The sequence below is a fragment of the Clostridium zhoujianii genome, from assembly GCF_051590805.1.
Classification (GTDB): Bacteria; Bacillota; Clostridia; order Clostridiales; family Clostridiaceae; genus Clostridium.
Genome location: NZ_JBPUTF010000003.1, coordinates 172,283 through 225,777 on the forward strand (window position 1 = coordinate 172,283; position 53,495 = coordinate 225,777).

Sequence of the window (53,495 nt, forward strand, 5' to 3'; positions counted from 1 at the left end):
CTGATGAAGCTATCCTATTAACAGATAGATGCCTTGGAGGAGCTGATACTTTAGCTACTTCAAAAGCATTAGCAGGAGTAATAGCAAAGCTAGATTACGATATAGTATTTGCGGGAAGACAAGCTATAGATGGAGATACTGCACAAGTTGGGCCAGAAATAGCTGAACACTTAGATATCCCTCAAGTAACTTATGTTCAAAAGGTTAAAGTTGAGGCAGATAGATTAATAGTAGATAGAGCTTTAGAAGATGGTCATCAAGTAATAGAAGTTAAAACTCCATGTCTATTAACTGCAATCGAAGAATTAAATGAAGCTAGATATATGCATGTAGCTAATATATTTGCTACTTGCGATGATCAAATAAAGGTTATGACTGCAGATGACATAGATGTAGATAAAGCTGAATTAGGTCTTAAAGGTTCACCTACAAAGGTTAAGAAGTCAATGACTAAGGAAGTTAAGGGAGCTGGAGAACTAATAAAGGAATCACCTAAAAACGCAGCATATTATGTTGTAGGAAAATTACAAGAAAAACACTACATCTAAGATAATAGGAGGGTAATTTATTATGAATATAGCAGATTACAAAGGCGTTTGGGTCTTTGCTGAACAAAGAGAAGGCGAATTACAAAAAGTATCTTTAGAACTACTTGGGGAAGGTAGAAGAGTTGCAGATAAATTAGGAGTAAAGTTAACAGCTTTATTATTAGGTAATAATATAGAGGGACTATCAAAAACATTAGCAGAACATGGTGCTGATGAAGTGTTAGTTGCAGATCATAAAGATTTAGAGTATTATACAACTGATGCTTACACAAAGGTTATTTGTGATTTAGCAAATGAAAGAAAGCCAGGAATACTATTTGTTGGAGCTACTTTCATAGGAAGAGATTTGGGACCAAGAATAGCAGCTAGATTATCTACAGGATTAACTGCTGATTGTACTTCAATTGATGTTGAAGTTGAAAATGGGGATCTATTAGCTACAAGACCAGCTTTTGGTGGTAACTTAATGGCTACAATAGCATGTCCAGATCATAGACCTCAAATGGCTACTGTAAGACCAGGAGTATTTGCTAAGGTTAATACTGATGGAGCTAACTGCAACATAGAAAAGGTTGAGGTTAAATTAGGAGAGAAGGATTTAAGAACTAAGGTTTTAGAAACTGTTAAGGCTAAGAAAGATATAGTTGATATAGCAGAAGCAGATTTCATAGTATCAGGTGGTAGAGGAGTAGGAACTAAAGAAAACTTCAAGCTACTTGAAGAATTAGCTGACGTTTTAGAAGGATCAGTTGCTGGATCAAGAGCAGCAGTTGAAAATGGATGGATTGATGGAGCTTATCAAGTTGGACAAACTGGTAAGACTGTAAGACCACAAATATATATTGCTTGTGGTATTTCAGGGGCTATCCAACACGTTGCTGGTATGCAAGATGCAGATATGATTATTGCAGTTAATAAAGATGAATCAGCACCTATAATGAAAATTGCTGATTATGCAATAGTTGGTGACCTTTGTAAAGTTGTACCAGAATTAATTCAACAGTTTAAAGAGGTAAAAAACGCTGAATAGTTTAGAGGTAAAATAATAGTTTATTTAGGAGGAAATATCATGGAAAAGATTTTCGTACTTGGTGCTGGAACAATGGGTGCTGGAATAGTTCAAGCATTTGCACAAAAGGGATATGAAGTTATCGTTAGAGATATTAAAGAAGAATTCGTTGAAAGAGGAATAGCAGGAATAAATAAAGGACTTTCTAGACAAGTTGCTAAAGGAAAGATGACTGAAGAAGTTAAAGAAGAAATATTATCTAGAATTTCAGGAACAACTGATATGAATTTAGCTGCAGATTGTGATTTAGTAGTAGAGGCTGCTATTGAAAACATGAAGATTAAGAAAGAAATATTTGCTGAATTAGATTCTATTTGTAAGGAATCAACAATATTAGCATCAAATACTTCTTCTTTATCAATAACAGAAGTTGCTTCAGCTACAAAAAGAGCAGATAAGGTTATAGGAATGCATTTCTTTAACCCAGCTCCAGTAATGAAGTTAGTTGAAGTTATTAGAGGAATGGCTACATCTCAAGAAACTTATGATACTGTTAAAGCATTATCAGAAGCTATTGGAAAGAATCCTGTAGAAGTTGCAGAAGCTCCAGGGTTTGTAGTTAATAGAATACTTATCCCAATGATAAACGAAGCTACATTTATCCTTCAAGAAGGAATTGCCTCAGTTGAGGATATAGATGCTTCTATGAAATATGGTGCAAACCACCCAATGGGACCTCTTGCTTTAGGAGATTTAATTGGATTAGACGTTTGTGTTGCTATTATGGATGTTCTTTATAATGAAACAGGAGACAATAAATACAGAGCTTCAAGTCTTCTAAGAAAGTATGTTAGAGCTGGATGGTTAGGTAGAAAAACTGGTAAAGGATTCTACGACTACCAAGCTTAAATTAACCCTTATATATAAGTAAAAACTCCTTGTTTAAAAGCCACCTATTTTAGGTGGCTTTTATTGAAAAGATAGAAAATTAATGGATAGTATAATTTAACATATAAGTTGAAAAAATACATTATTATACTGTATAATAAACTATAAAATATCAAATAAGCATTAACATAGGGGGAATGGAAGTTGTATAAGATATTAAAGAAAAGATTGTTGAGTGAAAACATATACTTAATGGATGTAGAAGCACCGAGAGTTGCAAAATCTTCTAATCCAGGACAATTTGTAATTGTTAAAATGGATGAAAAAGGTGAAAGAATTCCACTAACTATTTGTGATTATGATGTAGATAAGGGTACTGTTACAATAGTATTCCAAACTTTGGGGACATCAACACAGGAAATGGCAAAGTATGAAGAAGGAGATTCATTCCAAGATTTCGTAGGACCATTAGGTATGCCATCAGAATTTGTACATGAAGATTTAGGGGAATTAAAAAATAAGAAGATTTTATTTGTGGCAGGTGGAGTGGGGACTGCACCAGTTTATCCGCAAGTTAAATGGTTAGCTTCAAATGGTATTAAGGTAGATGTTGTTGTTGGGGCAAGAAGTAAAGATATAGCAATATTAAAAGAAGAAATGGCAGAAGTAGCTGATAATCTTTATTTAGCTACAGATGATGGATCTTCAGGATTTAAGGGACTTGTTACAGATAAAATTAAAGACCTTGTTGAAAATGAAGGAAAGAAATATGATTTAGTTGTAGCTATTGGGCCAATGATTATGATGAAATTCGTTTCATTATTAACTAAGGAATTAAATATACCTACTATAGTAAGTATGAATCCTATTATGGTAGATGGGACAGGTATGTGTGGAGCATGTAGAATATCTGTAGGTGGAGAAGTTAAATTTGCATGCGTAGATGGTCCTGAATTTGATGGACACCTAGTAAATTTTGATGAAGCAATGAGAAGACAAGCTATGTATAAAACTGAGGAAGGTAGAGCTACATTAAAGGTTCAAGAGGGAGATACACACCATGGCGGATGTGGACAATGCGGAGGTGATGAATAATGGCTAATATGAATAGGATACCAGTATCAGAACAAGCTCCAGAGGTAAGGGCTAAGAACTTTAAAGAGGTTTGTTTAGGTTATACTGCTGAAGAAGCAATTGAAGAAGCATCAAGATGTTTAGGGTGCAAAAATCCTAGATGTGTTAAGCAATGTCCAGTAAGCATAGAAATACCAAAATTCATTCAAGCTGTGAAGAAAGGTGATTTTGAAGAAGCTGCCAAGGTTATAGCAAGATCATCAGCATTACCAGCAGTATGTGGTAGAGTTTGCCCACAAGAAAGCCAATGTGAAGGTGATTGTATACTTGGAATAAAAGGCGATGCAGTTGCAATAGGTAAGCTTGAGAGATTTGTTGCAGACTGGTCTAGAGAGAATAATGTTGATTTATCAGAAACCCTTCCGAAGAATGGTAAGAAGGTAGCAGTTATAGGTAGTGGCCCTGCAGGATTAACTTGTGCAGGAGATTTAGCAAAGTTAGGATATGAAGTTACTATATTTGAAGCATTACATGAAGCAGGTGGAGTTTTAGTATATGGAATTCCTGAATTCAGATTACCTAAAGATACAGTAGTTAAGAGTGAAATAGATAATGTTAAGAAGTTGGGAGTTAAAATAGAAACTAATGTTATAATCGGTAGAACTATAACAATAGATGAGTTATTTGAAAATGATGGATTTGAAGCCGTATTTATAGGTTCAGGTGCAGGTCTTCCAAGATTTATGGGTATACCAGGAGAAAATTCAAATGGTGTTTGTTCAGCTAATGAATTCTTAACAAGAAATAACTTAATGAAGGCATTTAAAGATGGATACTCTACTCCAATTAGAACAGGAGAAAAGGTTGCAGTTGTAGGTGGGGGAAATGTTGCTATGGATGCAGCAAGAACTGCTTTAAGACTAGGGGCAGAAGTCCACATAGTATATAGAAGAGGTGAGGCAGAGCTTCCAGCAAGAGCAGAAGAGGTTCATCATGCTAAAGAAGAAGGAATTATTTTTGACACCCTTACCAACCCAATAGAAATTATTGCAAATGAAAAGGGATGGGTAACAGGAATGAAGTGTGTCAAGATGGACCTTGGTGAACCAGATGAATCTGGTAGAAGAAGACCTGTAGAAGTTGAAGGGTCTGAATTTATATTAGATGTAGATACTGTAATAATGTCATTGGGAACATCACCTAATCCGTTAATATCATCTACAACAAAGGGATTAGAAATTAATAAGAGAAAATGTATAGTTGCATCAGAGGATACTGGAGTTACTTCGAGAGAAGGAGTATTTGCTGGTGGAGATGCTGTAACTGGAGCTGCTACTGTTATATTAGCAATGGGAGCTGGTAAAAAAGCAGCATTAGGAATACATGAATTCTTATCAGCTGACAAATAGGGTTATGTAAAATAGAAAAGATATGAGTAACATTATAAGTGTTACCCATGTCTTTTTTATATTTTATGTATTATTAGTAGGATAAAAGCACTTTAATAGAAAAAATTAATTAAAAAATTTTTGATAAAAATAGAAAGATTGAATTTATTTTAACAAATATAATTATATAGATATATTTTAAATTATATAATTGAATAAAAATTTAACTTTAAAGAGAATTTTTAATAAAATTGACTTTAAAAAGAATTTTTTGATAAAGATTAGAACTACTGATTTTTTTTGATAGATAGATATATAAAACACTAAAAAATATAGATTAAAATAATTAGCTATTAACAATATAAGTACAGGTAATATTTAGTGGAGTTAATAAGTCTATTTTAAGGTGATTATAAAAACCTTTTAAGGTGTTTCTATGCCGATAAAATGAGTTATATACTTAGATATGGTTGTTAAAAATAAGACAAAACTATTGAAAATTGGGTGTTGTTTTTTGAAAACACCTAGCATATAATTGTCAAAGTGCACGAAACAAAATGAGAAAAGAAGGTTATATTAATGGATTTTGTTCAACCTAAGTCAAAGTTTTATTGTTCAATACAAAAGATATTAAAATCAGAAGTTTTACCAGGAGCATTACTTTTAATCTCAACTATTATTGCATTAGCAATAGCTAATAGTTCCCTAGGAACTGAATATCACCATATATTGGAAGGTAAAATAATAGGTAACATAACAATACATGCCTTTATTAACGACTTTTTAATGGCTATATTTTTCTTAGTAGTTGGTAGTGAAATTAAAAAAGAAGTAATAAGTGGACACCTATCAAATATAAAAAAAGCTTCATTTCCAGTTATAGGAGCAATTGGTGGAGTAACAGTACCAGCTATAATATTTTTCTTAATTAATAGAGGGACAAGTTATTCAAATGGTGTAGGAATACCAATATCAACAGACATAGCTTTTGCATTAGGAGCATTTATGATCTTTAAAAAGAAGCTTAACCCTTCATTAAAGATATTTTTATTAACATTAGCAGTTGTGGATGACCTAATGTCTATTGCTATAATAGGAATTTTCTATTCTTCGAGTATAAGGATAGTTCCATTATTAATTGCTGGAATAATATTAATAGTTTTATTTAATATTCATAAAATTAACAAATCAAATAGCTTAGTACCATATATGATACTTGGTATATTCCTTTGGTATTTTGTATACCAAAGTGGTATACATGCTACTATTAGTGGTGTATTACTAGCTATGACAATTCCAATGGCTAAAAAGGAAGAGGAATGTTGCATACTTTCAAAGGTAGAAGAAGGATTATGTTATTATGCAAATTTAGTTATATTACCTTTGTTTGCATTTGCTAATACAGGTATTCTACTAAGTTTAAATTCATTTTCAGCTGATAGCAGGACATTATCATTAGGAATAATAATTGGGCTTGTTGTAGGTAAGCCAGTTGGGATTTTATTATTTACTATGATAGCATCAAAGCTAAATTTAACAGAGAAAACAAAAGGTGTTAAGTGGACTGAAGTATTATCAGTAGCTACCATTGCAGGGATTGGATTTACTATGTCAATATTTGTATCAGAAATTGCATTTTCTGAGATGTCTCAAGCTTTAGATTTAGCTAAGATATCTATATTAATAGCAGCAGTAATATCATGTTTAATAGCATTTATAACAATAAATATAATACCTAAAAAAGTATCTTAAAGCTGTCTTATGACAGCTTTTTTATTATGTAGAAGCGTATAATATACAATAATATAAGAATGATTTTAATTGATATTGATTATTATAAAATATATAATATAGGTAAAGCATTAGTTATATTCAATAATAATGTATAGTATTAGGGAATAGAGCGGAAGAATATAAAAGAGATTTACATATTATAAGAGGTGGAGAGATGGATTTTAAAAATATTATATATAAAAAGGATGAGGTTATTTTAGAAGGAGTTGAAAACTTTAATATAAAACAAATATTAGAATGCGGACAATGTTTTAGGTGGGAAAAAGTAGGAGAGCTTAACTACATAGGAGTTGCACATAGAAGAGTAATTGAAGTTATTCAGGAAGAAGATAATGTTAGGATTCTTAATACAAATGAAGAAGATTTTAAGAATATATGGCTTGATTACTTTGATTTAGAAAGGGATTATAATGAGATAAAAAAAGGGTTAGCAAATGATGAAATTTTAACTAAGAGCGTTGAATATGGATACGGAATTAGGTTATTAAATCAAGAACCTTTTGAGATATTAATAAGCTTTATAGTTTCAGCTAGAAATAGTATTCCTTCAATTATGAAGACAATTAAAAAGATCTCTGAAAGATGGGGAAATGCAATAGAGTATAAAGGGAATACATATTATACATTCCCAACTCCAGAAGAATTAAAAAATGCTGAATTAGAAGAGATAAAAGAAACAGGGGCATCATTTAGAAGTAAGTATATATTAGATACAATTGCTAGGGTTAATGAAAGTCTAGAAGATGGTAGTGATGAATATGATTTAAAATATATCAGTACTTTAACTGCAGATGAATGTCATATAGCTTTACAAAAGTTTATGGGAGTAGGGGCAAAGGTTGCCGACTGCATAATGTTATTTTCAATGAGAAAATACTCATCTTTCCCAGTTGATGTTTGGGTAAAAAGGGCAATGATGTATTTTTATGACGCAGAAGAAGGGTCTTTAAATAAAATAAGAATATTTGCAAGAAATAAATTTGGAGAGCTTTCTGGATTTGCACAACAATATTTATTCTACTATGCAAGGGAAAATAAAATAAAACTTGAGGACTAATATCTAGATAATATCGTACAGCTTCGAAGCTAGCAGTTTTACTGCTAGCTTATTTTTATATGTAATTAACCTTTTCTTCGGACTGCTTTTGATTTCTTTATAGTGATATTGGCATCGGCAGGTTGTTTCCTTATGAAATTAAGATATCGCTTAATTTTTTCATCATCCTTTAAGCGAGAAATAGAAAATAACCTTGCAGCAAGCTCGCGATTTGTATAGAGTGCATGTATTTGTTTATGACATACTTTGCATAGTTTAGCTGTGTGAAAATCTTTACCGCCACGTTCTTTAGGAACTAGATGGTGTTCAGTTATTTCTGGAACGTCTCTATCACATAACTCACATTTAAAACTTTTAGTCATAATAATCACCTATAAGTATAAATTTAATTGAAGTAAATTATATCATCATAGAAAATGAAAATCAAAATGAAATAGTCGGAAATTTTTAATGAAAATTTTATATTTTAGCAAGTATTTCATGTGATACAGCTAAAACAAATACTAAATAGTGATAAGGAGAGAGAGGTATGTTCCAATTTGAAACACAATTAAGCAAGTTAAAGCACGAAGTCTTAACAGAAGTAGCAAGATTGGCGAAAGAAGATAAATTAACTAAGGAAGCAATTGAAAAGGTTCCTTATGAGATCATTAAAGGGGATACAGCTATGTATAGGTGTTGTGTCTATAAAGAGAGGGCGATTGTATTAGAAAGAGCAAAGCTTGCATCGGGATTTCTAGCCAATGGAGATACCGAGGATGTGGAATTAATAGATATAAAACCAGATGAGCAGATTATATATGTAATAGAAGCTGCTTGTGATAAATGTCCACTTGATAGATATACAGTTACAGATTCTTGTAGGAGCTGCTTAGCTCATAGATGTCAGCAAGCATGCAACTTTAAAGCAATAAACTATATAGCAGGTAGGGCATATATAAATCAGGAGGCATGTAAAGAGTGCGGTATGTGCAAAAAAGCATGTCCATACAATGCAATATCAGAAGTAATGAGACCTTGTAAGAAGGTTTGCCCAACAGGAGCATTAGATGTTAATACTGAAAGTAGAAGATCAATAATAAAAGAAGAAAAGTGTGTTAATTGTGGAGCCTGCATGTTAGCATGCCCATTTGGAGCAATATCTGATAAAAGTCTAATTGTTCCAGTAGTTAAAAGATTAGTAGCAAAAGGAAAAATGTATGCGGTAGTGGGTCCAGCAATAACAGGACAGTTTGGAAGGGACATAGAATATGGTCAAATTAAAAATGCTATAAAAAAATTAGGTTTCATAGATATGGTTGAAGCCGCTTGTGGAGCAGATGCAGTAACAGTACATGAAAGTACTGAATTTATTGAAAGAATAGAAGCAGGGGATAGTTATATGATTAATTCATGTTGTCCTGGATTTCTTGATTATATAGAGAAGATATATCCAGGTCAAAAAGAAAGAGCATCAAGAACAGTGTCACCAATGATTGCTACTGGTAGATATATAAAGAAAAGAGATCCAGGTGCTAAGGTTGTATTTATAGGACCATGTACAGCTAAGAAGAGTGAAGCTGTTAGAGATGGAATAAAAGGATCAGTGGATTATGTATTAACTTTCGAAGAACTATTAGCACTATTTGATGCTTTTGAAATTGATCCAACAAAGTGCGAATCTGAGATAGTTGATGATGCATCAATTTTTGGAAGAGGATTTGGAGCTGCTGGTGGGTTAAGTGATGCTATAAATAACTATATAAATGAAAAAGGGGTAGATGCTGAGTTTAAGCCTATTAAGGTATCTGGAGGCTGTGAAATAAAGAAAACTATGACTATGGCGAAGGTTGGTAAGTTAGGGGGTAACTTTATTGAAGGAATGATGTGTGAAGGTGGATGTATAAATGGGGCAGGGACTATTGTACCCCTATTAAGGGCAAAGGGTATATTTACTAAGATGAATATCTTAGCTACAAGAAGAAGTGTATTATCTAATGAAAAAATTGAGGAATTTAATAAGGTTAATCTAGAGAGGCAATGAATATAAATAAGGAGAATGGATAATTTAAGGGATATGATAATTGATTTATTTGAAAAACTAAGAAAAAGTGAGTAAAGCTAGTTTATTTTAATATAATCGGTTATAATTAGAATATTTAGGGAAATAATATAGAAGGTAATATTTGAATAAAATTGGTAGAGAGGATATTATAATAGTAGTGTTAGCACTCTAAGATGGTGAGTGCTAATAATGACAAGTTCAATATTATTTAATTTTTAAATGCCTACAAAACATAAAATTCTAACTAGTGGAGTTAGAAAGAAAAACATAAATAAATTATATAAATTTTAAGGAGGGGTTCTTATGAACATTAAACCACTTGGTGAAAGAGTTGTAATTAAAAAATTAGAAGCAGAAGAAACTACAAAAAGCGGTATTGTATTAACAGGTACTGCAAAAGAAAGACCACAAGAAGCAGAGGTTGTTGCTGTTGGACCAGGAGCAATGGTTGATGGTAAGAGAATTGAAATGGAAGTTAAAGTAGGAGATAAGGTATTATACTCTAAATATGCTGGAGCAGAAGTTAAAGTTAGCGGAGAAGAATACACTATATTGAAACAAGAAGATATATTAGCAATAGTAGAATAGGAGGAGATTTATAATGGCAAAGATGTTAAAATTTGGTGAAGATGCAAGAAGAGCAATGCAAGTAGGTGTAGATAAATTAGCAGATACAGTAAAAGTTACTTTAGGACCTAAGGGAAGAAATGTTGTATTAGATAAGAAATTTGGTTCACCATTAATAACTAATGATGGTGTTTCAATAGCTAGAGAAATTGAATTAGAAGATCCATACGAAAATATGGGAGCTCAATTAGTTAAAGAAGTAGCAACAAAGACAAATGATGTTGCTGGTGATGGTACTACTACAGCTACCCTTTTAGCTCAAGCTATTATAAGAGAAGGATTAAAGAATGTAACTGCTGGTGCTAACCCAATGTTAATAAGAACTGGTATTAACATGGCAGTTGGTAAGGCTGTTGAAGAAATAAAGAAAATTTCTAAGCCAGTAGCAGGAAAAGAAGATATAGCAAGAGTTGCTGCAATTTCAGCTTCTGATGAGGAAACTGGACAATTAATTGCAGATGCTATGGAGAAGGTAGGTAACGAAGGTGTTATTACTATAGAAGAATCAAAGTCTATGGGAACAGAATTAGATGTTGTTGAAGGTATGCAATTTGATAGAGGATACGTATCAGCATACATGTCAACAGATACTGAAAAGATGGAAGCAAATTTAGATAATCCATATATATTAATCACAGATAAGAAGATTTCAAACATACAAGAAATACTTCCAGTTCTTGAGCAAATAGTTCAAGCAGGTAAGAAGCTACTAATAATAGCAGAAGATGTTGAAGGAGAAGCTATGGCTACATTGGTAGTTAATAAGCTAAGAGGAACATTCACTTGTGTTGGAGTTAAAGCACCAGGCTTTGGAGATAGAAGAAAAGAAATGTTACAAGATATAGCAATTCTTACTGGTGGTAGAGTAATCTCTGAAGAATTAGGTATGGATTTAAAAGAAACAACATTAGATATGTTAGGTCAAGCTGAAAGCGTAAAGGTTACTAAGGAAAACACAATAATAGTTAATGGTAAGGGCGATTCAACTGACATAAAAGATAGAATAAGCCAAATTAAGATTCAAATAGAAGAAACAACTTCCGAATTTGATAAAGAAAAGCTACAAGAAAGATTAGCTAAGCTTTCTGGTGGAGTTGCAGTAATCAAGGTAGGAGCAGCTACAGAAACAGAGCTTAAAGAAAGAAAGCTAAGAATTGAAGATGCTTTAAATGCAACTAAGGCAGCTGTTGAAGAAGGTATAGTTGCTGGTGGTGGTACTGCTTATGTTAATGTAATTAACGAAGTGGCTAAGTTATCTTCAGATGTAGCAGATATACAAGTTGGTATAAATATAATTGTTAGATCATTAGAAGAGCCAATGAGACAAATTGCAGCAAATGCAGGTGTTGAAGGTTCAGTTATAATAGAAAAAGTTAGAAATAGTGAAGCTGGTGTAGGATACGATGCTTTAAATGGCGAATATAAGAATATGCTTAAGGGCGGTATTGTAGATCCAACTAAGGTTACAAGATCAGCACTACAAAATGCAGCTTCAGTTGCATCAACATTCTTAACTACAGAAGCAGCAGTAGCAGATATTCCTCAAAAGGAAGCACCAATGCCAGGTGCTCCAGGAATGGAAGGAATGTACTAGAATAAATTAAGAGGTAAGTTTTCTTACCTCTTTTTATTTTACAGAAAATTAGTAATTATATTAGAATTAATAGAATAAATATTAATGTATACATTTTCAAAGGAATTTAAATGTAAAATAGCTATGCAACAAAAAAATATAATATAGGACTTAATTCAACTTAAAAGACTTTAGAAATTATTAACTTTACGCTGATTTTGTAGGAATTTGTAGGAAAATACTCCTAAAAAATACAAGTTAATTATTTCAATAAAAAGAAAAAAGATGTATAATTAAAAAGAACTAAAAATTGGTTGGTGAATAAATTGATTAGAACAAAAAAAAGATTAGGAGATATTTTAGTACAAGCAGGTAAGATTTCTCAAGCAGATTTAATGACTGCATTAAAGAAGCAAGCATTAACAGGAATGAGATTAGGTGAAATTCTTGTTGCTGATGGAATTGCTAGTGAGGAAGATATATTAGCAGTTTTAGAACTACAGCTTGGCATAAAAAGAGTTAATCTAGAATTTTTAAATATAGAAGATAGTGCAATAAGAAAAGTTCCGGAGGCTGTATCTAAAAGATATACATTAATGCCAATTAAGGTGGATGGAAATACAATTCAGGTTGCAATGTCAGATCCATTTAATTTAATGGCAATAGAAGATATAAGATTAGCAACAGGACTCAATGTTGAAAAGGTTTTAGATTCTAAAACTTCAATAATAGCAGCTATTAAAAAATATTATACAAAACAATATGCAGAACAAGTTGCTAAAGATTTAGGGGAAAAGGACAAAGCGGAAAAAAAAGTACAGGTTAAATCAGCAACGTCTTTAGCAGAAGAGGAAGCAACAAAGGATGCACCAGTTGTAAAGTTAGTTGATACAATTATTCAAAATGCAGTAAGAATGAAAGCAAGTGATATTCATATAGAACCTTTTGAGAATGAAGTAAGAGTAAGGGTTAGAGTGGATGGGGAATTGCAAAAGATATTAAAAATTCCAAAGGAGTCTCAAAATACTCTTAGTACAAGAATAAAAATATTAGCAGATTTAAATATTGCAGAAAAGCGAATTCCTCAAGATGGAAGAATACTTACTAATGTTGATGGGGTATCAACGGATTTAAGAGTATCTGTTCTACCAACTGTAAATGGTGAAAAGATAGTTATAAGAATACTATCAAAGAATTCATCACTTATGAATAAAGAATCATTAGGTATGCACAAAGATGATATGGACAAGCTTACTTCAATTATGCAAAATCCATATGGAATAATTCTAGTAACAGGTCCAACGGGGAGTGGTAAGTCAACAACACTTTATACGGTATTAAGTGAATTGAATACGATTAACAAAAATATAATTACGGTAGAAGATCCAGTAGAATTTATGATTGAAGGAATTAATCAAGTTGCAGTAAACAATAAAGCAGGATTAACCTTTGCATCAGGCCTAAGATCAATCCTTAGACAAGATCCGGATATAGTAATGGTTGGAGAAATCAGAGATGGTGAGACAGCAGAAATAGCAATAAGAGCAGCTATTACAGGACACGTAGTTTTAAGTACACTTCATACTAATGATGCACCTTCAACAATAGCAAGGCTTATTGATATGGGAATAGAACCATACTTGATTTCAACATCAGTAAATGGAATTATAGCACAAAGACTAGTTAGGAAAATATGTAGGAAGTGTGCTAAACCATATATGGCAAGTAATTATGAAAAGAAACTTTTGGGCCTTCCATTAGAGGCCAATATAAAATTACTAAAAGGTGAAGGATGCCCAGTATGTAATGAAACTGGATATAAGGGAAGAATAGGTATATATGAAATATTAGACATAAAAAGTGGATTAAGGACAGCAATTACAGAAGGAAAAACTTCCGATGCATTAAGAGATATAGCAATACAAGATGGTATGAAAACTTTAAAGAGAGCGTGCACTGAACATGTGTTAGAAGGTACGACTACCATAGATGAATTTATGAAAGTAGCATTTTTAAAAGAATAGTTTTGAAAAGAGGTGATACATATGGGAGTTTTTAAATATGAAGCTAGGAATCTAGAGGGTGCAGTTATAAATGGAACTCTGGAGGCAAATACCAGAGCAGAGGTAGTAGATAATTTAAGAGAAAGACATTATTATCCATTAGCAATAATAGAGGAATCTACTGGAGTTCTAACTAAAGACTTATCCTTTATGACTAAGATTACTATAAAGGATTTATCTTTATTCTGTAGGCAGTTTGGATTTATATTACAATCAGGAACACCTATACTAAAAGGTATTGAACTTAGTATGCAGCAATCGGAAAATCAAAGGTTAAAAGAATTACTAACAAGAGTTCATGGGCAGGTAAGAAGAGGACGTACTTTATCAGATGCATTAAAGTATGAGGAAGAAATACCTGAATTAATGATAAATATGATAGCAGCAGGAGAGTCTTCTGGAAAGCTTGATTATGTAATGGAAGAGTTATCAGAATACTATAAAAAGCAATACAAGCAAAAACAAAAGGTAAGTCAAGCAACAATGTATCCTAAGTTAGTTTTATTTTTTGCAATAGCAGTAGTTGGATTCCTTCTTGCATTTGTAGTACCAGGGTTTGTTCAAACTCTTCAGCAAGCAGGAGGAGAGTTACCAGCACCAACAAGGTTTCTTATTTTTATAAGTGCTGTATTTAAGAAGATATGGTTTGTATTAATAATGATAGGGCTTCTAGGTTATGGATTTAAAGTCTACTTTTTAGATAAGGATGAGGAGCATCAGATAAAGGTGGGAAAAAATAGACTTAGAGGTAGGCTATTTGGAAAAATTAATACTCAGTTAGTTGCAGGAAGATTTGCTAATACATTTGCTATATTAAGTTCATCGGGTCTAGGTATTATTCAATGTATGGAGATAGTTAGTAAGGTATTAGAAAATAAATATGTAGAAAAGAGATTACAGCAAGCAAAAGAAGACATTAAAAAGGGAAATGCTATTGGAAAAACTATAGAAGATTTGGGGATTTTTCCACCTATGTTAACTCAGATGATAACAATAGGTGAGGAAACGGGAACTATGGAGGAAGTTTTGAAGAGAACATCAGAATTCTACGATGGAGAGACAGAAGCAGCACTTGAAAAGATGGTTTCTACAATAGAGCCAATATTAATAATAGCCTTAGCAGGAATAGTACTATTTATTGTACTGTCATTAATATTACCATTAATGAGTATGATGGATGCAGTTAATGGAATGAAGTAGTGTATTAAAAGATATAAATTAAAATTTATATATATTTATAAAATAGGAGGTATTTATAATGATCAAAAATTTAAAAAACAAAAAGAAAAAGGGTTTCACATTAATTGAAATCATTGCAGTAGTAGCAATTATTGCTATACTTGCAGCAGTATTAGTACCTAAGGTAACAGGATACATTAAGGAGTCTAGAAAGACTGGGGTAACTGATCAAGCTAGAAAGGTTATTACAGCAGCAGAATCTTATAGGATAAAAGCTAATAAGCCATTAGATGGTGTCGGTGGAGTAAATTCAATGAATATTACTGCTTTAATTGGTGTTGCAGGAGATTTAGTAGATGCTCCTTCAACAAACAAGTTGAAAGGTACAATGTCAGTTGAACAATGTCGACAAGTATTGGATACAGAAAATTATACATTTGAAATTAATGATAATGGAACAATTAAGAGTGTAAATGGTGTTGCAATCAATTAAAATTAAGCCCCTTTAATTAAGGTTAAAGGGGCTTTTCTCAAATAAGTTAAAGGAGCAATAATTATGGAATGGATTGTAGCAATATTCATATTTTATTTTGGTTCCATAATAGGAAGTTTTCTAAATGTCTGTATAGATAGGATACCAAAAGAAGAATCTATAGCACTTCCGCCATCTCATTGTGGAAATTGTAATAATAGATTAAAACCTTTAGATCTAGTACCTATCTTTAGCTATATATTTTTAAAAGGGAAGTGTAGATATTGTAAAAGTAAGGTATCAGTTCAATATTTATTTATGGAATTATTTGTAGGATTTACCTATGTGTTATTGTACTTTAAGCTTGGATTAACATATGACTTGATAAAGTACATAGGATTGACTTCAGTATTAGTAGTAATTGCAATTATAGATTATAAGACTCAAGATGTATACACATCTACAATTATTGTAGGAATAGGATTAGGAGTTATATTCATTGTTATAGATTATTTTTTAGGGATAAATAATATTTTAAATAGTATATTAGCAGCATTTATACCAGGAGGTATATTATTTTTATTTGCTAGGCTAACTGGAGCTATGGGAGAAGGAGATGCAGAAATAATTTTTGTATCAGGTTTATTTTTAGGGTTAAAATTAAATCTATTTAATTTATTCCTATCTATAGTTATTGGTGGAGCAGTAGCAATAGTTTTAATGGGGTTGAAAAAAAAGGGTGGTAAGGAAGCGATAGCATTTGGCCCTTATATAGCTCTTTCATCATATTTAGTTATATTTATAGGACAACCAATTTTAAATTGGTATTTTAGTGTATTCTTTTAATAATAAAAGATAAATAAAAGCACTTTTATGAGGTGAGGTGAGGGGATGTTTGAAAAGGATTTGGTAGGTATTGATATAAATAGTAACAAAATAACAATGCTTATCGGAAACAAGTATAAGGTACAATTTGGGAGAATAATAGATACTCCAAAGGGTACTTTTGAAAATGATAAAATTACGGATGTTAAGGGAATAGCAGAAGTGTTACATCCAATACTAAAGAAAGAAAAATGTAGAGCAAAGGATGCAGCATTTGTAGTGAGGGGACAGGATCTAATTGTAAGACATATGGCACTCCCTATGGCAAAGGATGAGGTAGTAATGAGAGATTCAGTTAACTTTGAACTTAGACAATTTATAGGGGATAGAATTGAAGATTACTATTTTGACTATGAGGTGATTCATTACGATAAAAATGATGCAAGTGGTAATGCACAAATACTAATAGTAGCATGTGAAAAGAAAAAAGTAGAAGATTATATTGAATTAGGAAAGTTACTTGGGCTAAATGTAAAAACTATTGATATCTATGCAAATACAATAGCAAGAGTAATAAGAAATTTAAAACAATCAGTAACTAAGGGTATACGTTATATTGGTGTAATGGAAATTGAAAAAAATTCAACATCTATGTCAATAGTGGATTGGGGAAAATTATCAATGGAAAAGTATCAAGGATACGGAGTTGCCAATGCATCAGAAACAGTTCTAGATAATAGTATACAGTATGGTAGTTTCTTAGAGAGTATAAATTTAGTTGATGTAGGTGCAGCAGATGAAAAGGTAGAAAGACTGTTTAAAGATGTAACTAGTCAATATAATTCCCTTATTCAGTACTTTACAGCAGGGAAGATTAGAAAGAATCTAGATAGGGTTTATCTAGTAGGTAGTGGTACAAAAATTCGAGGAATAGATCAATATTTGTCAGTTAATATGAATAATAGGATAGGTAGTACGTTAGCATTTACAGATTTGAAGAATAGTGTAAAGTGTCCTAAAAAAGTTTGTCTAAAAGATTATATATTCCCTTATGGACTACTTTTGAGAAGGGAGTAATGGTATATGAATAAAGAACTTAATTTAATACCACAGGTATATAATAGGGTAAAAGAGGATAAAAAGAGGAAGAATAATGCTATTTTGGGTATTGTATTAGTATTACTAATAGTAATATTAAGTTTTGGATATACTTTTGGGAACAGTGTATATCTTGTTATGAAAGAAAAGAAACTTCAAGATGAAGTAGCTTTGAATAGAGATTTAATTTCTAAAGAGCAAGAATTACAAGAAAGTATTATTAGAACAAAAGCACATATTGAAAAAGCAAGCGCTTTAGTTAGTGTAAAATCTAAAAAAACTGATGAAGTATTTATAAAACTTCAAAGTAATTTTCCAGCATCTATAAAATTAACTAATTTAAATTATACCAAGGTAGGAGCTGTCTTGACAGGAACAAGTTCATCTAAAGAGGATATTGAAGTTCTTTGGGCAAATTTGAGAGAAAGTAAAGAATTTAAAAACTCTCATATATCATCAATAAGCCAAAATGAATCTTTATATGAGTTTACTCTTGAAATAGCTTTAGTATCAGGAGGTGTTGATAATGAAGCTAAATAAAACAGGAAGAGCCTTTAATAAAAATGAAAAAATATTAATAGGAGTTTTATCTTTTCTTGCAATTGCAGCACTTGTATATATATTGATTATTGCGCCAAGCAATAAGAAGCTAGAACCGAATATGGCTAGAATAAAATCTTTAGAGGAGCAAGTTAATAATATTGATTCACTACAGATAAGCATAAAAGATAAGGAAAAAGAATTAGATGGATTAAAAGGGCAGTATGATGAAGCAACTAAAAGTATTCCAAAAACAGACAGATATCCTCAAGTAGTAAGGGATATAGAAGGAATGGCTAGTTCTGCTGGGATAAAAATTAATAGTGGCAATTTTTCAAAGCCACAGGTTATTGCAGCAAACAATAATGCAGTAGATGATGGAATGCAGAAGAATCAGACAGAAGGATTAACTGCATTTACTGTAGCACTAGATATTACAGGTAATTACAATCAATGTCTAGAGTTTATAAAGTCATTAGAAAAGGATGAGAGGATACTAGAGGTAACAACCTTTACTCTTAATGAGAAACAAGATGGGGCAATTGGCATAGTATATTATGTAGCTGGCGGAGTAGAAGAAGAAAGTTATGATTTCAATTCAGGTGAATATGGAAAGTCAAATTTATTTGAATAAACCTCAAAAATGGAGGTGTTTTAATTTGAAGAAAACAAAGAAAAAAGGTTTTACTATACTTGAATTAATTGCAGCAGTATTTATTTTTACAATTATATCTATATCAGCAATATCAATGATTACATTAGGTATAAAATACAATAGTATAAACAGAGAAACCTATAATTCTGATCTGATTTCAAAGGCATTTATTGAGAATTTGCAACCCAATTTAAGTAGACCTAATTCACAAGTTAAATCAGGAGCTGTAGTAACAGCAGGATTGGCAGATGGAAATTACTATATGTATTTAGATGACTTATCTGAAGTATATAATTATGTAAATGACAACTTTTCTAAAAGTTATAATTTAAAAACTACAGCTTTAGATCCTAAAACTAAGTTGTCAGATATTATGACACAAGTAAAGAATGATCCAGATAAAAAGAAGTATACATTGGTAACACAGGTAAAGGCAAAAGATGGTGGTAAGATTTATGATGTTGATATATGGTGTTGGGAGACAGGACGTGGAGAAATAAGCGTTATTAATAGAAAAAAAGTAATTAATGCAAAAGTGTAAGTTGAGGTGAGTATATGAAGAAGAAAGGTTTTACTATGATAGAGTTAATTGCTGTAATGGCTATATCAGCAATTATAGGATTAGCAATTATGTCACTTATACTTTCACAAAATAAATTATTCTTTCATGTAAATAATGAAACAGTTTCTCAAGATGAGACTAGGCTAGCTTTCTCTGTTATGGAAGATGATATTAGAAGTGGTAGAAATAAAGTCGGAACCACCTTAAAGGTAGAGGAAATAACTATAAATACTTCAACATATAAACTTGCCCAGATAGATGGTGAAAATAAAGGGGTAGTATTATGTGGGTTTACAAGAAGAGAACAAGCACTGGAACCAGATGGGTCTGGTAAAGTAGATGCTACAGGGAACCCAGTTATGGTAGATGTTGCATGTGCATATATCTATTACAAACATGATTCGTCAGAAACTGGAAGCCTTGTTTTTGTAAGACAAAATTCAGCAGGAACTCATTTGAGTAATGTGACTACTATATCTAAGGACGTTAAGAAAGCAGAGGTTATGATAAAAGCAAACGGAGAGTATGTTATAGATTTAGCAATTAAAAAGGGTACTGCAGAAGAAAACTTCAAATGTGTTGTCACTCCAAGGAACTAAAGAATAAAATATTTATATGGTATTTGTTGGGGATGATTTTATGAAAGTTATGAGAAAGAGGAAAAAAGGATCAAGCCTATTGATGGTTTTAGCAGTAGCAATGATGATTATTGTTCTTGGTAGCACACTAGCTGGAGCAGTAATTTATGCGATGAAAGGGAATGCACTTGAAAAGAGAGATAAGGATTTAGTGTATGCTGCAGAATCAGGGGTTGAAAAGGCTTTACTAAATGTAAGAAAAAATGATGGACATCAAGAAGACGACTTTAATATGGATACTGACTTTGCTGATAAAAAAATTACAGTGGATGTAGTAGTTACAAAGGAAAGTGCTAGTGGGGAGGTAAGATATAGGGTAGTAAGCACAGCAAGAGATGTAAATGATGGCAAATCTCGTATCGTAAAATCAATAATTAAGCAGGGGTATGAGGTCACATCTTCTACGGGAAATTTATTACAATATTCAATATGCTCTAATAAGGTGAATATTTATTATTCTGGATCGCTTGATACCCCAGATACATTGATAAATTCTACTGGAGTAATCAATACTCAGAATATAGGACCAACCGGTACAGGAGCTATTACCAATCCAAATGTTTCCAATGATAATTTTTTGATTCCTAAAATAGATGGATATAAGTCATTAACTCCTGTTACAATCAACTCTATTGGGGACTTGGATACTTTGAGTTCAAATGCTACTAGCGGTGTTAAGGTGAAAACTTATGATATTAAATATGGGTTTTCTGCTACTCATACAGTTAAGTTATACTTTATAAATGCACCGGAATTAAATATAGAGAATAATACAGGGTTAGTTATTGATAAAACAGTAATTATATGTAGTGGTAATATTAATATCTATAATCCAGATCCTCAATTGCTTAGTCAGATGAATCCGGATAAAACATTTAATGGGATAAATACATCTACATTATTGCCAACAACTACATTGACTAGTTCTACGTTGGTAGGAGATGCTGTTAATGTATATTCTTCTACATTTAAATTAGAAAGACCAATTTATGATGAAGGAAGTAGCCTGAATCTAATTTATGATACGACAAATCCAAGTAAAAATGATTTGAGTGATATTAATAAAGTAATTGGTAAAGAGTGTGATGAGTATGATCCTAACTTAGGTGGAACAATTGTTTGGAAGCAAATAGAAATAGATTATGAATAGAATTAGAGTCTTGAGATTGGTGGTATCTCAAGGCTTTATTTTTTTGAGTTTAAGCAAATTAATGGAATAAGTTGTAATAAAGTATATTAATTTGGAAAAATATGATATAATTTGCTTAAAGGGATAGAGGAGTGAAGGTATGGGTAAAAAGAGAGGTAATTCAATATTGCTAGTGTTAGTAGTGGCGATGATGATAATAGTTTTAGGGGCAACAATGGTTACGGCAGTCACATATACAACAAAGATGAATAAAATAACTCAGGATGAAACTGACTTGTTGATATCAGCAGAGAATGGGTTAGAGTATGGTGCATCAAAATTATATAATGGAGTATTAATAGATGAAGAAAGTACAGATTTAAATGCATCAGATAAAATACTTAAGGTTAAGATTAAAGCAACAGCTAATCCTGTTGATATAAATAAAGTAACTATAGGAAGCACTTCATATGGGAAGAATGGAAAAGAACTGACGGTAAGCACCATATATAATAAGACTAATAATCCTTTAGGTGTAGGAAACGATATTTTTAAATTTGGGATTGCAGCTGGAGATAAAAATATAGAGATAACAGGAAATGGAGCTATAAACAATGGAAGTACTTCTATCAATTCTGCTCTTCCTGTAGAGGAATCTTTAGGTGGTAGTTATGGAATACCTGCACATGAAGAGAGTAATACATATGAAGCATTACAATTCATAAGTAATTTTAAACATAAAGATAAAGTAAGTGTGGGTAAAATAGGACAATTAATCGACGGACAGTTTACGGATGAAAATAATGTTAAAATTAATAGTAGAAAATTAACAGTACCAATTATTAATGGACAGTCTTTAGGTGATATAAATGGAGTTTGTTCTTTTGTAAGTGACGGATATACTATAATACTTGTTAATGCATCTAAATTAGTTATAAACCTTGATGGAGCCGAACCAATTAATAAGACAATTCTTATGTGTTCTGGAGAAATAGTAATACAACCTGATTTATCCGCACCAGGTAATGGAGGAGGAACTATAGATGGAACGAATTCTACAATATATGGAGGCAAAGTTTTGGTAGATGAAAGAGGAACATTAGATATAAAATTCTCACCTAAAAAGGGATTGCATAGTGCTAATGGACATGAATTGGATGACAGTAAGCTTTTAAAGGTAGAAGGTTACATATCTAAATTAATACCAAACTTTGGGGCTAGTCCATCACTACCACCAGGAGGTGGTGGAGGAGCATCTGGAACATGGGTTAAAGAACCAGATTCCTATATAAAGCATTAGCATATAGTTTATAAAGATTTATGATTTTGCTAATTAAAATAAAATGCAATTAAAATTTCATATTTTATTGACTTTATTAGTATATTCTATTATAATAAGTTTAATTTAAGACAGAGCACATTTAAAAACTCGTATATCCCCTGAATATGGCAGGGAGTATCTACCGGAAGCCGTAAAGTTCCGACTATGAGTGAATTAATATACTAAAGTTATAGGATTACTATAGGCATATTAACTTCACTTAAGTAAGTTAATGTGCTTTTTTTATACTCAAAAATAAGTAGTAAAATGAATTAAAACTTGCAAAATAAATAAATCATGAAGTTTTATCATTCAAATAAGGGGGATTTTAATTATGGCAAAAATATTAAAACCAGCATATACATTTGATGATGTATTATTGGTACCAAACAAATCAGAGATACTACCAAGAGAGGTGTCTTTAAAGACAAACTTAACAAAAACAATAAAGTTAAATATACCATTAATAAGTGCTGGTATGGATACAGTAACTGAATCTAAAATGGCTATAGCAATGGCAAGAGAAGGTGGAATCGGAATAATACATAAGAATATGTCAATAGAAGCTCAAGCTAAAGAAGTGGACAAGGTTAAAAGACAAGAAAATGGAGTTATTACTGATCCAATATTCCTTTCACCAGAGCATACTTTAGCAGATGCTGAAGAATTAATGGGACAATACAGAATTTCAGGAGTACCAATAACAGTTGAGGGAAAACTAGTTGGTATCTTGACAAATAGAGACACAACTTTTGAAACTGACTATACTAAGAAAATTGGAGATGTAATGACTAAGGAAAATTTAGTTACAGCTCCAGAAGATACAACTATAGATGAAGCAAAAGAATTATTAAAGACTCATAAGATTGAAAAGTTACCTTTAGTAGATAAAGATGGAATGTTAAAAGGACTTATTACTATTAAAGATATAGAAAAAGCAAGAATATTCCCTAATGCTGCAAAAGATTCTCAAGGTAGACTACTTTGTGGAGCAGCAGTTGGTGTAACAGGAGATATGGTTGAAAGAGTTGAAGCTTTAGTAAAGGCTAAGGTTGATGTTATAACATTAGATACAGCTCATGGACATTCAAAGGGAGTTTTAGATGCAGTTAGTAAGATAAAGTCACTTTATCCAGAACTTCAAATTATAGCTGGAAATGTTGCTACAGCAGAAGCTACAGAAGATTTAATAAAGGCAGGAGCAGATTGTATAAAGGTAGGTATAGGACCTGGATCAATTTGTACAACAAGAGTTGTTGCAGGAGTAGGTGTACCTCAGTTAACAGCAGTTATGGATTGTGTAGAGGCAGCAAATAAGTACGGAGTGCCAGTTATAGCTGATGGTGGTATTAAGTATTCAGGAGATATAGTTAAGGCATTAGCAGCAGGTGCTAAGGTTGCAATGATGGGATCATTACTTGCAGGTTGTGATGAAGCTCCAGGAGAAGTAGAAATTTTCCAAGGTAGAAGCTATAAAGTATACAGAGGAATGGGTTCATTAGCTGCAATGGCTTGTGGTTCAAAGGATAGATACTTCCAAGATGGTAACAAGAAGCTTGTTCCAGAAGGTGTTGAAGGAAGAATAGCATATAAGGGATATGTAGCTGATACTATATTCCAACTTATTGGTGGAATAAGATCGGGTATGGGATATTTAGGATCAAAAGATTTTGATACATTATATGATACAGCAACATTCGTAGTACAAACATCAGCAGGATTAAGAGAAAGTCATCCTCATGATATCAATATAACTAAGGAAGCACCAAATTACAGTGTAAGCCAGTAGATATTGTAAAATATTGCGAAATATACGATAATAAAGAAGAAAAAAACAATTTTATTGGAGGCAAGCATGAAAAAAGAGTTAGTTCTAGTTGTTGACTTTGGTGGACAATACAACCAATTAATTGCGAGAAGAGTAAGAGAGTGTAACGTATATTGTGAGGTTCATCCACATAATATAAGCATTGATAAAATTAAAGAAATGAATCCTAAGGGAATAATTTTTACTGGTGGACCAAATAGTGTATATGGAGAAAATACACCACAAGTTGATAAAGCTATATTTGAATTAGGAGTGCCTATACTTGGTATATGCTATGGTTCTCAACTTATGGCTCACATTCTTGGAGGTAGTGTTGCAACAGCACCAGTAAGTGAATATGGAAAAACAGAAGTTGTTGTAGATACAAAATCAAAGTTATTTAATGAAGTTTCCGATAAAACAATTTGTTGGATGAGTCATACAGATTATATAGAAAAAGCTCCAGAAGACTTTAAAATAGTAGCACATACACCGGTCTGTCCAGTAGCTGCTATGGAATCTGAAGCTAAGAATTTATATGCAGTACAATTCCATCCAGAAGTTATGCATACCCAAGAAGGAATGAAGATGCTTTCAAACTTTGTTTATAATATTTGTAAATGTGTTGGAGATTGGAAGATGGATTCATTTGTCGAAAAGACAATTGAAGAAGTTAGAGAAAAAGTTGGAGATGGTAAGGTATTATGTGCTTTATCTGGTGGAGTTGATTCATCCGTAGCAGCAGTATTACTTTCAAAGGCTGTTGGAAAGCAATTAACATGTGTTTTTGTAGATCATGGTTTACTTCGTAAAAATGAAGGAGATGAAGTAGAGGAAGTATTTGGACCGAATGGTTCTTATGACTTAAACTTTATTCGTGTTAATGCAAAAGACAGATTTTATGAGAAATTAGCTGGTGTAGAAGATCCAGAAACAAAGAGAAAAATCATAGGTGAAGAATTTATTAGAGTATTTGAAGAAGAAGCTCAGAAGATAGGTTCTGTAGATTACCTTGTTCAAGGAACTATATACCCAGATGTTATTGAAAGTGGCTTAGGTAAGTCAGCTGTAATTAAGTCACATCATAATGTAGGAGGACTTCCTGATTGTGTAGACTTTAAGGAAATAATTGAACCACTTAGATTATTATTTAAGGATGAAGTTCGTAAAGCTGGACTTGAACTTGGAATACCAGAAAAACTAGTATTCAGACAACCATTCCCAGGACCAGGACTTGGTATTAGAATAATTGGAGAGGTTACTGCTGAAAAAGTTAGAATAGTTCAAGATGCAGATGCTATCTATAGAGAAGAAATAGCAAAAGCTGGAGTAGATAAAAACTTAGGTCAATACTTTGCAGCATTAACTAATATGAGATCCGTTGGAGTTATGGGAGATGAAAGAACATATGATTATGCTGTTGCTCTTCGTGCTGTAACAACAAGTGATTTTATGACTGCAGAATCTGCAGATCTTCCATGGGAAGTTCTTGGAAAAGTGACAACTAGAATAATTAATGAAGTAAATGGAGTTAATCGTGTAATGTATGATTGCACAGGTAAGCCACCAGCTACTATAGAGTTTGAATAAGATATATTAAATATATGGATAATTAAATAGAATATATTAAAATTAAAGTTGCTATATGGTGCTAAGCATCATATAGCAACTTTTTTGTGGATACATAATATGGTATAATTTTAATAAATAGGGTGGGGAGGGTTATGGCTTGGATTTATTAAAGAGGGATTTTACTTTATCAGAAATAATGAATTTTATATTATTATCAGTTATAGCAATAATGCCATTTATAGTGATAAAAGGCGATAAGATGCCATTTATGACAGGAAAGGTTATATTCTTGTATATAGTTGGGATTATTTGTTTAATACCTTTATTAAAAGATATAAAGAATTTCAAGTTTATTAAAGAAGAAATACTACTAGGTATATTTTTTATATCCCTTATCATATCAACGATATTTGGAATAGATCCTGTTACGTCTCTTTTTGGAGCAGAAGGATGGAATCAGGGATTACTTATGTATGGTGGATATATAATATTATTTTTTACAGCTAAAAAGTATTTTTCCTTAGATGAGGGGAAAATAAATATAATATGTGCAGTTGCATCTGTTATGGGAGCCTATACAATTTTACAATACTACGGAATAGATTTGATTTTTAAATATTATTTAAAGCTGAATGTAAAAGTAGATACTATTGCAACTATAGGTAATAGAAATTTTGTTGCAACATACATTGTTATTTTCTTATTGATTTCAGTATCTATGTATATTTTTAATGAAAAAAAAGCATATTTAATATATTCATGTATATTATTTGGGGCATTATTGGCTACATTAACAAGAGGAGGATGGGTAGGATTAGCAGTTGCATTATTATTTGGTGCATTTCTTGTTATTAAAGAAAAAAAATACTATAAAAAGATAATAACAATAGTTTTATTATTTTGTGGAATATTTTTTGTTATGAACATAACTAGGGATAATATGTTGATTTCTAGGAGTAAAAGTATAATAGAGGATGCATCTGATATTAAAGATGGTGGCGGAAGTGGAAGAATAAGAATATGGAAAGGGACAATTAACTGCATAAAGAAGAATCCTTTTTATGGAAGCGGGATAGATTCTCTTAAATTAAACGCTGTATTAAATGGGATAGACAATGATATGAGATATCCAAAGGCTCATAATGAATTTTTGGAATATTGGCTATGGGGAGGTATAGTAACACTAATAACTTATGTGTTACTTATAGGAATGATATTGTGGAAATTATATAAGATTAGGAGTAATAACATTGCAAAAATTTTTATGGTTGTTATTATAGGATATCAGGTTCAAAGCTTCTTTAATATTAGTGTACTAGAAGTAGCACCGATTTATTGGATATTATTAGGTTCGGCTGTTAAATTCTATAGGGATAATAAGAACTTATAAGTTATATAGGGTATTAAATACGAAAAGAGCATTATAAAATCATAATGCTCTTTATATTTATGAATATTTTACAGTTATCTATATATAATTAATATGTAGCATAAAAATAGTCCATAATAATGAAGTAGATGAAAAAATAAATGTAATTATGATATAATAGAAACGGCAAGTTTCCATAATTAATATTTGGAGGTAAGAATTATGAGAAAAGGATTAACATTAGACTTATCAAAAACAGCTCCCTTTTTAAATGAACATGAAGTAGGCTACATGGAAGAGATGATTAAAGCTTCTCATGACAAGCTTCATAACAAAACTGGTGCTGGAAGTGAGTTTTTAGGATGGGTTGACCTTCCTGTAAATTATGACAGAGATGAATTTGAAAAGATAAAAAAGGCTGCAGATAAAATAAAAAATGATTCTGAAGTTTTAATAGTAATAGGAATTGGTGGGTCATATTTAGGAGCAAGAGCTGCTATAGAAATGCTTTCACATAGCTTCTCAAATGTATTAGATTCATCAAAGAGAAAGACACCTCAAATTTTCTTCGTAGGAAATAATATTAGTTCAACATATATGGCAGATTTATTAGAAGCTGTTGAAGGCAAAGAAATTTCAGTTAATGTAATCTCTAAGTCAGGGACTACTACAGAGCCAGCAATAGCATTTAGAATATTTAAATCCTATTTAGAAAAGAAATATGGTAAAGAAGAGGCTAAGAAGAGAATATTTGCAACAACAGATAAAGCTAAGGGTGCATTAAAATCATTAGCTGATGCAGAAGGCTATGAAACTTTCGTAGTTCCTGATGATGTTGGTGGAAGATTCTCAGTCCTAACAGCAGTTGGATTATTACCAATAGCTGTAGCTGGTATTGATATAGATGATATGATGAGAGGAGCAGCTGATGCAAGAGAAGAATTCTCTAATCCTTCATTAAAGGAAAATACATGTTATCAATATGCAGCAGCTAGAAATGCTTTATATAATAAAGGAAGAACTATTGAAATAATGGTTAATTACGAACCATCATTACACTACTTTAATGAATGGTGGAAGCAATTATATGGAGAATCAGAAGGAAAAGATGGTAAGGGATTATTCCCAGCAGCAGTAGATTTCTCTACAGACCTTCATTCAATGGGTCAATATATTCAAGAAGGCAGAAGAGATTTAATTGAAACTGTTCTTAACGTAGAAGAAGTTAAAAAGAGGATATTTATTGAAGAAACTCCAGAAGACGGAGATGGATTAAACTTCTTAGCAGGAAAAGATATGGACTTTGTTAATAAGAAAGCTTTCCAAGGTACATTACTAGCTCATAATGATGGTGGAGTTCCAAACATGATTGTTAATATTCCAGAATTATCAGCATACTACTTTGGACAATTAGTTTATTTCTTTGAAAAGGCTTGTGGGATTAGTGGACACTTATTAGGGGTAAATCCATTTGATCAACCAGGAGTTGAAGCCTATAAGAAGAATATGTTTGCTTTATTAGGTAAGCCAGGATATGAAGATATAAAGGCTGAGCTTGAGAAGAGATTATAGAATGAAAATTATAATAGATGGGGATGCTTGTCCGAGCATCCCTATTATTGAAAAGATTGCTAGAGATAATAATGTAGAAGTTTTGATTTTTTGTGATATACATCATTATATACATAGTAATTATTCAGAAGTTAAGGTTGTGGATAGTGGATTTCAAAGTGTGGATATGTATGTTGTTAATAACACTGCAAATGGGGATATAGTTATAACCCAAGATTATGGAGTTGCAGCTATGTGTTTACCTAAAAAGGCAGAGGTAATAAGTCCTAAAGGATATGTTTATTCTGATAAAAATATAGATAGGCTATTAGAAGAAAGACATATGTCACAAAAAATAAGAAGGGGTGGAGGTAGAACTCCTAATCCTAGAAAGAGAAGTAAAGAAGATGAAGAAAGACTGATAACAAGTTTAAAAAGAATAATTGAGAGAAAGATTTAATGCTAAGATAATATTTATTATTTTGGCATTTTTTTATACTGTCTATTAACTAATATGAGAAAAAAATGTATAATTAAATTAGAGAATTACACACACTAACTTACAATTTATGGTAAAATATAAAGGGTACTAAGAAAAAAGGGGTGAGTTACTTGGAAGATTTGGGAATATTATTTGATAAGGATAGTCCACGTAGTGTTGATGAGGAAATATTAATAGAAGCGGCTTTTAGTGATAAAGCTTTAGATTATAAATTTATAATAGGTAATGATGGAGTATGGAATACAGTTCAAGATTTTTCGAAAAGTGATACATGTATATGGAAACCAAAGGGAAAGGGAAAGTATATAATTATGGTTCAAGGTAAGGAGGAGGATTCGAGAAAACCTTTTGATTTCCTTGCCAAGGAAGAATTTATAATAGGTGAAGAAGATGTTAAGGAAAGTATAATTAAGGATGTTAGGTTAGATAAAACTAATTTTACAGTAGGAGAAAAGATAAAATTAGATGTTGTAACAAGTGATGAACCAATTTTGTGTAGATTTTGGATCAAGGGAAAACAGGATTGGGAGCTCATAAGAGATTATACAACAGAAAATACATTAATTTATACTGTAAACAAAGAAGGAAAGCAGGAAATATTAATTGAATGTAAGAGACCTGATTCAAGTGAGAATTTTGATGAATTTACAACTATTAGGTTTGCAGTGACCTCTCATACAAAAATTGAAATAACAAATTTTAAATGCTTAACAGAAGAATTATTAATTAATGAAGAGTTAATCTTTAAGGTTGATGCGACCTTTGGAGATAATAGAACATTACTTTATAAGTTTATAAAAATTAATAAAGAAGGAAAAGCAACTTGTATTCAAGATTATTCTTCTAGAAAAATGGTATCCTATCAAGAAAAGGAACCAGGAGAATATAGGCTATTATGTTTGGTTAGGGATATATTATCTAACAAAGAATATGATGATAGAGCTATAATGGTATATGCTGTGAAACCATACAACGATATAAAAATAAAGAACTTTATACCGAATGTTAACTCACCACAGGTAAATGGAAGTATAATAAATATTAAAGCTGATGTTGAGGGTGGACGAGAATTAATATATAGATATTTAATTGATGGACCTATTGCTGAGGATTCTGGATACTTAAGAGGTAATGAATATATTTGGGAGACCAAGCAAGAAGGAGAATATAAGATTACCTTATTAGTTAAAGATATTTCATTTGAAGGGGACTTTGAAGATAAAAAAACTTTTTCCTATAGTATTGATAAAAAGGGAGATAAGCCTCCTAGGATAGTTGATGTAATTTTGGATAAAGAAAAGACTACATTAATTGGACAACCAGTGAATTTAAGGGTTATTGCTGATGGTGGAGTAAGTCTTCAATATTCATTTTTGGTTTATAAGGATAATAAGGAAAGAGAAAGAGTTGGTTTTGGGAAATCTAACTGGGTAAATTTCACTCCAGAAGAAAAGGGTGAATATGAAATTGAGGTAAGAGTAAAGGATAAATATTCTAGTAAGGAATATGATAGTAATACTTTTATATATCTTAAAGTTAAAGAATATTTACCAGGGAAGATAGATTATATATTACTTCCCCATAAAAATAATTACCTAGTTGGGGATTTAATAGAGTTAGAGGCAATAGCAGAAAATACTAGAAGTATTCTTATGAGGTATGTAACAAAAATAAATGGGCATCTTGTTGAAGATACTGGATTTATTAAAAATAAAAAGATTAAAATTAAACCTAAGTGTTCTGGTAAATATACCTTTGAGGTATATGCAAAGAATATCAAGTGTGAAGATGAGTTCGATAGTAAAAAGGAAATTAGCTTATATGTTTCAGAAGCTACGCCAGTTACAAATGTTAAGATTTCTCTTGATAAAGATATTGTAAAGGTAAATGAAGAAGTTACTTTTAAAGCTACAAGTGATGGTGGTAAAGAGGTTTGTTATGAATTTTATATAATGGAAAAAGGCAATTGGATAAAGGCTCAAAGTTACAGTAGAAAGGATTATTATACTTTTATTCCTTTTTTAAAAGGTGAATATAGAGTAATGGTATTAAGTAAAAGTTTTTATAGAAAAGTAAACTATGAGGATTATGATGAAGTCACATTTGAGGTTTCATAAGGAGGATTAGGATGAGTATAAATGGAATACAAAAGCCAGAGGAAATGCTTGCATTAAATATGATGCAAAACATAATGAAAAAAAGTTTTGGGGATGGAATGGAATTTGAAATGGTTTATCAAAGCCTTTTAAATTCTATAAATGAATCACCAACAGGAGAAAGTTTAAGTAATGCCATTCAAGTAAGTGAAGGTCAAAGCTTAGAAGATATTCCACTAAGATTAATGAATGAACTTAGTTACTACAATTCTAATATAAATAAGATTAGTAATGTAACTACAACAAGTACTGACACAAAGATGCAACAGATTTATGAATCTGTTAACAAGTATTCAGAAGAATTTGGAGTTGATCCAAAGTTAGTACTTGCAGTTATTAAGGCAGAGTCAAATTTTGATCCAAATGTTACTTCATCTGCAGGAGCTATGGGTTTAATGCAACTTATGCCCGTTAATTGTAAGGAAGATGGAGTTTCAGATCCTTTTGATATTGATCAAAATATTAGAGGTGGAGTGAAGCAACTTAAAGGACATATAGATAGATATAATGGAGATATAGAAATGGCATTAATGGCTTATAATGCTGGCCCTGGAACTGTAAAAACTAGAGGGGTTAATTCTGCAGCAGACTTATATAAGATGCCAAAGGAAACACAAAATTATGTACCTAAGGTAATGAAGTACTTTAGGGAAGGAATTTAAGCTGAAAAGTAATATTATGATTGAAAAGCTAGTGAATGTCACTAGCTTTTTGTTAATTACCAAATTAACTGGAAGTCCTAGAGTCAGTGGCCTATTTGATATGAAGGTTTTTGTTGGGTATAATAGTAAAGAATTAATAAATAGGAGTTGTTTTTGTGGAGAGATTAGATAAGATTATTTCAAATTTAGGATATGGAAGTAGAAAAGAAATAAAAACTTTAGCAAAGAAAGGTTTTATAGAAGTAGATGGAGTTGTTGTTAAGGATAGTGGAATGCTTGTTGATCCCGAAATAGCAGTAATTAAGGTAAATGGCGAGGAGTTATTTTATAGAGAATACATATATTTAATGATGAATAAACCTGATGGGGTAATATCAGCCACTTATGATAACAGAGATGAAACAGTTATTGATTTACTTGAAGTTGATCATCAAGCTTTTGAACCATTTCCTGTAGGAAGACTTGATAAGGATACAGTAGGATTATTATTACTAACAAACGACGGTAAGTTAAATCATAGATTAATAGCGCCAAAATGGCATGTAGATAAAGTTTATTATGCAAAAATAGATAAGAAGGTTACAGAAGAAGATGTAGAAGCATTTAAGAATGGTATTACTTTAGATGATGGTTACCTATGTAAGGAAGCTAAGTTAGAGATACTTTCATCTAATGATGAAGGATCAGAAGTTAAGGTTACCATTCAAGAAGGAAAGTTCCATCAGGTAAAAAGAATGTTTGAAGCTGTAGAAAAGAAGGTAGTTTATCTAAAAAGAATAGAATTTGGAGGGCTTCCTTTAGACCCAGACTTAGAAGAAGGCGAATATCGTGAATTAACAGAAGAGGAATTAGCACTTTTAAAGAGCTATTAACGAATATTAGAAAAAAATGAATGGAAATAATTCATAATAACTAATAAGTTAAATATTTTTACTAAAATCTCTTGCATTTTAATAATCAATAACATATAATATCAATGCAAGGATAAATAAAAGGAATAAATAGCCCCCTTTTTATTTATTGCTTATTGCTAAAGCGCAACCTAGCCCCAAGGGTTGCGTTTTTTTGTTTTCACAAAAATATTAAGATGTAATTGTTAACAATTACGTTTTTTATATTTTATAGCTATAATTTAATTGAAATCATATTTCAAACTTTGCAATATTACTAGGGAAAAGCATTAGGAATATAAAATAACTGTTAAAATAATAGGCGAAAAATGTAGAATTTTGAAATGACGCATTTTATTCATAAATAAATAAAAATGAATATTTTTATTCACTATAAATGAAAGGCAAGTTGTTTACAATATTATTTGCAGAGGTTATAATTATATAGAATTGTATATAATAAGTTAGAGGCATTGAAGAAGAAGAGTACATAAGATTAAACTTCAAAGAGAGTTAAGTATGGTGAGAGCTTAGCAAGTTTTATTATGGAAAGAAACTTTGGAGCTGTTATGGGATTCTCCCCTTATAGAGAGTAGAGTGGAATGAATATATAATTCATTCAATTTAGGTGGTACCACGGAGGCAAGTCTTTCGTCCTATATATAGGATGGAGGATTTTTTTATATTTAAGAATAAATTATAAGGAATGGTGATAAAATGAGCTTTGAAAAATTAGCTGATATTCTGTTTCCTAATATAGAGAAAACACCAGAATATTATTTAGAAAAGTATCCAAAAAGAAATTTAAAAGAAGGTGCAGTAGTAACTAGGTATGCACCAAGTCCAACAGGATTCCAACATATTGGAGGAGTTTTTGCTGCTTTAATTAATGAAAGGTTAGCAAGTCAAACTGATGGAGTATTTTTCTTAAGAATTGAAGATACAGATCAAAAAAGAGAAGTTGAAGGTGCTATTGTAGATACAATACATACAATGAACAACTTTGGTATGAACTTTAATGAAGGAATGACAGGAGAAGAAACTGAAAAGGGGGCTTATGGTCCTTATAGACAAAGTTTAAGAAAAGACATATATATGACTTTTGCTAAAGACTTGATAAAAAGAGGATTAGCTTATCCATGTTTCTGTACTCCAGAAGAGTTAAACTCAGTAAGAGAAAAGCAAATGGCAGAAAAGATTACTCCAGGATACCATGGAGAATATGCAACATGTAGAAACTTATCAACAGAAGAGGCTATTAAGAAAATAGAAAATGGGGATAAGTATATTATAAGATTAAAATCACCTGGAAATAGCGAAAATAGGGTAGAATTCCATGATTTAATTAAGGGTGACATATCTTTCCCTGAAAGTAATCAAGATATAGTTATCATAAAATCAGATGGATTACCAACATATCATTTTGCACATGCAATTGATGATGCTTTAATGAGAACAACTCATGTAATAAGAGGAGAAGAATGGTTATCATCACTTCCAATACATGTTCAATTATTTGAAGTATTGGGATTTGAAGCACCAAATTATGCTCATATACCAACAATAATGAAAAATGATAATGGATCAAAGAGAAAACTTTCAAAGAGAAAGGATGCAGAAGCAGCTGTTTCTTACTATAAGGAAGTTGGGTATCCAATGGTAGCAGTTATTGAGTACTTACTAAATATTATTAATTCAAGCTATGAAGACTGGAGAGCAGAAAATCCAACAGCTGACTATCATGACTTTACTGTAGCTTTAGATAAGATGAGTAAGAGTGGAGCCTTATTTGACATGGTTAAGCTAAATGATGTAAGTAAGGAAGTTATCTGCAAAATGAAAGCAGATGTTGTATATGATAATTACACAACATGGGCAAAAGAGTTTGATAAAGAAATGTTTGATTTAGTAACTTCTAATGAAACTATGGTAAAAGAAATCTTTAATATAGATAAAGATGGTCCAAAGCCAAGAAAAGACTTTGCTAAATGGGATGAGGTTAAAGAAAAGATATTTTACTTCTTTGATGAATTGTTTAATAGAGAAACAGAAGAACAAATAGAATTACCAAAGACTTTATCATTAGAAAATGCTAAAGAAATTATTAAGGTTTACTCTAATGAATTTAATTTTGATGCAGGAAGTCAAGAACAATGGTTTGAAGACTTAAAGGTAATAGGGTTAAATTTAGGATACTGTGCAAACAGAAAAGAATACAAAGCTAATCCAGAAAGCTATAAAGGTATGATTTCAGATGTTGCTGGAGCAGTAAGGGCAGCATTATCACATAGAACTAACACACCAGACCTTTACACTATAATGCAAATTATGGGAGAAGAAAAGGTTAGAGAAAGATTTAATTTATTCGTAAAGTAATTTTAGATGGAATTTAAATTTTATTTATATATTAATAAAGAGAGCATAGTAAATTTACTATGCTCTCTTATTTATTACTTTAATTTAAATGAACTCTTTAATGAAACAATTCTGTTAAATACTAAGTGATCATTAGTAGAATTTTTAGGATCTACATTAAAGTATCCATGTCTGAATAATTGATATTTATCTTGGGCTTTAGCATCTTTTACAGATGGTTCAATATAACCATTTAATACAGCTAATGAATTTGGGTTAATTTGTTCTAAGAAGTGTTTACCTTCATTTTCCTCTGTATCATCAAGTATTAATGGTTCGTATAATCTGAATTCAGCTGGAATAGAGTTATTTGCATCAACCCAGTGAATTGTACCTTTAACTTTTCTACCAGTAAATCCGCTACCGCTCTTAGTTTCAGGATCATAAGTACAGTGAATTTCTGTTACGTTACCATTTTCATCTTTTATAACTTCGTTACATTTAACAAAGTATGCACCCTTTAATCGTACTTCATTTCCAGGGAATAATCTGAAGTACTTCTTTACTGGAACTTCCATAAAGTCTTCTCTTTCAACATAAAGCTCTCTTGAGAAGGAAACTTGTCTAGTACCAGCACTTTCGTCATTAGGGTTATTTTCTATTTCCAGCATTTCTGATTGCCCTTCTGGATAGTTAGTTATAACAAGTTTTAATGGTTCTAATACAGCCATAGCTCTTGCAGCAGTAGGGTTCAAGTCTTCTCTTATAAAGTATTCAAGCATTTGTTCATCTACTGTTGAAGCAGCTTTAGCTACACCGATTGCAGAACAGAAATTTCTAATGGCAGCAGGAGTATATCCTTTTCTTCTAAGACCTGCTATAGTAGGCATTCTTGGATCATCCCAACCATCAACGATACCTTCATCAACAAGCATCTTTAACTTTCTTTTACTCATAACAGTATTAGTTATGTTTAATCTTGCAAACTCAATTTGTCTTGGAACTGACTCCATTTCACATTCTTGGATAACCCAATCATAAAGAGGTCTATGATCTTCGAACTCTAATGTACATATTGAATGAGTAATTCCCTCAATTGCATCTTCAATTGGATGTGCAAAATCATACATAGGATATATACACCATTTATCTCCTGTATTGTGATGAACTGAGTGAGATATTCTATATATTATAGGATCTCTCATATTTATATTAGGAGATGACATATCGATTTTAGCTCTTAAAACCTTTTCCCCATCAGCAAATTCACCATTTTTCATTCTTTCTAAAAGATCAAGATTTTCCTCTACACTTCTACTTCTATATGGGCTTTCTTTTCCAGGTGAAGTTAGGGATCCTCTATATTCCTTCATTTCTTCTGGCGTTAAATCACAAACATAAGCTTTACCTTTTCTTATAAGTAGTTGAGCTTTTTCATACATTGTTTCAAAGTAATTTGAAGCAAAGAAAAGATCATCCCATTTAAAGCCAAGCCATTCAACGTCTTCTTTTATAGATTCAACATATTCAGTATCTTCTTTTATTGGGTTTGTATCGTCAAATCTTAGATTTGTTTTCCCTTTAAACTCTTGTGATAATTGGAAGTTAAGGCATATTGATTTTGCATGACCTATATGCAGATATCCATTTGGTTCTGGTGGAAAACGAGTAATTATCTCTTTGTGCTTTCCAGTTTCTAAATCTTCGATTACTATGTTTCTAATAAAATTAGATGAGTTAGTTTCATTTGCCATAATATTTACCCTCTCCTAAAATATTTATCTTAATATATTTATTTGCTTTTACCTCTAATTTTAATCTAAGATATGAAAAAAATAAAGTAAGTATTGAGTTTTATAGTAAAAAATAGTACTGATACTAGTAATATGTCGATGATTATGACATTAATTACCTAATCAGTACTATTTATATAAAAGAAATTTACAATGCAACTGGAGTCAAGTCTGAATTAGCATAGTTAATATTATGAACTAAACCTTCATATAGGACTTCTTTATCGGATATAAGAATTAAATCCGTAGGTCTTGTTAATTCCGGAGATTTTGGACTTTCCCAAATTGAACTCTTTTCTAGCAGCAATGCTATAAATTGAGAGCAGAAGAAATGACGTTTTCTTTTAATTGGCTTGTCCATTAAAACTGCAAATAAACCTAGGAAATTATATTTATATTTAGCTTCATTATTTAATGTTATATAATAATCTAATTCTTTTTTCAATAAAACTAATTGCTTTTCAGTTATAGGAACTTTATATATTAAACATTGGCAAGTAGGAGATTTCTTAAAAACTCCTTCTTGTAAATTCTCTGTAGTCAATCCTCCTGAAAATGGATTGTTAGGATTTAGTCTTCCGAATGAATACATGTTATCGAAGTTTGAATCAAAACTTAAAGATACATGTGTATAATTACTTCTAGTAACTACTCCAATTGAACGGGATAACCATGTACCAGTTTTTGAAAATACTAAATAAATACATGCTTCTTTCATATTAGGCCTCCTTTTAAAGGGTAATCTACAGACTATATTATATAACAAATTTAGAGTTTTGTATTTATATTAAGATAAATTTAAGTTTTACTACTTGCCTCGGATAGTTTTGGTGAGCTTAGATATAGTTGATAAACTTTGTGTTCAGGATCCTCTTCCTTGAAGGTGATAGATATTTTGACACCATCAGGTTCATCTGTAAAGGTTGCATAATATATAAGTGATACATAGCCTTTATTTTTCTTTCCTTCAATAAAAGATAGGGACTCAAAGAATCCGGCATTATCTATGAGTGTACGACTTTCTTTTTCAAATACTTCATTATCAAAAGTTTCCTTCATATCATCATTTAGGTAAGATGCAAATTCATTGTAATTTGATTGAGTTAAGGCTAATAGTATTGAACTTAGGATTTGATCAGAATAAGAACTAACTTCATTATGTTCAATTTTTTTTGAGCAGCCAGTAATTGTTAGTAAAAGCACAATAATTATGCTAGCTAAAGTTAAAAATTTTCCCCTCATCCTATCATCTCCAATTTATAAAAAATCACTATAATTACATTCTAATATAAAATCTTATATTTATGATACTTTATTTGTAAAAAAATATATTTATACAGAATTATGGTAAAATAGTTAGTATATTAATTTGAACAAATTGGGGGATAAAAATGATAGGAACGATTGTTAATTGTATTGCAATAATTGTAGGCTGTAGTGTTGGGTTAATTGTAAAAGGAAAGATACCAGAGAGAGTAAGTAAAACAATAATGAATGGATTAGCTTTATGTATTATTTATATCGGAATTTCTGGAGCACTAACGGGAGAAGATACACTGCAGATGATAATATGTATTGCAGTAGGGGCGTTGGTTGGAGAATTAATTGATGTAGATAAAAGATTAACTGATTTAGGCAATTATATTGAAAGTAAAGTGGGTAAAAAGAATGAAAAGGTATCAATTGCTGAAGGTTTTGTTTCGGCTAGTTTACTTTTTTGTGTAGGGGCTATGGCTTTGGTTGGGTCTTTGGAAAGCGGGTTACAAGGAAATTATAGTACTTTATTTGCAAAATCAGTACTTGATGGTATTTCATCAATAATTTTTGCTTCAACATTAGGGATAGGAGTTATGCTATCAGCTGCAGCTGTATTTATATATCAAGGAGTAATAACGTTAGGGGCAGGATTACTATCTGGAGTGTTAAGTACAGTAGTTATCACAAATATGTCAGCTGTAGGAAGTTTACTTATTTTAGGCTTGGGATTTAATATGCTTGGAATTACAAAGATAAAGGTTGCAAATCTATTACCAGCCTTATTTATTCCTATTATATTTGGAATCTTTTAATGAATTAGGGAAAGATATAAATAGAACATATGTTGTGGTATAATATTTTGGTATTAAGGCATCTTTAACAATAGAGTTAAAGTTATGTTTGTTTTAAAAGGAGGAAGTAGGTTGGATTTAAAATCATTACTTAATAAAGAACAATATGAGGGTGCTATAACTGTTGATGGGCAAGTACTAATATTAGCTGGTGCAGGTTCAGGTAAGACTAGGGTACTTACATACAGAATGGCACATATGATAGAGGATTTAGATATACCTCCTTATAAGATTTTAGCAATAACCTTTACTAATAAAGCAGCTAAAGAAATGAGAGATAGGGTTAAGGCCATTGTAGGAGATAGAGCAGATGATATGTGGATATCAACATTCCACTCAACTTGTGTAAGAATTTTAAGAAGAGAAATAGAACATTTAGGATATAAGAGTAGCTTTACTATTTATGATTCATCAGATCAAAAAACTCTAGTGAATGAATGTATGAAAGCTTTAAATATAAATGATAAAGATATTACTCAAAGAGAGATTACAGGTAAAATTGGTAGAGCTAAGGACAAAATGCAAGGGCCTGAAAGTTTTAAAAGAGAATTTGAAGGTAACTTTAGAGAAAATAAAATAGCTGATGTTTACTTAATGTATCAAAAGAAATTAAAAGAAAACAATGCAATGGATTTTGATGATTTAATATTTAAGACTGTTGAATTATTTAAGAAAAATCCAGATGTATTAGAATTTTATCAAAGAAAGTTCCAATATATTATGATTGATGAGTATCAAGATACTAATGGAGCTCAATATGAATTAGTTAAGCTTTTAGCAGCTAAATATAAAAATCTTTGTGTAGTTGGGGATGATGACCAATCTATATATGGTTGGAGAGGTGCAGATATAAGTAATATCTTAAACTTTGAGAAGGATTATCCAGGAACAAAGGTCATAAAGCTTGAACAAAATTATAGATCAAAAGGAAATATATTAGATGCTGCTAATGTGGTTATAGCAAACAATTCATATAGAAAGGATAAATCCTTAAGAACTGAGCAGGAGGCGGGAGCTAAGATAAAAATATATAGAGCTTTTGATGATAGATCAGAAGGAGATTTTGTATCTAAATGTATTGCAGATATTAAATCTAAAGAGAATAGAAAGAATGAGGACTTTGCTATTTTATATAGAACTAATGCTCAATCACGTATATTTGAAGAAACCTTGAGAAGGAGAGGAATTGGATATAAGATTGTAGGTGGAACTAGATTCTATGATAGAAAGGAAATTAAAGATTTAATTTCGTATCTTAAGGTATTAGTGAATCTGCAGGATGATATTAGTTTAAGACGAATAGTAAATGTTCCTAAAAGAAGTATAGGGGATGCTACTATTAATAAAGTTCAAGACTTTGCGGAAAGCTTTGGATTAAATTTATGGGATGCATTAACAGAAGCTAGAAGTATTCCAGCACTAACTCCAAGAAATGCCACATGTATAGAAAAGTTTACTTCTCTTATGGAAAATTTCCTTATTTTAAAGGAAACAGTACCAGTATCAGTTTTAATTGAAAGTATATTAAAGGATACTGGATATCTTGATGAATTAGGAAAGTCAGATGAAATAGAGGATAAAAGTAGAATAGAAAACTTAAAAGAATTAGTTTCTGATGCTGTTGATTTTGAAAGAAGTAGTGAAGACAAAAGTTTAGAAGCTTATTTAGAAAAAGTATCTCTTGTTCAAGATACTGATAAGTTAGATGAAGATGAAGATGGAGAAGGATCTGTTGTACTAATGACAATTCATAGTGCAAAGGGACTTGAGTTCCCAGTTGTATTTATGGTTGGAATGGAAAATGGATTATTTCCAAGTCTTACTGATATGGAAAAAGAGGATCAAATGGAGGAGTCAAGGAGACTTTGTTATGTTGCAATAACAAGAGCAAAGGAAACCTTATATATGACATCTGCAGAGGTGAGAAAACAGTTTGGTAGAACGGTAAGTTATAGCCAATCTGACTTTATTGGAGAAATAAAATCAGAACTAAAAGAATATATAAATGAAAGAGGGCTTTCTAGTAGTTCATCCAGTAGTAGAGTTAATAATAACAGTTCATACTCAAATCCTCATAGTTTAAGAGGAGGCGTGTATAACTCAAGAATAACTTCAAGATCAGGGATAACAGGAATTTCAGGGTCTACTCCGGTAAGTAGTGGATCTGGTCAGCCATTAACATCAGATGAAGCTACTCTTGGAAGAAAAGTTAAGCATGATAAGTTTGGTAATGGAACAATAGTTTCTGTAACGCCATCAGGAAATGATAAGAAGTTAACTATTGCTTTTGATAAACAAGGAGTTAAAATATTAGCATTATCTTTAGCAAAGCTAGAATTATTATAAAAGATAAATTAGGAGGGTTCATTTGTGGATAATAGGAAAAGGATAGAGGAGCTTGTAGAAGAGTTAAATAGATATGCTTATGAATATTATGCTTTAGACAATCCTACTGTTACGGATAAAGAATATGATCTAAAATATGATGAATTAAAAAAATTAGAAAAGGAAGAAGGATATGTACTTCCATATTCACCAACATTAAGAGTTGGTGATATAGTTTTAGAAGGGTTCACAAAGTATACACATAAAGCACCTCTTTGGAGCATGGATAAGGCCCAAACTGTGGATGAATTAAGAGATTGGCATAATAGAAATAAAAAGTTCCTTGAGGAAATGAGAGCACAAGGAGAAGATTTACCAGAATTAAAGTATATTCTTACAAAAAAGTTTGATGGATTAACAATTAACTTAACATATGACCAAGATGGTGTTCTTGTAACAGCAGCTACAAGAGGAACTGGTACTATTGGTGAGAATGTTACATCTCAGGTCCAAACTATTAAATCAATTCCATTGAAAATTAATTCAAAGGATATATTTGAAGTCCATGGTGAAGCCATAATGACTGTGGAAGCCTTCGAAGAATATAATAAAACTGCAATAGTTCCATTAAAGAATTTAAGGAATGGAGCAGCAGGTGCTTTAAGAAATTTAAATGTTAAAGAAACAGCTAGTAGAAATCTATCAGCATTTTTCTATGATGTAGGATATAAAGAAGGTATAGGATTTAAGACATATTTAGAAATGATCGATTTTATTAAAGAAAAGGGTTTGCCAGTGGATGATTATATTGAAGTATGTCATTCAATTGAGGAGATAGAAAAACAAATTCAACATATAAAAAATATAAGATTTGATCTTAATTATGATATTGATGGATTAGTTATAGCCATTGACGATATAAGAACTAGGGAGTTATTGGGATACACAGTAAAGTTTCCTAAGTGGGCAATAGCATATAAGTTTGAAGCACAAGAGGCTACTACAAAGCTATTAGGTGTAGAGTGGAATGTGGGAAGAAGTGGGAGAGTAGGTCCAACTGCGATACTTGAACCGGTAGAACTTGCAGGAGTAACTGTAAAGAGGGCTACATTAAATAATATGGATGATATAGCTAGAAAGGGTGTAAGAATAGGAGCAGATGTATTTGTTAGAAGATCTAATGATGTTATTCCTGAAATAATGGGAATAGTACCTGAAACTCTTGAAGGATCAGAGGAAATATCTGTGCCAGAACTTTGTCCTGCTTGTGGAAGCCATTTAATATTAGATGGAGCACATTATTTCTGTGAAAATACATTATCATGTAAGCCACAAATGGTTAAGAGTATTGTACATTATGCATCTAGATCTGCTATGAATATAGAAGGATTTTCAGAGAAAACTGCAGAACAATTATTTGAAAAACTTGATATTAGATCTATTTCGGATTTATATAAGCTTAAAAAGGAAGAGCTTCTAACATTAGATAAGTTTGGTGAAAAGAAGGCACAAAAGTTACTTGATGCAGTAGAAAAGAGTAAGAAGTGTGAATTATATGCGTTTATATATGCACTAGGTATTCCAAATGTAGGTGTAAAGACAGCTAAAGATTTAGTAGGTAAATTTAAGTCTTTAGAAAATTTAAAAAATGCTACTTTTGAAGAACTTGTAGAAGTGCAAGAGGTAGGAGATATAGTAGCTAAGTGTGTATTAGAATTCTTTAAAGAGGAAAAAGTAATAGATACAATAAATGAACTTTTAGAGCTTGGAGTATCACCTCATTATGAAGAGATTGAAATAATCGCAAGTAAGTTTGAGGGTAAGACGGTGGTAGTTACAGGAACTCTTAAAAATTATAGTAGGGGAAGTATAAAAGAAAAGCTCGAGTTACTAGGGGCTAAGGTTTCTGGAAGTGTGAGTAAAAAAACTAATTATGTTCTTGCGGGAGAAGAGGCAGGATCAAAACTTGCTAAGGCTTTGGATTTAGGAGTAAAGGTAATTTCAGAGGAAGAGTTTGAAGAAATGATAGGTGAATAAAATGAAAAAGCTCATAAATATATTAAGTATTTTATCAGCAATCGTAACAAGTATATTAATTATATGTACTTTTGCAACTTTGTATCAGTTTTTTTATGTAGGACAAATATTTAATTCATATATGCCAATACAAGTTGGAGCTGCTGTAACCATGGGATTTTTATCAGTTAGGTTTTGGATAAGTGAAAATGGGAATAGAAAGTTTATATATTCCTTACTAAGTTTATCTATATCTGTAATATTATTTTTTTCTATGACAGTTATAAAATAGAATGGACATTATAAAATGAAGGTTAGAGAAGTTATATCCCAGGAAAAAAAACAAATATAATAGCAAAAGTGGATTCAATTAAGATATTGAATCCACTTTTGCTATTATTTGTTTGAATTTTTAATAATTTAGTAGGGTGATGAACCATCGCCATTTTCAAGATCTAATAGATCTGTGAAATCCTCTGTTACTATATCATTTGTTTCATCTTGAGTTTTATTTCCTAAGTTATCAAGTTTTTGATATATTTTTTCTAGGATATAATTTTTATATCTTAATTGACGGAATGCCTTTAAAGCAACTATAAAAAGCCAGATGCCAATAAACATAAATGTAGCCATAAAAAGTATAGCTAATATACATGTAGCTCCAAATAAAATTGACATAAAGAAACCTCCTATAAAATTAATAATACAATTATATCACAGTAATATAGAAAAACTTAATAATATTTCCTTATAAATTAAGAGTTGAATATGTTTAGTAAGATGTTGTAATGGATATAATTTTAAATAATTAGATCAAAAGGAGATAGCCTATGAAGAAAATTATTATTTCTCTAGTATTCTTATTATTGATAATAGCCTTTTTTATTGGCTTTATTGAAATAGATAATACAAAAGAGGTGGCTAGAGGTGAAGGGATTGTATATTCAGTAGATAAAATACCTAATAATTTAAGCACTATTACTAATCTATCCAAAAGGGATGAGGATATTATATGTGCTACTAGCAAGGGGTTAGTGGAGAAAGATATGGAGGGGAATGTTGCTCCATCTCTAGCAAGGGATATGGTTATTAAAGATGAAGGTATAGAATATGAATTTACATTGAATGATGATATATATTGGAATGATGGCAGTAAGATAGATGTGTCGGATATAAGTAACTTCTTTAAGGAGTTAATAAAAGAAGAGGATGAAAGTAATATAGAAGCTATATTGGATATATATGGAGCTAAAGAGTTTAAAGATGGAAAGACTACATTTGAAAAGGGTGTAGCTATATCTACAGAGGGGAATATTATAAAAATTAGGCTAAATAAGAAAAATGAAAATTTTATGAGTGAATTAACAAAGCCACAATATAGAATAAGAAAGAATATACCTCTTTGGAGTAATTTGAATAAATCATATAAAAATATTGTATACTCAGGAGAGTATTATATTAGTAGTGTAGGAGAGGGAAATATTCAATTAGCTAGAAATAAAAAATATAGTGGTAGTGGACCAGAAAAAATATCAATACTAGAAGATGAAAATGAAGAGCTTGCTATGGCATCATTTGAAATAGGGAATAGAGATGTTGTTTTAAATCCCCCTAAAAGTCAATTATCTAGACTGAGTAATGATAATAAACTAATTACATTTCCATCTAATGAAGGTAAGTACTTAGCTATGAGAGGTGATAATGAGAACTTATCTGCTATAGATAGGCGAGAAATATACAAGATAATATATGAAGCAACAGAAGGGTTTGAAGGTGAGAATCCAGAAAGAATAGAAGTGGCAGAGGGTAGTTATTTTAGAGAAGATAAAGAGGATTTAACTAAACTGCAAACAAGAAAGGTTAGCATAAATAAAGAGGAAGAGTGGAAAAAGCCAGAGGTAATAAATTTATTAGCTAAAGATAATGATGATAATAGGGATTATTGCAAGTATTTAGTGAGTTGGTTCAAAGACAAGGAGGGTATAAATTTAAGATACTCACTTGTTAGTGAAGAAGAGTTAAAAGATGTAGAATTACAGAAGAGATATGGTGTCATACTTTTTAATGCTAATGCCTATGGAAAAGAAAGATTAGAATTTTATAAAAATATAGAGAGTATTTTGAGTGGAGATGAAAAGAAACTTTTTAATGAGGAATTAATTAAGGGGGACTTTAACTTTACTAAAATTGAAGAAGAGTTATTTAGCAATTATAGAATACTTCCTATAATGTTTTTAAATAATAATGTGGCAATATCAGATAGGATATCCTCTATTTCATCAGATGGAAATGGGAATATAGACTTTAATGGAATATGGAAATAGATGAATAGTAAAGAGCTGAGATTAAACCCAGCTCTTTACTATTCATCATCTTTAGATGGTTTATATTCTTCTAATAAGTTTTCTCTATTTTCTTCATCTTCTTTCTCATTAATATCTTCTAGAGGCTCAGATTCATCAAAAGTAGAATCCTCATTGCGATTAATGCTATCTAGCAAGTTTAGTTCATTATTAAAATTCATTTCACCGAGAATTTCATCTTTTAAGTAATAAATAAAGGTGAAGAAAATTAACATATTCTTGTCACTATCAAAGGAATCCTTTGATCTAGTAAATGAGTCCTTTTTGCGAGAGTAAGTAATATTTTTCACAAATATAGGAGCAATACCAGAGCTTTCTGGTGAAGGAAGATTAGGCATTCTAAAAAAGCTCTCATCCAACATATCCTCAGAATTTAGTGATAGACCTCTATATCTTTCAACTTCATCTAAAGTAGGAGCATCCGGCCAACTAGACACTATTCCAGAATTGATAAAGTATTTTTTATATAAAGATGAAATCATATTCTTAGAGTCGATACTACTATCCTTATTTCTTGAGTGTAGGAGAATAGCCAGGAAGTAGAAAGATATTTCTAATGAGGAATATTTAATATCTTTTTTATCGGTAAGCTTTAAGAAAATACCATTTTCCTCATCATAAAGCCCCTCAAGTTTATCAAAGATTTCATTACTTTTTTCTTTGAAGGCAATTATATCAGTATGTTTAAAGGAATCTTCTAAGCTTATGGCTAGCATGCAGCAACTATCTAGAGAATTAACATAATAATCTTTTTCATCAAATTTATTTATAAGAAAGTCACTTAGGTCTATTAACAATGTTTTACAACGTTCTTCTTTTGAAAAATCATAGAAAACATTAAAAGCTAATAGTATCATACACCCTTCATCAAAAGAAATATTATAGAGTGCTTCTTTAAAATCAAAGAACATATCTAAAATTTGAAGAGAGAAACTTTTATAGTCGCTACTAACTGGATCTTCAGGATTATATAGTGAATATAAGTAGTATGCATTCATCATAAAAGCCTGATCAGAAAAATTGAATTTCTTATCTTTTTCTATAAGGTTATAACCTTTGGCATTTCCTTCAGAAATATTTTTCTTTTTAATAAAAACACCTTCTGAGTTTCTAAGATTCTCAGAATAAAAATCAAGTTGTTCCTTACAGAGAAAAATATAAGATTTTTCTAATGAAGTAACATGCTTATGTCTTCTTTGATAATGTCCATAATAATCACTAAGCTCTAATAGACATAAAGTCATCAATGCATTGGTAGATGGATTTATTTCTTTTTTAAAGGATGATTCATCAAAACCATGTGAAGTCTTACTGTGTATAAAAACTGGTGATGCTTTCCTATAGAGGCATATTAGTGGAGAAAAATTATTTAATATGCTAATATCATTTGTAGAAGAAGATTTTTTAGAAGCTCTAAATGAGGAGAGTATTCCGCATTTAGAGTTAAGTACTATAGTTTTTACAGCCTCTTTTGATAAGTAGAAAAGTTGTCCACTTATATCCTTTTGAGAAAGACTATTCATTCTAAAAAATGGGCCTATATATCTCAAAATATTCACCTCATATTTATTATTCTTATTAATTAATATGAGAAGAATTTTGAAATAGTGCATAAAATCAAAATTAAAGGAGATTTTTTTGATGAAGGAAGGTAAACTAAATTTTGATGACTTGAGAGAGATGATTCAAAATAGTAGAAAAATAAAGAGAAGTGAAGTTGTAGTAAGAAATGATGTTGGAGAAGATTGCTCAGTTATAGATTTTGGAGGATGTGAAGGGGTATTTTCAACAGATCCAATAACCGGTGCATGTGAAAATATCGGTAAGTTAGCAGTAAATATAAATTGTAATGACATAGCATCATCAGGTGGAGAGCCAATAGCTTTGCTTGTAACGATATTGGCACCAACAGGCTCTACACTAGAAGAGATAAATGAAGTGATGAAAGAAATCAGTGAAGAAGCAGAAAAAATAAATGTAGAAATAATAGGAGGTCATACAGAGGTTACATCAGCAGTTAATAGGTTGATAGTATCTATAACTGTAATTGGAAAAACTCTTAAGGGAGCTTCTGTTAGAACCTCAGGAGCTATGATTGGTGATGATATAGTAGTTACTAAGGATATTGCTTTGGAAGGTACATCAATATTGGCAAATGACCAAGAAGATAGATTGAAAAAAGTATTAAATAGTAATGAATTAAAAGAGGCTAAAAATTTAATTAATAATATTAGTGTTTTAAAAGAAGGAGGAATTGCAGGGAGAGTAGGAGTTAATTCCATGCATGATATTACAGAAGGCGGACTTTTAGGAGCTTTATTTGAAGTTGGCATGGCATCGGATACGGGATTTATAGTATATGAAGAGATGATTCCTATATTAGATGTTACTAAAAAAATATCAGCTGAACTTTCGATAGATCCTTTAAGATTAATATCCTCTGGAAGTATGCTTATAACATGTAAATGTGGAGAAGAATTAGTTAAGGCATTGAATGAAGAGGGGATAAAGGGTTCAATTATAGGAAAAGTTACAAAAAGTAAGGGCGTTTTAGTTTCAAATGGGGTAAAATTAGAAGTGGAAGAGCCAAAAAGAGATGAGCTGTTTAACATAAAATAAATTCAGAAGGTGATGATTGCATGAGAATAGATGGAAGAAAAAATGATCAATTGAGACAAGTTAAGGTAACTAGAAATTATACTAAGTATGCAGAAGGTTCTGTATATATTGAAGTTGGAGATACAAAGGTTTTATGTAATGTATCAGTAGAAGAGAAGGTACCTCCATTTTTAAAAGGATTAGGAGAAGGATGGATAACAGCAGAATATAATATGTTACCAAGATCAACTGGTAGTAGAAAGGTTAGAGATATAGCAAGATTAAAAATAGATGGAAGAACTATGGAGATTCAAAGATTAATAGGAAGAGCTTTAAGGTCAGTTGTAGATTTAAAAGCTTTAGGAGAAAGAACTCTTTGGATAGATTGTGATGTGATTCAAGCCGATGGTGGAACTAGAACAACATCTATATCAGGTGCTTTTATAGCTATGGTAGATGCTGTTAACAAGATTCATAAGACTAAACCTTTTAAGGTATATCCAATAAGAAATTTTGTTGCAGCAACAAGCGTAGGTATTGTGAAAGATGAAAAAATGATTGATTTATGCTATGAGGAAGATTCAAGTGCAAAGGTTGATATGAATGTAATAATGACTGATGAAGGTGGATTCGTGGAGTTACAAGGTACAGGGGAAGAAAGTCCATTTAGTAGAACAGAATTAAATGCCCTTTTGGACTTAGGAGAAAAGGGTGTTAAACAAATGATACAAATTCAAAAAGATTCATTAAAAATGGATGGACTATGGATAGGTACAGGAGGAAATGATTAAAAATATGAAAAAGATTATATTAGCTAGTAATAATGCTCATAAAATAGAAGAATTTAAGGAAATATTAAAGGAATTACCTATTGAAGTTAAATCATTAAAAGATGAGAATATTGATATTGAAGTAGAAGAAGATGGTAAAACCTTTGAAGAAAATGCTAAGAAAAAAGCCAGTGAAATAGCTAGCTACCTAAAGGATAGAGGAGATAATAATTATATTGTAATAGCAGATGATTCTGGACTTGAAGTAGATTATTTAAATGGTGCTCCAGGGATATATTCTGCAAGATATGCAGGTGAACATGGAGATGATTCAAAAAACAATATTAAACTATTAGCTAATTTGAAAGGAGTTCCAACTGAAAAAAGGGGTGGAAACTTTGTATGTCAATTAGCATTGATAGATAGTAATAATAATTATATGGCTATTAGAGGGGATGTAAGAGGTATTATTTTGGATGAGTTATCTTGTGAAGGTGGATTTGGATATGATCCATTATTCTTTTACGAACCATTAGGAAAGAGTTTTGGCGAACTAGCAGGAGAAGAAAAAAATAAGATTAGCCACAGGGCAGTAGCCTTAAAAAAGTTAAAAGAGAGAATAGGAGAATTTATATAGAATCTTTTAGATAGATTAAGGAGGGATACTTTTGTTAGTTGCTGTAATTAGTGATACACACAGAATGCCAAAGTATATAGATATAGCTAAGGAATATATAAAAGAGGCAGATGTTTTAATACATTTAGGAGATAATTCTGAAGATATTGAAGAATTAACAAGAGAGTTTAATGGCCAAGTGTATGGAGTAAGAGGTAATTGTGACTTTAGCAATAAATATCCTAAGGAGCAACTAATAAATATTAGTGGAAAAAGGATATTTATAACTCATGGAGATTTATATGGAGTAAAGTATGGTATGACTAATATTTATTATAAAGCTAAAGAGGTAGAAGCTGACATTGTTTTATTTGGTCACACTCATGAACAGATGATAGAAGAAGAAGGCAATATAATCTTTATGAATCCAGGAAGTATTTCTTTACCAAGATTAAAGGGTAGATATATTGGTTATATTAAATTAGAGGAGAACAAAAAGCCGGATATTTATCTTAAAGAAGTAAAATAGTTACATTTATAATAGGAAATAAATTTTAATTTTCTAGATGTGTAGTCTTAAATAAATTATAATATCTGATCATATCTTTAATTTACTAAGTTTTTCGCTATAATATATTTTTATTTAAAAAAAGTATTGACGGATTAATTCTCATAATGTAGAATAGTCATTGTCGCTGAGAGATGCGGCATATGACTCCGGGGTGTGGCGCAGATGGTAGCGCGCATGGTTTGGGACCATGAGGTCGCAGGTTCGAGACCTGTCACCCCGACCAGTTATGCAGGTATCGTATATCGGTAATACTCCAGCCTTCCAAGCTGGAAAGGTGGGTTCGATTCCCACTACCTGCTCCACAAAAAACTAGGTAAAAAAACCTTGACAAATGTGGAAAGATATCATAAAATAAAAATCGTTCTGAAAATGAATATGCGTCTTTAGCTCAGCTGGATAGAGCAACGCCCTTCTAAGGCGTGGGCCAGGAGTTCGAATCTCTTAAGACGCACCATTGTGGTGAATGTAGTTCAGTTGGTAGAGCGCCAGTTTGTGGCACTGGTTGTCGTGGGTTCGAGTCCCATCGTTCACCCCAGATAGGGATATCGCCAAGCGGTAAGGCACCACACTTTGACTGTGGTATTCGTAGGTTCAAATCCTGCTATCCCTGCCAGATGGTTTACTAGCTCAGTCGGTAGAGCACTTGACTTTTAATCAAGGTGTCCGGGGTTCGATTCCCCGGTAAGCCACCAAATTTTAATTATTGCCGTGCAGATGTGGCGGAATTGGCAGACGCACTAGACTTAGGATCTAGCGCCTTTGGCGTGGGGGTTCGACTCCCTTCATCTGCACCATATTGCGGAAGTGGCTCAATGGTAGAGCGCCACCTTGCCAAGGTGGATGTTGCGGGTTCGAGTCCCGTCTTCCGCTCCATAATACGCAGGTATCGTATATCGGTAATACTCCAGCCTTCCAAGCTGGAAAGGTGGGTTCGATTCCCACTACCTGCTCCATAAAAGTTTAAAAACTTTAAGCATGCGTCTTTAGCTCAGCTGGATAGAGCAACGCCCTTCTAAGGCGTGGGCCAGGAGTTCGAATCTCTTAAGACGCACCATTAAACCGGGGTGTGGCGCAGATGGTAGCGCGCATGGTTTGGGACCATGAGGTCGCAGGTTCGAGACCTGTCACCCCGACCAAATAAGTTTAGTATTACAGTTGCGGAAGTGGCTCAATGGTAGAGCGCCACCTTGCCAAGGTGGATGTTGCGGGTTCGAGTCCCGTCTTCCGCTCCATAATATGCAGGTATCGTATATCGGTAATACTCCAGCCTTCCAAGCTGGAAAGGTGGGTTCGATTCCCACTACCTGCTCCATAAAAGTTTAAAAACTTTTAATATGCGTCTTTAGCTCAGCTGGATAGAGCAACGCCCTTCTAAGGCGTGGGCCAGGAGTTCGAATCTCTTAAGACGCACCATTATATGCGCTATTAGCTCAGTTGGTAGAGCACCTGACTCTTAATCAGGGTGTCCCGGGTTCGAATCCCTGATGGCGCACCAATGTTGTGGTGAATGTAGTTCAGTTGGTAGAGCGCCAGTTTGTGGCACTGGTTGTCGTGGGTTCGAGTCCCATCGTTCACCCCATACGCAGGGATATCGCCAAGCGGTAAGGCACCACACTTTGACTGTGGTATTCGTAGGTTCAAATCCTGCTATCCCTGCCAGATGGTTTACTAGCTCAGTCGGTAGAGCACTTGACTTTTAATCAAGGTGTCCGGGGTTCGATTCCCCGGTAAGCCACCAAATTTCAATTATTGCCGTGCAGATGTGGCGGAATTGGCAGACGCACTAGACTTAGGATCTAGCGCCTTTGGCGTGGGGGTTCGACTCCCTTCATCTGCACCATATGCAGGTATCGTATATCGGTAATACTCCAGCCTTCCAAGCTGGAAAGGTGGGTTCGATTCCCACTACCTGCTCCAATAAGCAACTTAAACAAGTTGCTTTTTTTCATTTTATAACTATAAATATGTGTAAGTCTGTGGATTAATTAAAAGTTATGCACAGAGAAAGATTATATAGTTAAAATAAGTGTGGATAAAACAATAACTATTTATACTATAGCTATCAATACTAGTTGATAGTAGAATTAGATATATTATGCTCCTATAACTCAGGTGGATAGAGTGCAGGACTTCGAATCCTGATGCCCCCCGTTCGAACCGGGGTAGGGGTACCAAAAAAAGACTGTATCAGATTAAGTTTAAACTTAATCTGATACAGTCTTTTTTGTGTGCAATATTTTATACAATAAATACTATATAATTACATCTAAGTGATTAAATTTAAGGAATAATAATAAGAAGGTTAATTTATATTTTTCATAAATTAATTGTGCTATTTTAATTTTCGATAAATTTCAATAACTTGTGAATATTACCCCTTTCGGGAATTTGATTTCCAATAGAATAATAGAAGTTCAATAAGAAGGAGGCCATAAAATATAAAAAGGGATTTATTTTTATTGAATATTTTTAAAGGTCTTATGTAAATTTATTATATTGATTTTAATATGTTGGATTAATAATTTAATATAATAAATATTGAAACAAGTAAAATATTTTTTTATATTCTCTCATTATAATGAGGATATAATCCATAAAAAGAATATAATAACATAATATAGAATAATAATAAAAGAAACTTATCCTAGTGTATCAATAATAGAAAAAGTGTGAAAAAGATAGAAAATAAGAGAAATACAAATATAATTATATAAAATGTTATTTAGTAGTAAAGTGATAGATTAAAGCTGTGATAGAATAATTCTTGTCCTCAGCGAGAGAGCGAAAAAACACAGAAAAAAAGTGTTGACAGCAATCGGCTAGAGTGATAAGATAAAAAAGTCGCTGAGAGGCGCAGAGATCTTTGAAAATTGAACAGATATATAAGTTAAAAACCAGCAATTCTTTTTATGAGTAAGTTTTTGAGATTAAGATTAAACTTTTTATTGAGAGTTTGATCCTGGCTCAGGACGAACGCTGGCGGCGTG

At 31.7% G+C, this 53,495-nt stretch carries 46 protein-coding genes, 21 tRNA genes, 1 riboswitch and 1 other annotated feature (1 of these 69 cut by a window edge); of the genes, 61 read left to right on the forward strand and 6 right to left on the reverse strand.

Annotated elements, in window-relative coordinates; genetic code table 11:
* The 7 genes from ACSYT2_RS15605 to ACSYT2_RS15635 form a co-directional block, all read left to right on the forward strand.
* Window positions 1-548: the 3' portion of an electron transfer flavoprotein subunit beta/FixA family protein gene (locus tag ACSYT2_RS15605; RefSeq protein WP_430857645.1), read on the forward strand. 232 nt of this gene lie to the left of the window's left edge; 548 of the gene's 780 nt are visible here — the last part of the coding sequence; the start codon falls outside the window, past its left edge; it ends in the stop codon at window positions 546-548.
* A gap of 22 nt (window positions 549-570) precedes the next feature.
* Window positions 571-1,578, forward strand: coding sequence for an electron transfer flavoprotein subunit alpha/FixB family protein (locus tag ACSYT2_RS15610; RefSeq protein WP_430857644.1), 1,008 nt, complete (start codon window positions 571-573; stop codon window positions 1,576-1,578).
* A gap of 39 nt (window positions 1,579-1,617) precedes the next feature.
* Window positions 1,618-2,466 (forward strand): 3-hydroxybutyryl-CoA dehydrogenase, encoded by an 849-nt coding sequence (locus ACSYT2_RS15615; protein ID WP_430857643.1) that lies wholly within the window; start codon window positions 1,618-1,620, stop codon window positions 2,464-2,466.
* A 183-nt stretch (window positions 2,467-2,649) separates the two neighbouring features.
* Window positions 2,650-3,540, forward strand: a complete 891-nt coding sequence (locus ACSYT2_RS15620; protein WP_438385139.1) for a sulfide/dihydroorotate dehydrogenase-like FAD/NAD-binding protein — start codon at window positions 2,650-2,652, stop codon at window positions 3,538-3,540.
* Window positions 3,540-4,928: an NADPH-dependent glutamate synthase gene (gene gltA / locus ACSYT2_RS15625; protein WP_438385140.1), complete on the forward strand. Its 1,389-nt coding sequence runs from the start codon at window positions 3,540-3,542 to the stop codon at window positions 4,926-4,928. The genes ACSYT2_RS15620 and gltA overlap by 1 nt, the downstream gene beginning before the upstream one ends.
* A gap of 558 nt (window positions 4,929-5,486) precedes the next feature.
* Entirely contained in the window at window positions 5,487-6,659 is a 1,173-nt protein-coding gene (gene nhaA, locus ACSYT2_RS15630) for a Na+/H+ antiporter NhaA (protein WP_438385141.1), read from the forward strand.
* A 196-nt stretch (window positions 6,660-6,855) separates the two neighbouring features.
* Window positions 6,856-7,758: a DNA-3-methyladenine glycosylase family protein gene (locus ACSYT2_RS15635; RefSeq protein WP_430857639.1), complete on the forward strand. Its 903-nt coding sequence runs from the start codon at window positions 6,856-6,858 to the stop codon at window positions 7,756-7,758.
* A 65-nt stretch (window positions 7,759-7,823) separates the two neighbouring features.
* On the opposite strand, the gene ACSYT2_RS15640 is transcribed toward ACSYT2_RS15635, so the two are convergent.
* Window positions 7,824-8,120, reverse strand: a complete 297-nt coding sequence (locus ACSYT2_RS15640) for an HNH endonuclease (RefSeq protein WP_430857638.1) — start codon at window positions 8,118-8,120, stop codon at window positions 7,824-7,826.
* A 167-nt stretch (window positions 8,121-8,287) separates the two neighbouring features.
* Here ACSYT2_RS15640 and ACSYT2_RS15645 point away from each other — a divergent pair, with 167 nt between their 5' ends.
* From ACSYT2_RS15645 to gltX, 24 genes are all read left to right on the forward strand, one after another.
* Window positions 8,288-9,781, forward strand: a complete 1,494-nt coding sequence (locus ACSYT2_RS15645) for a 4Fe-4S dicluster domain-containing protein (RefSeq protein ID WP_438385142.1) — start codon at window positions 8,288-8,290, stop codon at window positions 9,779-9,781.
* Window positions 9,782-10,105: 324 nt separating this feature from the next.
* Window positions 10,106-10,390: a co-chaperone GroES gene (groES, locus tag ACSYT2_RS15650; protein WP_430857636.1), complete on the forward strand. Its 285-nt coding sequence runs from the start codon at window positions 10,106-10,108 to the stop codon at window positions 10,388-10,390.
* A 13-nt stretch (window positions 10,391-10,403) separates the two neighbouring features.
* The gene (groL, locus tag ACSYT2_RS15655; protein ID WP_430857635.1) at window positions 10,404-12,023 is read left to right on the forward strand and encodes a chaperonin GroEL; all 1,620 of its coding nucleotides are present in this window, start codon (window positions 10,404-10,406) and stop codon (window positions 12,021-12,023) included.
* Between the two features lie 305 nt (window positions 12,024-12,328).
* On the forward strand, window positions 12,329-14,026 hold the full coding sequence (locus ACSYT2_RS15660) for a GspE/PulE family protein (protein WP_438385143.1): 1,698 nt from the start codon (window positions 12,329-12,331) through the stop codon (window positions 14,024-14,026).
* Between the two features lie 21 nt (window positions 14,027-14,047).
* Window positions 14,048-15,265 carry a type II secretion system F family protein gene (locus ACSYT2_RS15665; protein ID WP_438385144.1) on the forward strand — a complete coding sequence of 406 codons (1,218 nt, stop codon included), beginning with the start codon at window positions 14,048-14,050 and terminating at the stop codon, window positions 15,263-15,265.
* 58 nt (window positions 15,266-15,323) lie between these two features.
* Window positions 15,324-15,737, forward strand: coding sequence for a prepilin-type N-terminal cleavage/methylation domain-containing protein (locus ACSYT2_RS15670; protein ID WP_438385145.1), 414 nt, complete (start codon window positions 15,324-15,326; stop codon window positions 15,735-15,737).
* Between the two features lie 63 nt (window positions 15,738-15,800).
* Window positions 15,801-16,562: a prepilin peptidase gene (locus ACSYT2_RS15675; protein ID WP_438385146.1), complete on the forward strand. Its 762-nt coding sequence runs from the start codon at window positions 15,801-15,803 to the stop codon at window positions 16,560-16,562.
* Between the two features lie 45 nt (window positions 16,563-16,607).
* The gene (gene pilM / locus ACSYT2_RS15680; RefSeq protein ID WP_438385147.1) at window positions 16,608-17,618 is read left to right on the forward strand and encodes a type IV pilus biogenesis protein PilM; all 1,011 of its coding nucleotides are present in this window, start codon (window positions 16,608-16,610) and stop codon (window positions 17,616-17,618) included.
* A gap of 6 nt (window positions 17,619-17,624) precedes the next feature.
* Window positions 17,625-18,179: a PilN domain-containing protein gene (locus ACSYT2_RS15685; RefSeq protein ID WP_438385148.1), complete on the forward strand. Its 555-nt coding sequence runs from the start codon at window positions 17,625-17,627 to the stop codon at window positions 18,177-18,179.
* A complete protein-coding gene (locus tag ACSYT2_RS15690) occupies window positions 18,166-18,813 on the forward strand; it encodes a type IV pilus inner membrane component PilO (RefSeq protein WP_438385149.1) in 648 nt (215 codons plus the stop codon). The genes ACSYT2_RS15685 and ACSYT2_RS15690 overlap by 14 nt, the downstream gene beginning before the upstream one ends.
* A gap of 25 nt (window positions 18,814-18,838) precedes the next feature.
* Entirely contained in the window at window positions 18,839-19,375 is a 537-nt protein-coding gene (locus tag ACSYT2_RS15695; RefSeq protein WP_438385150.1) for a prepilin-type N-terminal cleavage/methylation domain-containing protein, read from the forward strand.
* Between the two features lie 14 nt (window positions 19,376-19,389).
* Window positions 19,390-19,995 (forward strand): PilW family protein, encoded by a 606-nt coding sequence (locus tag ACSYT2_RS15700; protein ID WP_438385151.1) that lies wholly within the window; start codon window positions 19,390-19,392, stop codon window positions 19,993-19,995.
* A gap of 40 nt (window positions 19,996-20,035) precedes the next feature.
* Window positions 20,036-21,184 (forward strand): hypothetical protein, encoded by a 1,149-nt coding sequence (locus ACSYT2_RS15705; protein WP_438385152.1) that lies wholly within the window; start codon window positions 20,036-20,038, stop codon window positions 21,182-21,184.
* 139 nt (window positions 21,185-21,323) lie between these two features.
* Window positions 21,324-22,463 carry a hypothetical protein gene (locus tag ACSYT2_RS15710; protein WP_438385153.1) on the forward strand — a complete coding sequence of 380 codons (1,140 nt, stop codon included), beginning with the start codon at window positions 21,324-21,326 and terminating at the stop codon, window positions 22,461-22,463.
* 109 nt (window positions 22,464-22,572) lie between these two features.
* A riboswitch (purine riboswitch) is annotated at window positions 22,573-22,670 on the forward strand.
* A 148-nt stretch (window positions 22,671-22,818) separates the two neighbouring features.
* Window positions 22,819-24,273 (forward strand): IMP dehydrogenase, encoded by a 1,455-nt coding sequence (gene guaB, locus ACSYT2_RS15715; protein ID WP_438385154.1) that lies wholly within the window; start codon window positions 22,819-22,821, stop codon window positions 24,271-24,273.
* Window positions 24,274-24,339: 66 nt separating this feature from the next.
* Complete coding sequence (gene guaA / locus ACSYT2_RS15720) at window positions 24,340-25,881, forward strand: glutamine-hydrolyzing GMP synthase (RefSeq protein ID WP_438385155.1); 1,542 nt, start codon at window positions 24,340-24,342, stop codon at window positions 25,879-25,881.
* Between the two features lie 139 nt (window positions 25,882-26,020).
* Window positions 26,021-27,253 (forward strand): O-antigen ligase family protein, encoded by a 1,233-nt coding sequence (locus ACSYT2_RS15725; protein WP_438385156.1) that lies wholly within the window; start codon window positions 26,021-26,023, stop codon window positions 27,251-27,253.
* Between the two features lie 201 nt (window positions 27,254-27,454).
* On the forward strand, window positions 27,455-28,804 hold the full coding sequence (locus tag ACSYT2_RS15730; protein WP_438385157.1) for a glucose-6-phosphate isomerase: 1,350 nt from the start codon (window positions 27,455-27,457) through the stop codon (window positions 28,802-28,804).
* A gap of 1 nt (window position 28,805) precedes the next feature.
* Window positions 28,806-29,243 (forward strand): YaiI/YqxD family protein, encoded by a 438-nt coding sequence (locus ACSYT2_RS15735; RefSeq protein ID WP_438385158.1) that lies wholly within the window; start codon window positions 28,806-28,808, stop codon window positions 29,241-29,243.
* Window positions 29,244-29,386: 143 nt separating this feature from the next.
* Window positions 29,387-31,402, forward strand: a complete 2,016-nt coding sequence (locus ACSYT2_RS15740) for a triple tyrosine motif-containing protein (protein WP_438385159.1) — start codon at window positions 29,387-29,389, stop codon at window positions 31,400-31,402.
* A gap of 11 nt (window positions 31,403-31,413) precedes the next feature.
* Window positions 31,414-32,103 carry a lytic transglycosylase domain-containing protein gene (locus ACSYT2_RS15745; protein ID WP_430857618.1) on the forward strand — a complete coding sequence of 230 codons (690 nt, stop codon included), beginning with the start codon at window positions 31,414-31,416 and terminating at the stop codon, window positions 32,101-32,103.
* 16 nt (window positions 32,104-32,119) lie between these two features.
* Entirely contained in the window at window positions 32,120-32,275 is a 156-nt protein-coding gene (locus ACSYT2_RS15750; protein ID WP_438385160.1) for a hypothetical protein, read from the forward strand.
* Window positions 32,259-32,975, forward strand: a complete 717-nt coding sequence (locus ACSYT2_RS15755) for a pseudouridine synthase (protein WP_438385161.1) — start codon at window positions 32,259-32,261, stop codon at window positions 32,973-32,975. The genes ACSYT2_RS15750 and ACSYT2_RS15755 overlap by 17 nt, the downstream gene beginning before the upstream one ends.
* A 482-nt stretch (window positions 32,976-33,457) precedes the next feature.
* Window positions 33,458-33,655: a binding site (T-box leader), on the forward strand.
* Between the two features lie 55 nt (window positions 33,656-33,710).
* Entirely contained in the window at window positions 33,711-35,369 is a 1,659-nt protein-coding gene (gltX, locus tag ACSYT2_RS15760; RefSeq protein ID WP_438385162.1) for a glutamate--tRNA ligase, read from the forward strand.
* 74 nt (window positions 35,370-35,443) lie between these two features.
* On the opposite strand, the gene ACSYT2_RS15765 is transcribed toward gltX, so the two are convergent.
* The 3 genes from ACSYT2_RS15765 to ACSYT2_RS15775 all read right to left on the reverse strand — a co-directional run bounded on the left by ACSYT2_RS15765 (window position 35,444) and on the right by ACSYT2_RS15775 (window position 38,383).
* Window positions 35,444-37,102, reverse strand: coding sequence for a glutamine--tRNA ligase/YqeY domain fusion protein (locus ACSYT2_RS15765; protein WP_438385163.1), 1,659 nt, complete (start codon window positions 37,100-37,102; stop codon window positions 35,444-35,446).
* Between the two features lie 187 nt (window positions 37,103-37,289).
* Window positions 37,290-37,859 carry a hypothetical protein gene (locus ACSYT2_RS15770; protein ID WP_430857614.1) on the reverse strand — a complete coding sequence of 190 codons (570 nt, stop codon included), beginning with the start codon at window positions 37,857-37,859 and terminating at the stop codon, window positions 37,290-37,292.
* Window positions 37,860-37,939: 80 nt separating this feature from the next.
* Window positions 37,940-38,383, reverse strand: a complete 444-nt coding sequence (locus ACSYT2_RS15775) for a DUF3887 domain-containing protein (protein WP_430857613.1) — start codon at window positions 38,381-38,383, stop codon at window positions 37,940-37,942.
* 149 nt (window positions 38,384-38,532) lie between these two features.
* Here ACSYT2_RS15775 and ACSYT2_RS15780 point away from each other — a divergent pair, with 149 nt between their 5' ends.
* From ACSYT2_RS15780 to ACSYT2_RS15795, 4 genes are all read left to right on the forward strand, one after another.
* On the forward strand, window positions 38,533-39,210 hold the full coding sequence (locus tag ACSYT2_RS15780; protein ID WP_430857612.1) for a DUF554 domain-containing protein: 678 nt from the start codon (window positions 38,533-38,535) through the stop codon (window positions 39,208-39,210).
* Between the two features lie 111 nt (window positions 39,211-39,321).
* Window positions 39,322-41,595 carry a DNA helicase PcrA gene (pcrA, locus tag ACSYT2_RS15785; protein ID WP_438385164.1) on the forward strand — a complete coding sequence of 758 codons (2,274 nt, stop codon included), beginning with the start codon at window positions 39,322-39,324 and terminating at the stop codon, window positions 41,593-41,595.
* Window positions 41,596-41,619: 24 nt separating this feature from the next.
* Window positions 41,620-43,611 (forward strand): NAD-dependent DNA ligase LigA, encoded by a 1,992-nt coding sequence (gene ligA, locus ACSYT2_RS15790; protein WP_430857610.1) that lies wholly within the window; start codon window positions 41,620-41,622, stop codon window positions 43,609-43,611.
* A 1-nt stretch (window position 43,612) separates the two neighbouring features.
* Window positions 43,613-43,882, forward strand: a complete 270-nt coding sequence (locus ACSYT2_RS15795; protein WP_430857609.1) for a hypothetical protein — start codon at window positions 43,613-43,615, stop codon at window positions 43,880-43,882.
* A gap of 128 nt (window positions 43,883-44,010) precedes the next feature.
* Here the strand turns inward: ACSYT2_RS15795 and ACSYT2_RS15800 are convergent, their stop codons facing one another.
* Entirely contained in the window at window positions 44,011-44,268 is a 258-nt protein-coding gene (locus tag ACSYT2_RS15800; RefSeq protein ID WP_430857608.1) for a hypothetical protein, read from the reverse strand.
* Between the two features lie 152 nt (window positions 44,269-44,420).
* Between ACSYT2_RS15800 and ACSYT2_RS15805 the strand changes: the two genes are divergently transcribed.
* Entirely contained in the window at window positions 44,421-45,914 is a 1,494-nt protein-coding gene (locus ACSYT2_RS15805) for an ABC transporter substrate-binding protein (RefSeq protein ID WP_430857607.1), read from the forward strand.
* Between the two features lie 38 nt (window positions 45,915-45,952).
* Here ACSYT2_RS15805 and ACSYT2_RS15810 read toward each other — a convergent pair whose 3' ends face one another.
* Window positions 45,953-47,503, reverse strand: coding sequence for a hypothetical protein (locus ACSYT2_RS15810; protein ID WP_438385165.1), 1,551 nt, complete (start codon window positions 47,501-47,503; stop codon window positions 45,953-45,955).
* 91 nt (window positions 47,504-47,594) lie between these two features.
* On the opposite strand from ACSYT2_RS15810, the gene ACSYT2_RS15815 reads away from it, so the two are divergent.
* The 25 genes from ACSYT2_RS15815 (at window position 47,595) to ACSYT2_RS15935 (ending at window position 52,682) form a co-directional block, all read left to right on the forward strand.
* Entirely contained in the window at window positions 47,595-48,572 is a 978-nt protein-coding gene (locus tag ACSYT2_RS15815) for an AIR synthase family protein (RefSeq protein WP_438385166.1), read from the forward strand.
* Window positions 48,573-48,592: 20 nt separating this feature from the next.
* Window positions 48,593-49,342 (forward strand): ribonuclease PH, encoded by a 750-nt coding sequence (gene rph, locus ACSYT2_RS15820; RefSeq protein WP_430857604.1) that lies wholly within the window; start codon window positions 48,593-48,595, stop codon window positions 49,340-49,342.
* Between the two features lie 4 nt (window positions 49,343-49,346).
* Window positions 49,347-49,958, forward strand: coding sequence for an XTP/dITP diphosphatase (locus ACSYT2_RS15825; RefSeq protein ID WP_430857603.1), 612 nt, complete (start codon window positions 49,347-49,349; stop codon window positions 49,956-49,958).
* A gap of 31 nt (window positions 49,959-49,989) precedes the next feature.
* Window positions 49,990-50,466 (forward strand): metallophosphoesterase, encoded by a 477-nt coding sequence (locus ACSYT2_RS15830; protein ID WP_430857602.1) that lies wholly within the window; start codon window positions 49,990-49,992, stop codon window positions 50,464-50,466.
* 189 nt (window positions 50,467-50,655) lie between these two features.
* A tRNA-Pro gene (locus tag ACSYT2_RS15835) sits at window positions 50,656-50,731 on the forward strand.
* 5 nt (window positions 50,732-50,736) lie between these two features.
* Window positions 50,737-50,810, forward strand: a tRNA-Gly gene (locus tag ACSYT2_RS15840).
* Window positions 50,811-50,885: 75 nt separating this feature from the next.
* Window positions 50,886-50,962 (forward strand) — tRNA-Arg (locus ACSYT2_RS15845).
* 5 nt (window positions 50,963-50,967) lie between these two features.
* Window positions 50,968-51,043: transfer RNA gene (locus ACSYT2_RS15850), tRNA-His, on the forward strand.
* 3 nt (window positions 51,044-51,046) lie between these two features.
* A tRNA-Gln gene (locus tag ACSYT2_RS15855) sits at window positions 51,047-51,121 on the forward strand.
* A 3-nt stretch (window positions 51,122-51,124) separates the two neighbouring features.
* Window positions 51,125-51,200, forward strand: a tRNA-Lys gene (locus ACSYT2_RS15860).
* A gap of 18 nt (window positions 51,201-51,218) precedes the next feature.
* A tRNA-Leu gene (locus tag ACSYT2_RS15865) sits at window positions 51,219-51,302 on the forward strand.
* A 4-nt stretch (window positions 51,303-51,306) separates the two neighbouring features.
* Window positions 51,307-51,381: transfer RNA gene (locus ACSYT2_RS15870), tRNA-Gly, on the forward strand.
* Between the two features lie 6 nt (window positions 51,382-51,387).
* Window positions 51,388-51,461: transfer RNA gene (locus tag ACSYT2_RS15875), tRNA-Gly, on the forward strand.
* A gap of 24 nt (window positions 51,462-51,485) precedes the next feature.
* Window positions 51,486-51,562: transfer RNA gene (locus ACSYT2_RS15880), tRNA-Arg, on the forward strand.
* Between the two features lie 6 nt (window positions 51,563-51,568).
* Window positions 51,569-51,644 (forward strand) — tRNA-Pro (locus ACSYT2_RS15885).
* Between the two features lie 21 nt (window positions 51,645-51,665).
* Window positions 51,666-51,740, forward strand: a tRNA-Gly gene (locus ACSYT2_RS15890).
* A 6-nt stretch (window positions 51,741-51,746) separates the two neighbouring features.
* Window positions 51,747-51,820, forward strand: a tRNA-Gly gene (locus ACSYT2_RS15895).
* Window positions 51,821-51,844: 24 nt separating this feature from the next.
* A tRNA-Arg gene (locus ACSYT2_RS15900) sits at window positions 51,845-51,921 on the forward strand.
* A gap of 6 nt (window positions 51,922-51,927) precedes the next feature.
* Window positions 51,928-52,003, forward strand: a tRNA-Lys gene (locus ACSYT2_RS15905).
* 8 nt (window positions 52,004-52,011) lie between these two features.
* Window positions 52,012-52,087 (forward strand) — tRNA-His (locus ACSYT2_RS15910).
* Between the two features lie 5 nt (window positions 52,088-52,092).
* A tRNA-Gln gene (locus ACSYT2_RS15915) sits at window positions 52,093-52,167 on the forward strand.
* Window positions 52,168-52,170: 3 nt separating this feature from the next.
* Window positions 52,171-52,246: transfer RNA gene (locus tag ACSYT2_RS15920), tRNA-Lys, on the forward strand.
* Window positions 52,247-52,264: 18 nt separating this feature from the next.
* Window positions 52,265-52,348: transfer RNA gene (locus tag ACSYT2_RS15925), tRNA-Leu, on the forward strand.
* 3 nt (window positions 52,349-52,351) lie between these two features.
* Window positions 52,352-52,425: transfer RNA gene (locus tag ACSYT2_RS15930), tRNA-Gly, on the forward strand.
* 180 nt (window positions 52,426-52,605) lie between these two features.
* Window positions 52,606-52,682: transfer RNA gene (locus ACSYT2_RS15935), tRNA-Arg, on the forward strand.
* The last annotated feature ends 813 nt before the right edge of the window (window positions 52,683-53,495 follow it).

Excerpts from the sequence above, each read along its gene's own strand:
- guaA (WP_438385155.1), top strand. The coding sequence starts at position 24,340 with ATGAAAAAAGAGTTAGTTCTAGTTGTTGACTTTGGTGGACAATACAAC.
- ACSYT2_RS15685 (WP_438385148.1), top strand. The coding sequence starts at position 17,625 with ATGAATAAAGAACTTAATTTAATACCACAGGTATATAATAGGGTAAAA.
- ACSYT2_RS15635 (WP_430857639.1), top strand. The coding sequence starts at position 6,856 with ATGGATTTTAAAAATATTATATATAAAAAGGATGAGGTTATTTTAGAA.
- ACSYT2_RS15730 (WP_438385157.1), top strand. The coding sequence starts at position 27,455 with ATGAGAAAAGGATTAACATTAGACTTATCAAAAACAGCTCCCTTTTTA.
- ACSYT2_RS15765 (WP_438385163.1), bottom strand. The coding sequence starts at position 37,102 with ATGGCAAATGAAACTAACTCATCTAATTTTATTAGAAACATAGTAATC.
- groL (WP_430857635.1), top strand. The coding sequence starts at position 10,404 with ATGGCAAAGATGTTAAAATTTGGTGAAGATGCAAGAAGAGCAATGCAA.
- ACSYT2_RS15815 (WP_438385166.1), top strand. The coding sequence starts at position 47,595 with ATGAAGGAAGGTAAACTAAATTTTGATGACTTGAGAGAGATGATTCAA.
- ACSYT2_RS15645 (WP_438385142.1), top strand. The coding sequence starts at position 8,288 with ATGTTCCAATTTGAAACACAATTAAGCAAGTTAAAGCACGAAGTCTTA.
- ACSYT2_RS15615 (WP_430857643.1), top strand. The coding sequence starts at position 1,618 with ATGGAAAAGATTTTCGTACTTGGTGCTGGAACAATGGGTGCTGGAATA.
- ACSYT2_RS15805 (WP_430857607.1), top strand. The coding sequence starts at position 44,421 with ATGAAGAAAATTATTATTTCTCTAGTATTCTTATTATTGATAATAGCC.
- ACSYT2_RS15665 (WP_438385144.1), top strand. The coding sequence starts at position 14,048 with ATGGGAGTTTTTAAATATGAAGCTAGGAATCTAGAGGGTGCAGTTATA.
- ACSYT2_RS15825 (WP_430857603.1), top strand. The coding sequence starts at position 49,347 with ATGAAAAAGATTATATTAGCTAGTAATAATGCTCATAAAATAGAAGAA.
- ACSYT2_RS15705 (WP_438385152.1), top strand. The coding sequence starts at position 20,036 with ATGAAAGTTATGAGAAAGAGGAAAAAAGGATCAAGCCTATTGATGGTT.
- ACSYT2_RS15735 (WP_438385158.1), top strand. The coding sequence starts at position 28,806 with ATGAAAATTATAATAGATGGGGATGCTTGTCCGAGCATCCCTATTATT.
- ACSYT2_RS15700 (WP_438385151.1), top strand. The coding sequence starts at position 19,390 with ATGAAGAAGAAAGGTTTTACTATGATAGAGTTAATTGCTGTAATGGCT.
- groES (WP_430857636.1), top strand. The coding sequence starts at position 10,106 with ATGAACATTAAACCACTTGGTGAAAGAGTTGTAATTAAAAAATTAGAA.
- ACSYT2_RS15800 (WP_430857608.1), bottom strand. The coding sequence starts at position 44,268 with ATGTCAATTTTATTTGGAGCTACATGTATATTAGCTATACTTTTTATG.
- ACSYT2_RS15775 (WP_430857613.1), bottom strand. The coding sequence starts at position 38,383 with ATGAGGGGAAAATTTTTAACTTTAGCTAGCATAATTATTGTGCTTTTA.
- ACSYT2_RS15770 (WP_430857614.1), bottom strand. The coding sequence starts at position 37,859 with ATGAAAGAAGCATGTATTTATTTAGTATTTTCAAAAACTGGTACATGG.
- ACSYT2_RS15670 (WP_438385145.1), top strand. The coding sequence starts at position 15,324 with ATGATCAAAAATTTAAAAAACAAAAAGAAAAAGGGTTTCACATTAATT.
- ACSYT2_RS15640 (WP_430857638.1), bottom strand. The coding sequence starts at position 8,120 with ATGACTAAAAGTTTTAAATGTGAGTTATGTGATAGAGACGTTCCAGAA.
- ACSYT2_RS15745 (WP_430857618.1), top strand. The coding sequence starts at position 31,414 with ATGAGTATAAATGGAATACAAAAGCCAGAGGAAATGCTTGCATTAAAT.
- guaB (WP_438385154.1), top strand. The coding sequence starts at position 22,819 with ATGGCAAAAATATTAAAACCAGCATATACATTTGATGATGTATTATTG.
- ACSYT2_RS15750 (WP_438385160.1), top strand. The coding sequence starts at position 32,120 with ATGATTGAAAAGCTAGTGAATGTCACTAGCTTTTTGTTAATTACCAAA.
- pilM (WP_438385147.1), top strand. The coding sequence starts at position 16,608 with ATGTTTGAAAAGGATTTGGTAGGTATTGATATAAATAGTAACAAAATA.
- gltA (WP_438385140.1), top strand. The coding sequence starts at position 3,540 with ATGGCTAATATGAATAGGATACCAGTATCAGAACAAGCTCCAGAGGTA.
- ACSYT2_RS15710 (WP_438385153.1), top strand. The coding sequence starts at position 21,324 with ATGGGTAAAAAGAGAGGTAATTCAATATTGCTAGTGTTAGTAGTGGCG.
- ACSYT2_RS15610 (WP_430857644.1), top strand. The coding sequence starts at position 571 with ATGAATATAGCAGATTACAAAGGCGTTTGGGTCTTTGCTGAACAAAGA.
- nhaA (WP_438385141.1), top strand. The coding sequence starts at position 5,487 with ATGGATTTTGTTCAACCTAAGTCAAAGTTTTATTGTTCAATACAAAAG.
- ACSYT2_RS15780 (WP_430857612.1), top strand. The coding sequence starts at position 38,533 with ATGATAGGAACGATTGTTAATTGTATTGCAATAATTGTAGGCTGTAGT.
- ACSYT2_RS15675 (WP_438385146.1), top strand. The coding sequence starts at position 15,801 with ATGGAATGGATTGTAGCAATATTCATATTTTATTTTGGTTCCATAATA.
- ACSYT2_RS15690 (WP_438385149.1), top strand. The coding sequence starts at position 18,166 with ATGAAGCTAAATAAAACAGGAAGAGCCTTTAATAAAAATGAAAAAATA.
- gltX (WP_438385162.1), top strand. The coding sequence starts at position 33,711 with ATGAGCTTTGAAAAATTAGCTGATATTCTGTTTCCTAATATAGAGAAA.
- rph (WP_430857604.1), top strand. The coding sequence starts at position 48,593 with ATGAGAATAGATGGAAGAAAAAATGATCAATTGAGACAAGTTAAGGTA.
- ACSYT2_RS15795 (WP_430857609.1), top strand. The coding sequence starts at position 43,613 with ATGAAAAAGCTCATAAATATATTAAGTATTTTATCAGCAATCGTAACA.